Raw genomic sequence first — 49,963 nt, forward strand, 5'->3', positions numbered from 1 at the left:
ATCTTGGTACGACAACGAAATCGGTTACTCAAACAAAGTTCTAGACCTAATCGCTCACATCTCTAAGTAATTAGAAAGTTAGCAATTAGCGAATAACTTCGTTAAAGAAAAGGCGGCTCTAGAGTCGCCTTTTTTGTATCTGGAATTTGAGAGAATACAGGCTCGATGTTGCATTTAATGTGCGAAGCGCGTCTAAAAGCTCTCCCCAGCGATAGGAAACTACACATGGATTTAAAAACTCTCCCAGCCCTAACGGTGCTATCTGATAACGTCACTATCGTTGAAGTTGATCAGATAAAAATCGTCCGCGTGATTCATGACAAAGCAACGGCAGGCATCTCGCTACACGGTGGTCATGTCGTGTCGTTCACGCCTAAAGGTCAAGAAGATCTGATCTGGATGAGCGAAAAAGCTGTCTTCGATGGTAAAGCTGCTCTTCGCGGTGGTATTCCGGTTTGTTGGCCTTGGTTTGGGCGTATTGCTGCTCCAGCTCACGGCTTTGCCCGCACCGCAGAATGGGAGTTGGTTGAACATCGTGAGAACCATAACGGTGTGATTGTTGAACTTGCTCTGTTCCCGACAGAAGAAATCCACGATATTTGGCCCCATATGTTTGACGCTCGTTTGGTGATTGAAGTGGGCGATGAGCTAAAAGTGACGCTCAAAGTCATGAACATTGATGACGAGGCTTGGACCTTCTCTGGCGCATTACATACTTACCTAAACGTTGGAGACATTAAGCAAGCACAAACGACAGGCATGGGTGCCGAGTACATTGATAGCTTGAAAGCGGATGCGGTATGCCAAGGTGGTAATGTTCTACAACTAACTGACACCATTGATCGCGTTTACACGCAACCAGAAGCGAAAATTTTGGTAAAAGACCCGGTATTGGATCGTACGCTAAGCGTACACAACCAAGGCCACAACTCAGCAGTATTATGGAACCCTTGGGCAGAAGGTGCGCAAAGCATGGGTGACATGGCTGACGATGGTTATCAAACCATGTTGTGTGTGGAGTCTGCTGTTCATGCACCAAGTATTGAGCAAGGTCAAACGCTCCAACCAGGTGAGACACATGAACTTGTCACTGTCATTTCAGCGCAGTAAGAATCACCATATAAAGGCCGGGGATACCCGGCTTTTTTTGTAATAAAAGCTCTGCTTAGATGGTCCCATCTTTACTAACTTATTGGTTACTGGTCACTTTTGACGGTTTCATTAATAAATATCAAAAAAATTGATCATATAAACCGATAGCATACCGACACAAAACTCATAAATAATAAAAATATCAGGAATTAGTCTATGTTAGAGAGATACCGAAATCAAAGTGTCGGATTCCAGTTGAAACTGGTGATCACTTTGTGTCTATTCATTGCTTTCAGCAGTATTGCAGCGCTTGTTTACCGCAACGCTTCCGATGTTCTATTGGAAAGCACACTGAAAGAACACCAATCTAAAGTAGAATCAATGGCAAAAACCATTGCTGGCCAATTCGATGCTTACCTGCACACCGCTAAAGTCCTCGAATCTACTTTTCGCAATGGCTACCTTGCCGGTGTCTATGTCGAAAATTACACGGTTGACTTCATGGGACATGAAGTACCAAACATCACTCAATACAGTGAAAGCTTAATTAATGACACCAAGTTGGTCGACAGTTTCACACGTGATACCGGCGCTATAGCAACGCTATTCGCACCATTGGGTGACGACTTTATTCGGGTGTCCACCTCCCTAAAAGATCCACAAGGTCAGCGAGCGGTCGGAACCACGCTAGGCATCAACCATCCTGGTTATCAGCAACTTAAAGCAGGACAACCGTATTACGCTCAAATTAAATTGTATGGCGAGCGCTACATTACCTACTATGCCCCAATCAAAGATGCGACAGGAAAGGTAGCAGGCCTATCGTTTATTGGCTTACCAGTAGACCAAGCGACACAAACCTTATTCGATGCACTCGAAGAGATAAAATGGGGCGACACTGGTTACACCATTATCGTTGATAACGACGACAACAATCTTGGTAAATACCTACTTCATCCAGCAAAAAGCGGCTCAGATTCGTCAATACTAGAAGTCGCCGACTACAATGGTCACAAGCCTTTTGGTCAGATTTTCGAACAATCTAGTGGATTAATTCGCTACCCTTTCGAGTACCAAGGTAACGTAGGCGAAAAGTATCTTGTCTACACAGAGGTTCCAGGTTGGAATTGGAAACTGCTAGGCGGTACGTTTATCAAAGAAGTTACAAAAGGTAGCGACACGCTTCTCACACTCATTGCCATCATTTCTTCGGTAGCGGCAATCATTACTTTTGTTGTACTGACGCTTTTCTTGAATCGCAGCTTACAACCTCTCACGACTCTAAACTCATACATGACTCGCTTAGCGGGCGGCGAAGTCAGCTTGAACATTCCAGCGTCTCGTAAAGCATCAAAGAATGAAATTACGAACCTGAGCTCGGGTGTCGCCAGTATGGCAAGTCAGCTCAATGAACTCGTTGGTAAGATCCGTTCAACAAGCGACTTAGTGGAGAGCAACTCCACCAGCGTTGCCAACGATGCACATAGCAATTTGACCCAAGCCGACCGACAACAACAAGAAGTCGAGCAAGTTGTGATAGCGATTGAAGAAATGGCCTCTTCCGCTCAATCTGTCGCACAACAAGTCGAAAGCATTGCGGAAAACGTACGCTCAGCAAATACTGATAGTCAATCTGGTCTCGCGATTGTTGAAGGCGTATGTATCGACGTTGCTCAACTTAACGATCAATTGGATCAATCAGCAACGGCTATCGAGCAAGTAAATCGCGATAGCGAGAGTATTCAAACCGTCACTAAAATGATTGATGAAATTGCTGAGCAAACCAATTTACTTGCCTTGAATGCCGCCATTGAAGCAGCACGAGCAGGTGAGCAAGGCCGTGGCTTCGCAGTTGTAGCAGATGAAGTGCGCACACTTGCGCACCGAACCCAAAGCTCAGTTCAGGATGTCGTGGAAATTATCGAGAAACTAAAAGGGTCGACTCATAATGCAGTTAATATGATGACAGACAGCCAACGCAGTGCAAACCAGGTCTTGGACAAAGCACAAGACGCGGGCACAGCATTAGAAGCCATCGCAGTACAAGTGCAGTCGATAGCCTCTCAAGCCGACGCCATTGCAGCGACTTCAGAAGAACAAGCTCAAGTTTCACAAGAAATTGCAGCAAATGCCCATTCTATCAGTGAACTTAACCGAGAAAGCCGCAACACGAGCGCAAAAACCTCGCAAAGTGCCATTGAACTTCAACAACAAGCACGAAACTTGAAAGAGCAAGTCGACTTCTTCCACTAATACTTAATAAGAGCCGACCCAGTCGGCTCTTTTTGTTTCACTTGAGACCATGCTTTTTGATAGAATTTGCCGCCCTACTTTCTGTTCGAGATCGTCATGAACTATCAATGCCCTCTATGCCACCAAGCTCTAGCGTTAAATGAAAAAACGTTTAAGTGCGAAAACAATCATCAGTTTGACTTAGCAAAAGAAGGCTACGTTAACTTGATGCCAGCGCATCACAAACGTTCTAAAGATCCTGGTGACAACAAAGAGATGATGCAAGCTCGTCGTCGATTCCTCGAAGGAGATTACTACAACCCAATGCGCCAAGAAGTGGCGCAGCTGTGTGCAACATACACTGAGGGGAGCACCCATCAATTATTAGATATTGGTTGTGGTGAAGGTTACTACACAGATCAAGTACAAAAGACGATAGAAACACAAGCGAACCATGCCACGATTTATGGCTTAGACATTTCCAAAGTTGCCATTCGTTACGCGGCGAAGCGTTACACGCACTGCAACTTTAGTGTGGCTTCTAGTCACCGACTTCCCTTCGCAAATGAATCCTTAGATGCCATTTTGCGCATTTATGCCCCGTGTAAAGCTGAGGAGCTGCAGCGCGTTGTAAAAAACGACGGCGTTGTTGTCACGGTTACTCCTGCTAGCCGCCACTTATACCAACTGCGTGAGCGCATTTATCAAGAAGTTCGTCTTCACAATGAAGAACCAGAACATATTGAAGGGTTTGAATTAGAGCACCAGCAGCATCTTAACTATGTTATGGACTTGAAAAACGGAGCCGCAATCGATTTATTGCAAATGACGCCATTCGCATGGAAAGCAACCGATGCTCTTCGTGAAGAGTTGAAATCCGCTACACTTTTCCAATGTGAGGCTGATTTTATGTTGCGTGTATATCGCAAAAAAACACTCAATTAATAAGTCAAAAAAAACAACAAACGCAAATAGTTATCATTTATATTGATTCATTGCTCAGCCTCCATTAATATCATCCGGACATTTTTGGAGGCTTTTCAATGCGCTTTTCTACTTTGAGCTTGCTCTTTGCAGGCTTACTTACTGGTTGCTCTTCATATACGCACACCAACTCTCACGCAACCTCAGCGGAAGTCACTAGTTTTTACGACTACCAACTATACACCCCTTCTGGCGAGCACATCGCTCTAAGCAAACTGCCAATTGAGCTGCAACAAGCAGATGTCATTCTTATTGGTGAATGGCACACACACGCCGGCGTTCATCGCTTTCAAACCGATATGCTCAAACAACTTACGTCCTACAACCGCTCACTCGCGTTATCTATGGAACAATTTACCCGCGACAAACAACCTGTTGTTGACGCTTACCTACGTGGGGAGATCGGCGAACAGTACTTAATGAAACAAGCCAACGCTTGGCCCAATTATGAAAGCGACTATCGCCCTCTCGTGGAGTTTGCTAAGCAGAAAAATCTCCCGGTCATTGCAGCAAATGCACCAAAGAGCATTGTTCGATGCATTGGTCGACAAGGGCTAGATTACATTAACAAGCTCGATGATGATCAGCGGATGTTCATTGCACAAGCCATCAACACTGGTAGTAGTCCGTACAAAGAAAAGTTCATGGCATCCATGCATCACGGTAAGCCAGAGCAGACGGAAAAACAGTTTGCAGCTCAAGTTACTTGGGATGAAACTATGGCGGAATCTATCGTTAGCTACCTAGACGACAACCCAGGCGCTCAGGTTGTCCATGTTGCAGGCAAGTTTCACACCGAGCAAGGGTTGGGTACGGCAGCATCAATCTTAAGCCGCAACCCGAGCTTAAAAGTGGTTGTAATTAGCCCAACAGATAACGTGCTTTCTGATAATACAGACTATCAGTTAGAGGTTCTCGCACCACCAGTACGGTATGTACAAGATGCTCACCGCATGGCGGCATATCAACATCTAACTAAACGCAATAACGATCTTCAATGTAAGTAGCTGGTCTTCAATTTAAGTTACTACCTTGTCGTTGCGTTGCATCATCACACCGCTCCGAGTTCATAGAGTGACAAGGGTCTGCTTCCTGCTGGTCTATTTTTTGCTAAAGATCACCAATAGAAACTAGAAGCGGCAAAAGCAGACCTGTTTTTATCCAAATAGCTTCAGAAATAAACTTTGCCGCCGATAAAAATATAACTGCTTTTTACCCGCACTCAGTGACCGAGTGTCGATGTTCCAAGGAGTATTCGATGAATCCAGTAGGAAGCACTTCTGTTAATAGCTATGCCAAACAATCTGTCGCCTCTAAACAAGCAAGTATTGCACAAGAAGAAACTAGTGCTTCGCCGCTGAAAGTCGAACACAATAAGGTGACGCTTTCGACCGAAGGCAAAGCGCTACTTGCCGCTCTGCAACAAATCGAGCACGACAGCAAGAAAATAGAAGCAGAAGATAAATCTGTTGGTGAAAAGGTCGAATCTTTCACGCATGGTGCGCTTGGCATGGATCACCCCGATAAAATCGAGAAAGAAGAGGATGGCTCATATTCTGCGGGTCAATACCTGTCTGCGGCACTTACCGTTGGTGGCATCATACTGGCATTAGTCTGATAACCAGTCTGATAATCGTCACGACAACAAATCCTATTTGAACCAAACACTTACTGCAGCCCATAATTTAATAAGCCAAAGAACGATATGATGCAAACGTAAGTGAATTCGACCGCTCTTGTGGCCCGATAATACATGCTCGTTTATTGCTCCCTAAACTAGGTTTCTTGTGAAGGCACTGAATGGATAACTTTAGTCCATGCTTTCAACTCCTAAGCGTAATCCAAGCCCACGTTTGTGGGCTTTCTTCTTTCCAAACTAACGAACGTTAGAGAGCGACTCATTTTTTCTGCAAAACCAAACAAAAACGACAATTTGGTTAAACTTTTATTACCGACACAAAACCTTCATAAATCATTGCTTTAATGCCTGCGCTTTCAATAAACAAGGAAAATATAATGAAGCGCTTAGTATCTCCAATCGTTACGGCAGTGGCTGCATCTACCCTCTCTTTCAACGCACTCTCAGCTGAAATCAAAAACGTCATTTTGATGATCGGCGACGGCATGGGTCCTCAACAAGTTGGTTTACTCGAGACCTACGCAAAACACGCACCTAACTCGGTTTACAAAGGCGAAAGCACAGCGTTATACAAACTCGCTCAAGAAGGTGTGATTGGATCATCACTGACCAATCCAGAAGACGCAATTGTCGTCGACTCTGCGTGCTCAGCTACGATGCTAGCGACAGGAATCCCTACCGCTTCTGAAGTCATTGGCATTGATAGCCAAGGCAACCATGTCGAAACTATTTTGGAAAAAGCCAAAAGTAAAGGTAAAGCAACAGGGCTCGTCTCTGATACGCGTATGACCCACGCAACGCCAGCAGCATTTGCCGCTCATCAACCACATCGCTCCCTAGAAAACAGTATTGCGGCGGATATGCTCGAAACAGGCGTAGACGTGATGATGTCTGGGGGACTTCGTCATTGGATTCCAAAGTCGACAAACGACAAGGGAGAGACATACGAGCAACTTGAAAAGCTCACTCAAGGTAATGTCTACCTAAAATCGAAACGCAAAGACGAACGCAACTTGCTTGCCGAAGCGCAAGACCAAGGCTATAGCTTAGCTTTCAGCCGCGATATGCTCACACAAGCTAAAGGTGACAAATTACTTGGACTTTTTGCTTACTCGGGCATGAACGATGGTATTGCCTACAGTCAAAGCAAAAACGATCCAAAACGCACGCAGCCATCGCTGAAAGAAATGACCACCAAAGCAATCGACATTCTTTCAAAAGACAAAGACGGTTTTTTCTTGATGGTTGAAGGCGGCCAAATTGACTGGGCTGGCCACAGTAACGATGCAGGTACGATGCTGCATGAAATGCTTAAATTCGATGAAGCGGTAAACTCAGTTTATGAGTGGGCAAAAGGCCGTGATGACACCCTGATCATTGTTACTGCAGACCACGAAACCGGCTCTTTTGGCTTTAGCTACTCATCAGCAAACTTGCCTAAACCACAAAAACGCGACGGCGAAGCATTCAAAAATCAGGATTACGCGCCAAACTTCAACTTTGGTCAGTTCGAGATCCTCGATGGCCTATACAACCAAAAGAAAAGTTACTACGGCATGATCAGTGAATTCCAAGCGCTTGATAAGAAAGAGCAAACTCCAGAGAAGTTTGCGGAAGTCGTGAACGCAAATAGCGATTTTTCGATTACGCCTGAGCAAGCAGAACGCGTATTAGCAAGTAAACCAAATCCATACCGACTCGCTGGACACAAATACTTAAGCGAAGAGAACGTACCGACAATCAATGACTTTGATGCTTTCTTTCCTTACAACGACCGTGGCAACTTGCTAGCGCGTGAGCATGCAACAAAGCAAAACACAGTATGGGGGACGGGTACTCATACGCATACTCCTGTCAACGTATTTGCTTGGGGACCTGCAGAAACTATCTTTCCGGTATCAAAAATCATGCACCACTCGCAACTAGGCGAGTACTTGAAGCAACAAATTAAATAATCAACTTGCACTTACTTCACAACTCGTGATGTTTCAACGCTCTCGCAAGGGAGCGTTTTTTTATGCATGAAAACAGTTGACGTTTTAAATCGTACACCACAATAATTATGGGTCTTTAATTATATGAATAAAGAAAATGTGCGAAATCTTTACTAAGCAACCCCAAGACAACTATCAGTTCATCACCCGCTCTATCCGTATTGATGGTCACGCGACCAGTGTAAAACTTGAAGCGAGCTTTTGGACAATTCTTGAGGAAATCGCTAGTGCTCAAAACATGACGGTTCCTAAATTCATAAGCACTGTTTATCAAGAAGCACTCGAATACAATGGTGAAGTGAACAACTTTGCCTCCTTAATTCGATGCGCTTGCCTCACGTACGCTCGCCAACCTCAAGAGACCACTCGTCAAGCACTTGCGCAACTTAACAGTTAATAGCAACCAACCGAGCAATAACCATCCTAGGCTATGCATCCGTATTATAAACCCTTGAACATCTTCTAATTTGTCGTACTAGAGTACTACCCAGACTCCTTTTGAAATCGCTAACCTATGCGGACTATCAAGGAGTACCCATGACAAAAATGATTCACACCATGATCCGAGTAAGTGATCTGGACCGCTCTCTACAATTTTACTGTGACGTACTTGAACTAGAAGTCGCTGATCAATACATCTTTGATGGCTTTTCTCTAACCTATCTAGCCAACCAAGAAACTGGCTTTGAATTGGAACTGACGCACAATCACGATCAAAGTGAGCCCTACACTCACGGCTCAGGCTACGGCCACCTTGCCGTCAGCGTGGAGGACATTGAACAAGCCCACAAACGCATTAAATCTCTCGGCATTGAAACTGGTGACATCAAAGCCTTTGACCATCAACAAAAGCATTTAGCAACGTTCTTTTTTGTAACCGACCCTGATGGTTACAAAATTGAGTTCCTGCAACGCCAAGGGCGTTACCTATAACAAAAAGAGTAAACATTATGATTCACTTGACGGCTACCTTTCATGCACAACCGGGAAAAGAACAAGAGTTGAAAGAGGTACTTACCCGAGCGCTTGAACCTACTCGCAATGAAGAAGGTTGCGTTCGTTATCAATTGTTCCAAGATAAAGACAATACATGCCACTTCGTTTTTCAGGAGCAATTTAAAAACCAACAAGCATTTGAGCTTCATGGTAAAACAGAACACTTTGCTCTTTTGATTAGCCAGATCGACAACTTGTTAGAATGCGAGCCTAAACAGGTGTTCTTTAACGAACTGTAACTATAGCGCTAACCGAAGATCAAAAAAGGCACTCTATCTAGAGTGCCTTTCACTAGTTGGGACCTGTGATTAAGCGTCTTGCTTCTCCACCATATGCAAATGCACATCTTGTTGTGGGAAAGGAATCGAAATACCTTCTCGGTCGAAGCGTAGTTTCACCTCTTTTGTCACATCCCAGTATACATCCCAGTAATCATCCGTTTTTACCCAAGGACGCACAATAAAATCTACAGAAGACGTATTTAATGTATGAACTTTGATCATTGGCTCTGGAGTGCGAAGTACCGAAGGGTGAGAGGTAATGATATCAGACAATACTGACTCCGCTTTTAAGAGGTCATCCGCATAGCCAATGCCAAACACCATATCCACGCGGCGAATGCGTTCATGCGTGACGTTCTTAATAACATCTCCCCAGATTTTGCTGTTAGGCACAATAATAATTTGGTTATCAAACGTACGGATTGTGGTATTCACCAAACTCATATGGCTTACCTTGCCATCCACACCGCCAGCATACACAAAATCACCAACATCAAATGGGCGATAAATAAGCAGCATCATACCCGCCGCGAAGTTGGATAACGTGTCTTGCAACGCGAAACCAATAATCACACCAGCAATACCGAAACCGGTTAGGATTGGCGCTAGGTTCAAACCAAGCTGAGATAAGCCCACCATGATACCGATCACCCACACGAATTTGCCGGACATCGAGATAAAGAAGTCCTGCATCAAGTGGGAAAGTTTTAAGTTTTTCGATGCAACTGCTTTACGGACGACTTTGCGAGTTAACTTAGCCAGTCCGCGAGCGATCAATAAAATCAGCGCAAAAACAAACAACTGGAAGATATGCTGCGGTGCATTCTCGGCAAACCAATCCAGTGCCGAGTTGGACCAGTGACTCAGTATTGACCACACAACTTTGGTATTCAGTAAATCATGGGTGATATTACCCGTCACTTCAAAAATTTGGCGTTTGTATTCAGACGTTTCTAAACCGACTTTATCACCAATTGAAATCAGGTTGCGTAAGCTTTCTGTCGCAATATTTAGCCTTTGTTTAGTAATGAGCTGACTAAGTTGCAACGACGCTTTTTCCGACTCTGGGCTAGACGAAAGTTGGGAGCCAATGATCTCACTTTGCTGACTCAAGTACTCAATTGAAGCAGACAGTAAGCGCATACGTTTATCAATTTTATCTTTTAGTTCCGCTTCTGCGCGCTCGTTTTGGGCCCCTAGCTCCTTCAACCAAGCGAGATTTTGCCAGCTCGAATCGAAGCTAACATCAAGATAACGCTGTAGCTCTCGATAATCATTAACAAGAGCAAGCTTCTCTTCATCCTTAGCCTTATTTAAATCCTCGACGACTTTCTTTATTTTTTCCGATAGATAGTTCGTCGCATCCTCAGAGTATTGTTCTTGTTTTTTAACTAGCAAGATCAGCTTGTCGCGAGAGATAGTTTCACGTTCAATCGCTGACGCTAACTGGCTTCTTAATTCTTCATTATTTTGGAATAGTTGCAGTTGAAGGGCATCACGCTCGTCGCCACTCGCTTGCGAGAGGCTTTGGGATAAATCCACAATCTCTCGGTTCAAGTTGTCAATCGAGATTTCGGCAGCAGAAGGCTCTTGGATATCGTCAGTGGCAGTCGCATGAACAGCCATTGGGGAGAACATAATGACGGCAAGTGCGAATAATGTCACCCAAGATGTCAGGCGCAGTTTCTGGGGGAAATGAAACGTCATGTTTACCTCATAGGGAACAATCCTGATCAAAACAATCAGGAATAGAAGTGTAAAGCGTTGAAATCATACTCCTAAGTTTACAACACTAAATAATAAACTGAGCAGCATTTCGTTAGCGAGACGTCAAAGTTGGGAGCCCCAATAGCAAACAAGCCTTTCATTTAATCAATGAAAGGCTTGTTTGTATTCGACTAAGGACGGCTGGGATGATTTAAAATATGGTCTTCCCAATCCACCACATCAATCTCGTAAACAACTTTGTTACGGACACTTTCCCCTGCCGCATGCATTGCGGACTTAGAACCTGTAATCAACGGATGCCATTCTGGTAAAGGCTGCTTTTCAGCCAACAGACGGTAAGCGCACGTGTGTGGCAGCCAAGTAAAATCGTCGATGTCTTCTCGGGTCAGCTTGGTGCACTCTTCACCCGAAGTGAAACGGTTTGGGTAATCCTTACACGAACACGTTTTACTGTTCAGCCAACTACAAGCCACATTGGTATAGTAGATTTCATCAGTATCTTCATCCATCAGCTTATGCAAACAACATTTGCCACAACCATCACAGAGAGATTCCCATTCCTCTTCTGTCATCTGCTCTAACGATTTACTTTGCCAAAATGGAGTGCTCATACTTCAGGTCTCACCAAGGGAATTTAGGGGGCGATTTATACTCTTCTCAACGCAAAAGTTCAAGTTTTGAGAAGATCTTGCATCCTTCCCACATAACGGTGGAGATATTCAACTACTTTCGTTTTACTGTTCTATCCTTAAACAAGTTTCCATTACTCAATTGATCAAGAAGGCATTAAGGAGTTTTCATGGGTATTATTTCTTGGATTATTTTGGGCTTAATCGCCGGCGCACTTGCTAAATGGCTCATGCCAGGAAAAGATGGGGGCGGTTGGATTGCAACAATGTTACTTGGTATTGCAGGGGCATTTGTAGGTGGCTTCCTTGGCGGCATTCTCGGTTTCGGCGGAGCCACTGGCGTCAACATTGGTAGTATCATTACCGCAACACTAGGCGCATTTATTCTGTTGTTTGTTTATAACCGTTTCTTAAAATAATCACGATGATTTAAAAGCAAAAAACCAAAAAGGGAGCGTAATGTTAAGCGCGCCCTTTTATTTTTTTCTTTCTTCACTCTTCCAATCCACGTCAAAATGACCATAATTGCCCCCTTAATTTTTAAGAGGTTTACATTATGGATTGTCGATTAGGATGTGGAGCGTGCTGTATTGCGCCAAGTATCTCTTCACCAATACCTGGAATGCCCAAGGGCAAACCTGCAGGTGTTCGTTGTGTGCAACTCAACGACGACAATTTGTGCAAGCTATTTGGTAAGCCTGAACGCCCTAAAGTCTGTCACGATTTTAAACCGTGTCCGATTGTATGCGGCAACACCAATCAAGAAGCACTCGACAACATCACTGAATTAGAACAATTGACGTAATGCGACTCTAGACCACACGTTTAAAGTTAGTACCTCGGTTGTTTCTCTCCGAGGCAGTAATCAAAGCAAACTCAAGATTTAGCACTCCCCCCCTCAGCCTTTTATCTCACCCTTGAGAACTCTTGCCACATAGCGTTCCATTTGCGGTTTTTGCGCGATCTCCCTCACAATTTATTGACAATTCTCGACTATGTTCAGCGGGTCATTTAATTAAAGATCAGGAAAGAACATGAATAAGTATTTGGCTGAGGCTTTTGGCACGTTCTGGCTAGTGTTAGGCGGCTGTGGTAGCGCGGTGTTGGCTGCGGGTTTCCCTGAAGTGGGTATTGGTCTGTTGGGCGTTTCTTTGGCATTCGGTTTAACCGTTCTGACGATGGCATTTGCTATCGGTCATATTTCAGGTTGTCACTTGAACCCTGCAGTGACAGTTGGCCTTTGGGCTGGCGGTCGTTTTGAGACAAAAGACGTTGCTCCCTACATCATCTCACAGGTGATCGGCGGGCTTATCGCAGGTGGCGTGCTTTACGTTATTGCATCTGGACAAGCAGGATTTGATGTTGTGGGTTCTGGCTTTGCCGCCAATGGTTATGGTGAACACTCTCCAGGCCAATACTCGATGATCGCTGCACTTGTGACTGAAGTTGTCATGACGATGATGTTCCTGATTGTCATTATGGGTGCAACAGACAAACGTGCGCCACAAGGCTTTGCACCTATCGCAATTGGCCTGTGTTTGACTCTCATTCACCTGATCAGCATTCCTGTCACCAATACGTCAGTAAACCCTGCTCGTAGCACGGCAGTCGCAGTATATGTGGGTGACTGGGCGGTTTCTCAGCTATGGCTGTTCTGGGTTGCGCCTATTGTGGGTGGCGTGCTTGGTGCGGTTATCTACAAAAACCTTCTTGGTGAAGAATCGAACGATTAATCGTTCCCAACTCCCAAGATCAAAAAAGCCGCTGAGTTCAGCGGCTTTTTATTAAATTCTGTGTCGACCTAATAGCGAATGTGACAACGTCGTGCCATCAACAAGCTCTAGCTCCCCACCGACAGGCACACCATGCGCGATACGGCTGGCATCAACTTGGTGCTCTTTACATAGCTCTGCGATGTAGTGGGCAGTGGCTTCACCTTCAACTGTTGGGTTTGTCGCCAAAATCACTTCGGTAATATCACCGCGACGTAAGCGGTAATCAAGGACATCCAATCCAATATCACTTGGACCAATACCATCTAATGGCGACAAATGCCCCATAAGAACAAAGTACCGACCAGAATATTGGCCTGTTGCTTCAACGGCTGCGATGTCTGCCGGGCTTTCTACCACACAAATTTGACCATTTTCTTGGCGTTTTGGGTTGGTACAAATGTGACAGACTTCTTCTTCAGTGAAGGTTCGACACTCAGTACAATGACCTATTTCTGTCATTGCCTGACTAAGCGCATCTGCAAGCTGCAAACCGCCTTTTCTATCGCGCTGTAACAAATGAAAGGCCATACGCTGCGCTGACTTGGGGCCAACCCCAGGTAGACAACGTAAGGCCTCCATCAATTGCTCCAGCATATGACTGGTACGCATTAAAAGTCCGCTTAATTAAATATCAGCAGATTAGAATGGCATTTTCATACCTGGTGGTAGTTGCATACCGCCAGTTACAGAAGCCATTTTCTCTTTTTGAGTTTCTTCAACACGACGGGCTGCATCGTTGAACGCCGCAGCGATCAGATCTTCAAGCATTTCTTTGTCGTCTTCCATCAAACTTTCATCGATGTCAACACGACGTACGCTGTGACTACCAGTGATAGTAACTTTAACTAGGCCAGCACCAGACTCGCCAGTTACTTCCATATTCGCGATTTCTTCTTGAAGCTTTTGCATGCGATCTTGCATTTGCTGGGCTTGCTTCATTAGGTTGCCCATACCGCCTTTACCAAACATGTTTATCTCTCTGGTTTAATGAGGTGTTGCATCAATTAATGGGGTTATACCTTTGGGTTTTCAACCCCATTCCATTCGATTATTAGATAGGGCGCACACTATCTTTATCAAGCTCTGCAGCAAAACGACGTTCAATAAATTGAACATTTGGATCGTTTTCTAAACTGTTCAGCGCTTGCTGTAATTTCTCTTGGTAGAGCCTATCTCTCAGTTCAAGTGGTGTTTCTCCACTCTCCCCTATTTCGATGCTCATGTGGCACTCTTCACCTAACACGGTATTAAGTGCTTTGAGCAATTCGGCTTGAGCTCTATCAGTATTCAAATGAGCTTGGCTGCTTCTCAATAGTAACGAAACGGTTGTTCCTTCCTTACTATAATGAGAGTTTAGCGCAAGTTGCTCTACCAGCTTAGGGATCTCCATTAAGCTGATTAGCTTCGCCCATTCATTATGTTCTAATGACTCATCGATGAGCTTTTGTGCCATTTCAGGCGTTTTCTCATGCTCAAGTGCCTGCTTGAGCTGCGTAGGTGTCAGTTTTGTATTTACTTTTGTCTCAACAGGCTTGCTTGGACGCCAGCGATACGCTTCTTCAACTTGTGGCTCCGTCGACTTCGGAGCTGAGTTTGGCGACACCTGCGCGGAATTGCCATGCAATTGCGCTACTCGGTCGATAACCGATTCTGGTTGTGCAGATGCCGCTTTAGGCTTTTTTGAGCCACCATTTTGAGGAGTGTTCTGTTGTAGGCCTTGACGCTGAGAACGTAATTGGTGACGCAAACCGCTTAGACCGCCGCGCGCTGGTGTTGAAACGCTCTCTTGCACTTGTTGAGGTGGCGTTTCATGTTGCGGCGCTGGGTTTTCGCTCATCGGCGGCGCCATATCATACTGTGGTGGAACCGTCTCATATCCACTCGCTTGATACTCAGGTTGCGAACTGGATGAAGGTTGAGGCGCCACTTGTGGTGTGCTTTGTGCTGGACTCGGCTGCTGATCTCGAGGAGCCGCGGCTGTCTGAGCTGGCGCAGCCTTTGGTTGACTGGTACTTTGAGCCGGAGATGACGCTGGCTCGCAGTTACTAGAAACAACATTTGCCCCACTGTTATTTGATGGGCGGAACGCCATCATACGCAGCACAATCATTTCCAGACCGACTCGCCCATTTGGCGAGAGAGTCAAATCTTCACGACCTTTCAATGCAATTTGGTAGTAAAGCTGAACGTCTTGCGGACTTAGTGCTTTACTCAACAGCTCAATTTTCTCTGCATCTGGTTGGGCTTGGTCTAACGATGCGGGCAACGCTTGATACATCGCAATTCGGTGTAACTGTGTTGCGACTTGCTGCAACAAACCATCCCACTCAACACCATTTGCCGCTAATTGTTGGATTTTATCCATGGCTTGCTGAGGTTTCTTGCTGCTGATTGACTCTAGTAAGTGAATCGCTTGGTCGGTATCAATCGTCCCCAACATGTGGCTGACAATATCGGTTTGCACCGCACCGTTACCTAAAGCAATTGCTTGATCGGTCAAGCTAAGAGCATCACGCATACTGCCATCTGCAGCATGTGAAATCATACCCAGTGCTTTTGGTTCTGCCGATACTTGCTCTTGACCCAAAATGTAGTCAAGTTGCTGATGAATATCATCAACGCTGATCGGTTTGAGATGGAACTGTAGACAACGCGACAATATAGTAACAGGCAGCTTTTGTGGATCGGTTGTCGCGAGTAAGAACTTCACATACTCTGGCGGCTCTTCCAGGGTTTTCAACAACGCATTGAAAGAGTGACGCGATAGCATGTGCACCTCATCGATGAGGTACACTTTAAAACGTCCACGAGCAGGTTTGTATTGAACGTTGTCTAACAGTTCGCGAGTGTCTTCAACTTTAGTACGTGATGCCGCGTCGATTTCAAGAAGATCGACAAAGCGACCTTCATCAATTTCACGACAAGTATCGCACTTACCACAAGGTGTCGCGGTAATACCGGTTTCGCAGTTCAAGCCTTTGGCAAACAACCTACCGATACTCGTTTTACCCACACCACGAGTCCCGCTGAACAGATAAGCATGGTGTAAACGGTTTTGCGCCAGTGCATTTTCCAACGCCGTCAGGACATGTTTTTGTCCGACAACTTGGTCAAACTGATTAGGACGCCATTTTCGCGCTAAAGCTAAATAACTCATTGAATGTATTAATGTCCTTCAAAATCGCAGATGCTGTACACGTTTAGACCTAGTGCTTCTAAACGTTTATCGCCACCGATTTCTGGTAGGTTGATAACGAACGCAGCGTGCTCAACTTCACCACCCAGTTGGCGAATCAGCTTAGTCGTCGCTTCAATAGTACCGCCCGTTGCCAATAAATCGTCGACAACCAGTACTTTGTCGCCTTCAACGATGGCATCTGTATGGATTTCTAGTGTATCAACGCCGTATTCAAGCTCATAAGATTGAGCAACAGTAGGACGTGGTAGCTTGCCTGGTTTACGCACTGGTACAAAACCAACACCTAGCTCAAGCGCTAAAGGCGCGCCAAATAGAAAGCCACGAGCTTCCGTACCCACAACCTTGGTAAAGCCCATATCTTTGTAACGTTCAACAAGTAAGTTGATCGTTGCTTGGTATGCTTTCGCGTCTTCAAGAAGGCTCGTCACATCACGAAATAGAATGCCTGGCTTTGGGTAGTCTTGGATGCTTTTGATGCTAGATTTGATCAGTGAAATTGTTTCTGTAGTCATAATACCGATTTACTTAGATTGGCTCATCGCCCTCTCTAATCGCAGTATCACGAGGGCAACGAACAATAGGTTTTCACCACTATGTGCTTATTTTCGTAAAAGTCACAGGCGCTGAAAATACAAACGCCCACTCGAAGAGCGGGCACACTATTCTCTACAATCTTAGTGATTTTCTTCTCGGTCAGCAACCAACTCAATCACAGGCAGACGCATAAACCAGCTGAGTAAAACGATTAGCATCACTAAAAGACCAATTTTTACCCAAACGAGGGGGACAACAACGATTGAAACCATGAAACTAAGCGCAATAAAAATCGCACCACGCTTTTTTACTTTTGAAGTAACAGCCCGATGCTTATGCCAATTGTCGAGAATGGGTCCAAACGTTTTGTGGTTATGTAACCATTGATGAAATGCAGGGCTACCACGCATAAAACATGCGCTAGCAAGCAAAATAAAAGGTGTGGTGGGTAAAAGTGGAAGGGCTATGCCGGCTATGCCGAGCACAATACAGAGTCCACCAACAGTATTGAAAAAGTAACGCTTAATACGAATGGTGAACTCCGGTACAAAATAGCTAGATTAAAAGCCTGCGTAACCATTCATTACACGAAGCCAGGTTAGCGTTGCAGGAAGTGTTGGGATCAAAAGAACTGCAATAAAACCTAAAAAGTAAAAAATATTATAAGGCTCTTTAAAATCTTTGTCTGCCATGATGTGTCTTCTCACTAGTTGACTTTGCTTCTCCCAAGGCACAGCGTTAAATTATCGTTGCACAAATGGGTCATTATTGTTTTAAGCGCTGACTATACATTAAACAGCCAAATCTAAACACCAGTAAAAAGCAAGGTTATTAAACTAAACGTATGTTGTTTTGGTGGTCCTAAAAAGATAATAAGCAGCGTAAGGACGCTGCTTATTGGTTTGCAAGTCATAATTATACTAGTCGGGATTTCCGGGTAATACTTAAACTAAAACTTGAAGAACCTAAACACCCGATAGACAACTGTCCTGCAACACTAAGCGGTAAATCGCGGGTGATGAAGTTTTTCATACTTCCTCCCCCTAAACGGTTACCTGCTGCGATGTGTTGATTCGTATTTCCGTCAGACCAATGGCTATCTAAACCCGCAGGCAATATAGAGACCGAGGATGAAGCGAGGTCGGCGACACCAAACACAGCATTGACTGCACCCGCACACTCCGAACACTCAATTCCTTTTTCAATGATCCCTACCATGTCCTTAAGATCAGCACTGAAACTTTTCAAGTTACGGAGATAGTCGTCAAACAATGCCCTAACGAGCAATGTCGTCGCAACTCCATCATTAGCTTGGGAAGCAGAATCAACGAGATAAAACGCAAATTGACCATTCATTAACCAACGATAATCGAAAACCAAGGGCATCACATCCGTCGATTGCAATAAACGGTACGAGCAGCGCCAATCTCCCTGAGCAGCATCCTTCTCTGGCAATAGCGCTTGCAGTAAATCTCTTGCCGCACTCGGATTCTGTTGTAAATATTCCAGATGCCAATACAGCTCTTGTTCATCTGGGATTTCACCACCATCATCAACCCTGAACCACTGACTTGAAAAGTCACGTTGTTCTGAGAAGTGGCTATCGGTATCTTCTAGCGTATTCTCTATCGCCTGAGATAGGTGCTCATAATTACCTATCGGTTTAGGAAGAAAATCTTTAATACCAAATCGCAACGCTTTCGCGACATCGGACATTTCATCCGTGCCTGATACCACGATAAGCGGCATATATGGGTATTCGAGACTAACTTCTTCGACGAACTCGATACCATCTAAGACCGGCATCGATAAATCACATAAGATAAGATCGGGTTGGCATTCCCTGAGTTGTTGAAGCGCTTCTAGACCGTTTTCTGCTTCTACTACTTTAAAACCCTGACTTTCTAAATAGGCATTGGTTACTTTACGAAATATTGGATCATCGTCCACCAACATTATTAGTTTTTGATTAATCACTTCCTGTGCCGAGACCATTGCCGTTTGACTGTGAGTCTTAAACATACCTTTATCCCTCACAAAGCTCAGTCAAAAAAACAGATTTATTATTAAGTCATTATTTTTGTTGTGTTTACTTCCAGCAAAACGTGTCACAGCAAGACCTGAGGCCGCTTCGCCTTGTTATAAAACTTAGCTCGGAAACTGCATTAATACAAATATTACGGCGTATAACAGTATTTACTCAAACAGGGTTGCTGTGTTCAAATGATGCAACATGTTGACTTAAAGCAAGCTTTGATCACAAAGTTAATTATAAATTAACCGTAATCGGTAATTTAATGTGTCTGGAAATATGAAATTAGATGACTTAAACCTGTTTCGACTGGTTGTCGAAAATGGGAGCTACACCGCAACTTCGCGAAAAACCATGATCCCGGTTGCGACCATCACCCGACGCATTCAAGCGCTAGAAGACTCTGTCAATCTTCGACTATTGAACCGTCATGCTCGCAAACTCTCGCTCACTGAAGCAGGGGAACGTTTTTACCATGAGTGCTCTCCTTTACTACAAAGGCTAACAACCGCAGCAGAGGAAATCACTGACGACTGCCGAGGAGCATCCGGCAAGATTAAGATATCCGCGCCTTACAACTTAACTAAACGAATGATGATGCCGATGTTCAACAGCTTTATGAAGCAGTACCCGGACATCAACATTGAGCTAACGACAGAGAATAATGCGGACAAGCTTGACCCTACTGAATGGGATGTAATTTTTCGAGTGGGACCGCAACGCGACTCTAGCCTCATCGCGCGTAAGATTGGCGAAGTGAAGGATATTCTCGTTGCAAGCCCTGACTATCTAACCTCGAATCCTGCGCCACACCATGCAGAAGAGCTATCTAACCATTCATTGCTAAAAGGGTACCCACTTATTAAGTGGACCTTGATTAATAGCAAAGGCGAGTCTGTGGTGAATGTTGATCGTGGTCGTTTTCAAGCAAACGCGCTCAATGTGGTGCGCAGCGCTTGTTCCGAAGGTTTAGGCATCACACTAATGCCAGATGTCATGATCAAAGAGTACATCGAGAGCGGCGATTTGGTACGCGTACTGCCAGATTGGAGTGCAAACCCGCGCGACATTTATATGCTTTACAACCACAAAGACCACCTGCCAGAGAAAGTTCGCCTCTTTATTGACTTTGTGATCGCTTATAACATTCACTAACTAGATAGCGAAAACAAAAAACCAGAGCCGAAGCTCTGGTTTTTTTACGACTTAAGAAAGCGCATCCTATGCGCCTTCGTTATGAAGCTCTAGGTTTGCTAAATCCTGTTGGATTTCAAGTTGTGTTTTCGCATCATCATTACGAAGACCATCTAAGAAATCTAGGTATTGTTGGTCGATATCACCCGTTACGTATTCGCCGTTAAACACGGAAGTATCGAACTGAGTAATGTCTTGGTTTCCAAGACCTACCGCCTCTACCAAATCTTCTAGACGTTGATAAATAAGCGCATCGGCACCAATCTGCTTACAAATTGTATCGTTGTCACGGCCATGGGCAATAAGCTCTGTAGCACTTGGCATATCAATGCCGTATACGTTCGGGAAACGAACTTCAGGAGCCGCTGAGACCATGTACACTTTCTTGGCACCAGAATCACGAGCCATCTCAATAATCTGCTCTGACGTTGTACCTCGAACAATAGAGTCATCCACCAGCAACACATTCTTACCTTTGAATTCCGAACGAATAGCATTCAACTTGCGACGTACTGATTTCTTACGTTGTTGCTGGCCAGGCATGATAAACGTACGTCCAACATAACGGTTTTTCACGAAACCCTGGCGATAAGGGATATCGATCGCTTGAGCGATTTGCAGTGCAATGTCGCAAGACGTTTCAGGGATAGGAATGACAACATCGATATCAAGGTTTGCGTAATCTTCACGAATACGTTCGCCCAGCTTTTTACCCATTTCAACGCGAGCGCTGTATACCGAAATTTTATCGATGAACGAATCTGGACGAGCAAAGTACACGAACTCGAAAATACAAGGGTTCAGCTTAGGATTGTCTGCACACTGCTTCGTGTAAAGCTCACCGTCAAACGTTGCGTAAATCGCTTCACCAGGTGCAACATCACGGACGAAATCAAAACCGACCGCATCCAATGCCACCGATTCAGACGCAACCATGTACTCTGCTCTGCCGTTAACTTCACGCTTACCTAAACACAGCGGGCGAATACCGTGTGGGTCACGAAATGCAATCATACCATGACCAATGATCATGGCGGTCACAGCATAAGCACCGCGAATTGTGCGATGAACATTGGTGACTGCGCGGAATACGTCTTCGGTCGTGACATTTCCTTTTACTGAGTCAATTTCGTGCGCCAGTACATTTAGTAATACTTCAGAGTCTGAAGTGGTATTGATATGACGGCGATCTTTTTCAAACAGCTTCTGACGAACTTCGTTAGCGTTGGTCAAGTTACCGTTGTGGGCAAGTGTAATACCGAAAGGAGAGTTTACGTAGAAAGGTTGAGCTTCTGAAGCACTTGAACTGCCTGCTGTAGGGTAACGAACATGACCAATTCCGACCTCGCCTTGCAGGCGCTGCATGTGTCTTGCTTCAAATACATCCTTGACTAAACCGTTCGCCTTACGCAGACGAAAACGATTGCTTTCTATGGTACAAATACCAGCGGCATCTTGGCCACGATGCTGTAACACCGTTAACGCGTCATAAATAGACTGGTTTACAGGCGTTGTGCCCACGATTCCAACAATACCACACATGTCCTAATCCTCGATTTGCGACAGTAGCTGGCACTACTAGATAGTGCCAGACAGAAAACTTGATGTTGCTTGTAAATGCTCGAAGAATGGGGCGATGATACGGCTGAACTCAGGGATCAACTGTGAATCTTTCCACCAATCCGAGCTTGGGAATGCAGTAAACGCATCCATAAAAAACAGCACCGCAGAAACAATTAAGACTCCGCGTAGACCACCAAATACAATCCCGAGAATTCGGTCCGTACCTGATAGCCCTGTTTTTTGTACCAGTTGACCAATGACGTAATTCACCACTGCACCAACTACCAAGGTTGCGACAAATAACGCCGCAATCGCCGCTCCGTTACGAAACATATCATCTTCGATGTTGGTGAAGTACACCGCCAATTTGGCATAGTAATTACTGGAGATAAAAAACGCTCCGAACCAAATCACCAAAGACAAAGCTTCTTTAGCAAAACCGCGAACTAAACTGATCAGAGCTGAAAATCCGATCACACCTAAAATGATAAAATCTATCCAATTCATCTTTTCTTCATCTTAAGTTGGCGCGCATTTTAACAGAAAAAATGCTGACGCAAACGTTTTCTTATGGATTTAATGGCTTAAATTTAAGCAATTGACCTTTTGAACCTGTAATTTTTTGTAATTCTTGAACTTGTCGTTCAAGTTTACTTTTTGACACATCAGGGCCAACAATCACTCTCGTAAACTCGTTTTCTTTCTTTGTGTGAGCTTGATAACCACGCTTTTGCAAATCCGCGACAAGCGCGACAGCATTTTCGTGATTCTTAAGTGCCATCAACTGAATGATCCAAGCTGAATCTTCATATTGATTTTTCTCTTGAACAGGACGAGTGACGACCTCAACTTGCTCTGGTTGTTTGATGACCTCAGGTTTAGATGTTGGCGCTGGCTCGGGCTCAGAAACGGCTACTTGAGCATCCTCACTTTCTTGCACTACAGCTTCAACCGGAGAATCCGGTAACGTAATGTCGTCTTCCACTGGCTCTAATATTTCGAAGTTTTCCACATCACTATCAAGTTCTGGTTTGATAGGAATACTGGCAAATTCTTCTTTGTAGTGCAGTTTCTTACCATCTAGCACATCGGGAAGAACAATGACTCCGACTGCGACTAGAATGATGGTGCCGACTAAACGACTTTGGAATTTACTTGCCATCAAAATACCTTTACTTATTTATTATTTGATTGCCAATGTTCCAATACCTCTCCGACGGTATGGAATGAGCCAACCACCAGAATAACGTCTCCTGCCTTTGCGTGGCTTCTCGCACTCTCGAAGGCGTCAACAGGGTTTTCAAAATGAACTTGCCCATCAGGTAAGTATTGGCACAATTCATCAGCGGTCGCCGCTCTCGGTCCAGTAAGCGACGCTGGATACCATTGTGTTGCAACTGGAGTTAGCGCTTCAATGGTTGCTTTAATGTCCTTGTCATGCAGCATTGCAACCACAATATGGATATTCTTACCCAGATATTGTTGCTTCACTCTTTCTACCAAATACTCAGCAGAGTGCGGGTTATGAGCGACATCAAGGACTATTTCAGGTTCGTGATGCAGTACTTGCATACGCCCCGCCAAACGCGCATTATTCAAGCCATTGACAATATTTATGTCAGTGATTTGCAATTCCGAAGCCCCTAGTGCCATCAGTGCAGTGGCTGCATTTTGTAATGGTAGCGATGGGATTGGTAAATCCTCTAACTCAAATGCCCCACTGCTCCATTTCCAACCATTATCAGTTAGTTGGTAATCGTACTGAATACCTACTTGGAAGAACTCAGAACCAATATCGTCAGCATGAGCCGCCACGGTCGCTGGTGGCGTCGGTTGACCACAAATTGCTGGCTTCCCTGAACGGTAAATGCCCGCTTTTTCAAAACCAATAACATTGATGTCATCACCAAGCCAATCCACATGATCGATCGCTAAGCTCGTAATAACAGAAACATCATGGTCAACAACATTAGTGGCGTCTAGACGGCCGCCAAGTCCTACTTCAAGTAAGACAACGTCAACTTTCTCTACTTGGAAAATACGTAGCGCAGCAAGCGTACCGAATTCAAAGAGGCTAAGGCTAACATCACCACGCTGCTTTTCTACATAATCGAATGCTTCACAGTGCTTGGCATCTACAACGTCAACGCCATTAATGCGTACACGCTCGTTGTAACGAATCAGGTGCGGAGAACTATAAACACCGACTGAATAGCCAGCATCAAGTAAAATGGCTTCCATTAACGCACACGTTGAGCCTTTGCCATTGGTTCCGGCAACGGTGATTACGGTTGGAGCTGGTTTGGTAAGATTGGCTTTGTTTGCTACCGCTTGGACACGGTCTAAGCCTAGATCAATTGCTGAGGAATGAATATTTGCTAAATAATCAAGCCACATCTCTAATGAAGATGTGGCTTGAGGAATTGGGTTTTGGGTCATCTAACTTTAACCATTAAATTCTTTGGTTTTTATGTTAGTTGATACTTTACCCTTTTTCGTCCGCTTCTGGTACAGAATATGGCTCTTCATTTGGAGATTCGTTAACCGAAACCACCAAAGGAGACTTGTGGTTAGTCATCTTAGCGATAAGACCACCCACACGCTGACGCATTTCACGACGGTCAACGATCATATCAATAGCACCGTGATCAAGCAGGAACTCACTACGCTGGAAACCTTCAGGAAGATCTTCACGTACAGTTTGCTCGATTACACGACGACCAGCAAAGCCAATGAGGGCCTTAGGTTCACCGATGTTGATATCACCCAACATAGCCAAACTTGCTGATACACCACCCATTGTAGGGTCAGTTAGAACAGAAATAAACGGCAGACCTTTTTCTGATAAACGCTCAAGCGCAGCACTGGTTTTTGCCATTTGCATAAGAGACATTAAAGCCTCTTGCATACGAGCACCACCACTTGCTGAGAAACAAACAAGCGCACAGTTATTTTCAATGGCTGCATCCACTGCTTTCACAAAGCGAGCACCAACGACTGAACCCATTGAACCACCCATAAAGGAGAATTCAAACGCACACGCCACAAGCGGCAGACCAAGCAATTCACCCTGCATCACAACTAGCGCATCTTTCTCACCGCTATTTTTTTGTGCAGCAGAGATACGCTCTTTGTATCGCTTAGAATCTTTAAATTTCAGTTTATCCTGTGGCTCAAGTTCAGAACCTAATTCAACTCGATTACCTTCATCTAAAAATGTTTCCAAACGACGACGCGCTTTCATACGCATGTGATGGTTACACTTTGGACAAACTTCTAAGTTACGCTCTAGTTCAGCATGGTATAAAACCTGTTCACAAGAGGTACATTTAGTCCACACACCTTCTGGGATAGAAGCTTTGCGTGAACTTACTAGATTGCTTTTCTCTAAAATCTTTTCAAGCCAACTCATGGAAGACCTTTTCTCTCAACTCTTCCGCTTCATTGCGAAAGATATAAATTCGACATAATACCGACGGATTAAACCATATCTTGCAGCTACTGTAGATAAAAAACTGGTTGTACCTATTTTTGATATCGTAAATAGCGTATGTTTTCCGTTCACATTCAATGTAAACACTACCGATATTTTGAAATAAGTTTGTAAAATTAGTTCAAATTATCTGGTAAAAACAGTGGACCGATCGGCACTTCAGGTAACCCAAACTCTTCTGGGTAGTCTACATCTACCAGGTACAGACCTTCCGCTTTCGCTGTCGCACCCGCTAGTTTGCGATCTTTGGCTTCTAATAACCACTTGATCCATTCAGGACTCTCTTCGCCACGTCCAACTTTTATCAAGCTACCCGTGATATTACGAACCATATGATGCACGAACGCATTGGCTTTAATATCAATAACCACATAGTTTCCATGGCGCGTAACGTTCAGATGCATCAAGTTTCGAAATGGGCTGCGAGACTGACAATGCGCCGCGCGAAACGACGTAAAATCATTTTCGCCAAGTAGGAACTGCCCTGCTTCATGCATTTTTTTCTCGTCGAGCTCACCATGATAGTGACTAACCCCCGAGTTTAGGATGCCTGGACGTAAAGCATGATTGAAAATAATGTAACGATAACGGCGAGCTGTCGCTGAGAATCTTGCATGGAAATCATCTGAAACTTCCTTAGCCCAACGAACCGCTATATCGCTTGGCATGTTCGCGTTTGCGCCCATGGTCCAAGCTACCATTTTTCGAGTAACGTTGGTATCAAAGTGCACAACTTGTCCCGTGCCATGCACGCCTGCGTCTGTCCGACCAGCACACTGAACTTCAACTGGGTGATTAGCGACGACGGACAATGCTTTCTCTAGCTCTTCTTGGACACTTTTCACTTCTCTTTGGCGCTGCCAACCAAAGTAGTTTGTACCGTTGTACTCGATACCTAATGCGATTCTCATCTTAACCTTCGAACTCTAAAATGGGGCGGGAAGTATATACTCAAGTCACCTCAAGTTGCCAGTTTCACCAAGGGTGACATAAAGGTAGCATCCTACTAACGGGACACAAAAAGGGTAGCAAACGCTACCCTTTTGTTTCGGTTTATCGGCCATTAATGGCGTCAATCAGGCTTTTTGCTTCGCGGCGAATATCATCCTCACCGTAAACAATCGCCTCTTCTAGTAGTTTAATCGCCCCTTGAGAATCGTTCATCTCGAGATAGATTTTAGCCAAATCCAGTTTCCCAGCCGCTTCAGCATTGTTATCTACGTCAATATCGCCGATCTCGCCGATAACATCTGGAAACTCGTTCAATCCGACATCGAGCTTAAGGTCTTCTTCTTCGAACTCACCACCTTCTCTGTCGACCTGAGCCATCAATTCATCAATCGTCATAAATTGATTTTTCTTCGGGTCGAAGTCATCCAAGTCGCTTTGCTCTGCCCAGTTTTCTTGCGCGATCTCTGGCTGACTTAGTGCATCACTCGAATTCCAAACATCACGCTGGTCCTCAGGCACTTCTTCAGTAGAACTTACGTTATCAGCAGCGGGTTTAAAGCCATCCCAATCATCTCCAACATCAAGCATGGTTTCAAAATCCATACCTGCACTTGCGATGGTGTCACTGTCTAGTTTACCTTCAAATACTTCTGAGTTTGCGTCTTCCGCAAGAAGGTTAGCCATTGATGATTCATCATCCAAATTACTGAGCGGCTCACCCTCTGTCGCTGTTGGCTGCACTTCTGGGTCAGTATCAAAGCCGTTTTGCTGCGCAAATACTTCAAACAAAGCATCATGATCGTTATCGGCTTGAATAGCTGGTCTCGATGTCTCTGCTTCAACCTTAGGGCTCTCTGGCGCACCCTCGTTCATTGACGCGAGAACATCTTCCTCATTGAACTCTGGAAGATCTTGGTCGTCAAAACTTAACTCTTCATCCTCACCGGAGATTGGTTCTATATCTGCAGTCTCAGAGCTCGGTAATTCTGGCTCTTCTTCCATCGACGCCAAGGCATCTTCTTCGCTGAACTCTGGCAAATCGAGCTCATCAAAATTGAACTCTTCTTCGGACTCAGCTGGCAAGTCGGCTTCAACCTGTTCTGGCTCAACGGACTCGGACGTTTCTAACGCAGGTTCGCCAGCCATAGACGCCAGTGCATCTTCTTCACTAAACTCTGGCAAATCGAGCTCATCAAAATTGAACTCTTCTTCGGACTCAGTTGGCAAGTCGGCTTCAACTTGTTCTGGCTCAACGGACTCGGACGTTTCTAACGCAGGTTCGCCAGCCATAGACGCCAATGCGTCGTCTTCACTAAACTCAGGAAGATCCAGCTCGTCAAAATTGAACTCTTCTTCGGACTCAGCTGACAAGTCGGCTTCAACTTGTTCTGGCTTAACGGACTCGGACGTTTCTAACGCAGGTTCGCCAGCCATAGACGCCAGTGCTTCTTCTTCACTGAACTCTGGCAAATCGAGCTCATCAAAATTGAACTCTTCTTCGGACTCAGTTGGCAAGTCGGCTTCAACTTGTTCTGGCTTAACGGACTCGGACGTTTCTAACGTAGGTTCGCCAGCCATAGACGCCAGTGCATCTTCTTCACTGAACTCTGGCAAATCGAGCTCATCAAAATTGAATTCATCTTCTGATTCAGCTGGCAAGTCTGCTTCAACCTGTTCTGGCTCAACGGACTCGGACGTTTCTAACGCAGGTTCGCCAGCCATGGACGCCAATGCGTCTTCTTCACTAAACTCAGGAAGATCCAGCTCGTCAAAATTGAACTCTTCTTCGGACTCAGCTGGCAAGTCGGCTTCAATTTGTTCTGGTTCAACGGACTCGGACGTTTCTAACGCAGGTTCGCCAGCCATAGATGCTAGAGCATCTTCTTCGCTGAATTCTGGAAGATCTAGCTCATCAAAATTGAATTCTTCTTCTGAATCGTTGGTCGACTCAGTTTCCGGCTCCAATTCAGGCTCATCCAGTAGCCAATCTTCTTCTTGTGGAACACCGAATTCATTCTCTATTGTATTTGGTGTCGGCGTGAAGGCTGGAATGTCTTCCTCTTGCTCAACGTGAGGCTGTACCTCAGCACCGGACTCCACGGATGGTTCTTGTGTTGAATCAGTATCGGTAGCCTCTTGTTGTAGTGATGAAGCTTCCTCTATCTCCGTTTGTGTTTTTTCAACTTGCTGCGGTAAATCGTCTTCACTATCAAATAGAGCGTCAAGTTCAGCAGAAAAATCCGCTTTTTCTTGTTCTGTTGGCAGAAGTTCTTCACTGTCTGACTCAAATAGGTCGTCTAGCTCGCTCATTAAAGGATCATTCTCTGGTGAGAGGTCCTCTAAATCACCAAGAAATTCATCGCTGCTAAATGGCTCTGAAGCAGCCTCTGGCTCGGTTAATGGTTGCTCTTTTGCAGCTTGTTGCGTGTCTGGTTGGCTTTCACTTAATAAAGCGTCGATGTCCAATCCAGACTCAATGTCCTGATCTTCATGAGTTTGTTCTGACTCAACTACGGAAGATGGCTTTTCGTCGGCGTCTGGCTCACCAAAACCAAGTGATTTCAGTAACTCTTCCTCTTCCGATTTATTCAGCTCTGGGCTCTCGTCCTCTCGAATCAGATCATCAAACGGATCTAAATCAGCTTCAGTCTCTTCATCAAGTTCAGAGGTAACATCATCAATGAGTTCATCCAGTAAGTCTGTGCTATCTGCGTCTAACTCTTCGATCGAGTCATCACCTTCAAAACCAGAGATTGCTTCTAGCTCGTTTAGTGGATCAAACTCGTCTGTGTCATCTTCATCAAAATCAATGAGTTCATCGAGTAGCTCTGTACTGTTTTCATCTAGAACAGGACCTTCATTGGCGTCAGCTTCTCGAACTTCCGATTCACTAGCCGGTTGTTCATACTGGGCCAATAGCTTATCGATATCGTCGTCAGATGCCTCTCCTACACTAAAGTCATCATCCGAAACGGGCTGTTTTAACTCAGGCTCATCAGTATCTAAATCGAAGTCATCGTTGCCAAGTTCAGCAAACAAGTCATCAAGCATATCCTGGTCGACAGTGTCACTTGGTAACTCTTCTGACGGCTCATCGGCTGCAAGTAACTCGGCAAATGCGTCGTCTGAAAGCGAGTCTGATTTCTCATTCACATCATCCGAAAGATCGAAGCCAGACTCATCGTCATCGAGCACTTCTAGTTCTGGAGCAACCTCATCTAAGGCTCGCTCCATTTCTTCTAAACCAAGCGCTTTTTCTTCGCCGTTGACTTGGATACCATTGTTCGATGACTCAAACTCATCCAGACCAACATCTAGGTCACCGTCATCGCCAATATCTGCAAATGGGTCATCGTCCCCTTCCAGATTGAAATCAAGTTCTTCATCGTCGAGGTTAGCAAAGACGTCTTCTTCTAAATCTGACTTCTCTTCTTGTAAAGACTGTGTGTTGATATCTTCATCTGCAAACAATTCATCATCAAGCGTGAGCTCTTCATCAAGCTCATCCGCCGCCGCTAAACCGATTGGCGCCGCTAGAGGATCAACGTTTTGCTGTTCCTGTGCAGCCGCTTCTTCCCCTTTCGCTTTAGAGCGTCGACCAAGAAGCATAACAACTAGCAACGCAATCAAAGCACCAGGAATTAATGCCGCAAGACCAACAAGCCAACCATTAGACAAAATTTTGTCCATGGTGCTTGGTTGCATGCGCTGTTGTTCAGCAAGGCGCTGGCGCTCTTCTGCAAGCAGTTTCTCGACTTCTGAGCGAATGCGTTCTTCGTCATTCAGCTCGCTTTTCAAAGTTTCGACTTCGCTTTGCACTTCTGACAGCATCAATCGAAGACGATGGTTCTTCTCTTCTAATGACTCTAATTCACTTTGTGAGCCTTGAAGTTTGTCCTTTAGCGCACTGACCTGCTTTTCTCCCTGCGGAGAGGTGGTTACTGGTGGCGCAGGGATGACTGGTATTGTTTTCGGAGTTGGTTTTGGCTCCGTTGCTGCCACTGTCTCTGGCTTAGCCGCAGGTTTGGGTTCTACTTTAATTTGTGGCTTTGGTTGCTCGGTGACTCGTTGTGCTGGCGTCGCTCTATTTGTCGGCTTCGGCTGTTTTAACTTAGCTTCATGCGCCTTCATAATCGCAACAGCTTGCGCTGTGGTCGCGCTTTGCACTTGCTCTAGAGAAGGTACTCGTAGCCGACTCCCTGGGATCAATTCATGAATGTTTTGGTTCTCAAACGCTTGAGGGTTAATTCGGTAAATGGCAAGAAGCGTTTGTTGAACGGTAACACCGCGTGAAGGTCGTAATTCTGAAGCGATCGACCATAGTGTTTGATTTTCACCAGTCGGACCAAAGAAACGTGACGGTTGAGTATTCGCAGGAGGAGCAGGTAATGCTCGCTCAATATCTTCAGCATAGCTCGGAGATGATTGCACTTCACCAGACGGTCCAACAAGACGAATTCCTTCGGCTTGAACCACTGATGATGTCTGAGTCGCGCTCATCAACACAAGGGCTGCTAACAAACGCTTATAATTTTGACGCATAGAAGGCTCAGTTTTGTGCTAAATACAATTTGAAATGGTGATCGGTTAAATATATCGGATATCGCATGCAAAACTATAGCGTTGAGAATAAAAAATGTGTGGCTCTCGCCATATTCGTACTAATCTCACACTATTTTGTTTCGTTCGTACAAAAAAGCCTCGCACTGTGCGAGGCTTTGAAATGAATTGTAAACGACTTAGTAGTAATCGCGGATCAGAACTTCTGCGATTTGCACCGCGTTAGTTGCCGCGCCTTTACGCACGTTATCAGCAACAACCCACAGGTTTACTCCGCTATGATGGCTGATATCGTTACGGATACGGCCAACCATTACATGGTCTTTACCGCCCGCATCGCGAACTTGTGTAGGGAAGTCTTCACCGTGGAACACTTCGATACCGTCAGTTTGTTCAAGCAAGTTAACGACTTCTTGTGCATCGATAGGTGAACGAGTCTCAATGTGAAGTGCTTCTGCGTGACCGTAGAATACAGGAACACGTACACACGTTGGATTGACTGTGATTGATGGATCGTTAAAGATCTTCTGTGTTTCCCACACCATTTTCATTTCTTCTTTGGTGTAGCCGTTTTCCATCATTTGATCGATTTGTGGAATACAGTTAAACGCGATCTGTTGAGAGAATTGCTTCTTGTCTGCAGGCAGACCGTTTAGCAGCTTCGCCGTTTGACCTGCTAGCTCATCAATACCCGCTTTGCCTGCACCAGATACCGATTGGTAGGTTGATACGTTAATACGCTCAATGCCCACCGCATCGTGAATTGGTTTTAGTGCCACCAACATTTGGATGGTTGAACAGTTCGGGTTCGCAATGATGTTACGGTTACGAAACTCTGCAATCGCTTCTGGGTTTACTTCTGGCACAACAAGAGGAATGTCGTACTCGTAACGGAAGTGTGATGTGTTGTCGATAACAATCACGCCTTCATCAGCGGCAATTGGAGCCCACTTGGCTGATAGCTCACCACCAGCAGAAAACAGTGCGATATGCGCTTGAGACCAATCGAACTCTTCTACGTTTTGAACGCGTACCGTTTTACCATTGAAGCGGTAAGTCTTGCCTTCGCTGCGCTCACTCGCGAGTAGGAAGATTTCGCCTACTGGGAATTTGCGCTCTTGAAGCACATCCAAAATTGTTTCACCGACCGCACCGGTCGCACCTAAAATGGCAACATTATATTGCTGGCTCATTGACTTACCTCAATCTGAAAACCTAGTTCTGCTAATGGAGCAAGGTTACATGTTTTGTTACCCACTAGCGTGACAGCGCTGTATTCACGGCGATCCCAGTAGTTTTTACGCATCAGGTCAAAAGCGCCTGGCTTACTGATTTCACGGCGGAAAAGAGCGTCATCTCTACGCACATCATAGATTAACTGCGTGATGTTATGCAGTGTTGCTTCGTCCCAAGCTCTGTCCAATACCATAGTAGGAACAGGCGCGGTTGGCAGTAAATCGCTGGCATGCGCACGTAATTCGTTATTTAAGAACTCACAGTAGCTGTTGAAAATCATCGTTGTACCGCGAGCTTTCCCTTCCAAGCCGTAGCCTGCAACGTGAGGGGTTGCGAATGCTAGCAGAGGCAGAAGCTCCATATCAACCTCTGGTTCAAATTCAAATACGTCGAGTGCCGCTGTAAAGCCATCATTTTTCAAAAGACGTTGTTTCAAAGCAGCGTTGTCAACGATGGGACCTCGAGCCGCGTTAATCAAAATTTGATCGCTGCGGAGACCATTTAATACCTTCTCATCAATCAAATGATGCGTTGGGTATGGGCCATCTTTGGTGATTGGCGTATGTAGTGTAATGATGTCTGAGCTTTCAATCAGTTCTGTCAACGGAGTAAAGCTACGAGGATCACCAGCCTCTTGTTTGAATGGGTCATTGATGAGAACTTTAATACCCATGCCTTTCAAACATTTCTCTAGGTAGCTACCTACTTGGCCTGCACCAATAATACCTACCGTCTTGTCAAATACCGAGAAACCTTGTTGCTGAGCGAGCACCATCATCACGCTGAACGCGTATTCCGCCACACCCACTTTGTTACACCCTGGCGCCGCAGTGAAGAAAATGCCTTTCTCTTTTAAGAGTGCTTGGTCAACATGATCCATGCCTGCCGTGGCCGTACCAACAAACTTCAGCTTGTTTGCTTTGCTGATCAGGTCAGCATTCACTTTGGTGACTGAGCGAATCATTAGGGCATCAACATCCACTAAATCATCGGCGGTCAGTGTACGACCTGGTTTTAGAATTACGTTACCGAGTTGGCTGAATAGTTCTTCAGCATACGGCATATTTTCATCAACAATAATTTTCATAGCGCCAGCGTTCTAACATCCATTTGTAAGAGTTCGTTTATTCGCAAGATGCGAAACTAAAGCGATTGTGCCCTTTTCCCGAAAAATCTCAAGATATAACACCAATAAACCTCAAGGAGGTAACTCCTATAGAATCGATTGACGGGAAGCCTAGAGAAAAGCAGAAACAGAGAAAAGAAAAAGCCCGGCTAAATAGCCGGGCAAAGTTCCAGAACAAAAGGATCCTATCCCGCTCTCCATGGGATAGAGTCTGCGTCTGTTCGATCAGTGTGACTGATCAAGCTCTGGAAACTGGATTGTTGGCGTTTACAGTACTCTCGCAAGGCGCCAACAAATTCAGTTAACCTTGGTACTTTTTAATAACCAAAGTTGCGTTTGTGCCGCCAAAGCCAAAGCTGTTTGACATTACGGTCGTTAGCTCTGCATCACGTGCTTCTGTCACGATGTCCAGACCTTGTGCTGCTTCGTCCAAGTTTGAAATATTGATGCTTGGAGCAATGAAGTTTTTGTCTAGCATAAGTGTTGAGTAAATTGCTTCGTGCACGCCCGCTGCGCCGAGTGCGTGGCCAGTCATTGCTTTTGTTGCAGAGATTGCAGGGCTGTTCTCACCAAACAATTGTTGGATAGCACCAAGCTCTTTCACGTCACCAACTGGTGTCGATGTGCCGTGCGTGTTGATGTAATCCACACCATCAACGTCTTGCATCGCCATCTTCATACAACGAATTGCGCCTTCACCTGATGGCGCTACCATGTCGTAGCCATCTGATGTCGCACCGTAACCTACGATTTCACCGTAGATTTTCGCACCACGTGCCAGTGCGTGCTCTAGTTCTTCAATAACCAGCATGCCGCCACCGCCCGAGATAACAAAACCGTCACGGTCTGCATCGTATGTACGAGATGCTTTGTCTGGCGTGTCATTGTATTTGGTTGACAGTGCGCCCATCGCATCAAACATCATAGTTTGAGACCAATCTAGCTCTTCGCCGCCACCAGCAAAAACAATATCTTGTTTGCCTAGTTGAATAAGCTCCATAGCATGGCCGATACAGTGTGCAGATGTTGCACATGCAGAGCTCATTGAGTAGTTCACGCCACGAATCTTAAATGGCGTAGCAAGACAAGCAGAAACAGTAGAAGACATAGTACGAGGAACCATGTAAGGACCAACTCGCTTTACGCCTTTGGCGCGCATCGTGTCTGTCGCTACCGTTTGATTGTATGCAGAAGCACCGCCAGAACCTGCAACGATACCGGTACGATCGTTTGAAACCTGCTCTTCTGTAAGACCAGCGTCTGCGATTGCCTGCTCCATTGATAGGTATGCATAAGCAGCCGCATCACCCATAAAGCGCATCTGCTTACGGTCTATGTGTTCCGCCGGGTTGATTTTTAGGTCACCCCATACTTGCGAACGAAGACCGTGTTCTTTGAACTGCTCAGATGCAGTGATGCCAGATTTGCCCGCTTTAAGAGACGCTAGAACTTCTTCGACGTTGTTACCGATACTTGAAACAATACCCATACCGGTGATTACGACTCGTTTCATTATGACATTCCTATAATTCAAAAATCCGCTAGATGATAACTAAGATAGTCAACAAAAGTGGTCAGCTTTCCCATAAATTCGTACAATCGCCCCATTCTTACCGCGCCAAATCACAAATTTGCACCATTATGACTTCAATAAAAAACGCAGAACTTGGTTGGAACGAAGCTGGTACTCCGGTTTCAGACCAATTTGATGATGTTTACTTCTCTAACGTAAACGGTCTTGAAGAGACACGCTACGTTTTCTTAAAACAAAATCATCTCCCAGAAAGATGGCAGGAATTTGACCAAAGACGTTTTGTCATTGGTGAAACAGGATTTGGCACGGGATTAAACTTCTTAGCAGTATGCCAGTGGTTTAGTGAGTTTCGTCGTCAGCATCCGGACGCAACATTGAAAGAGCTGCATTTTATTAGCTTTGAAAAATACCCATTAAGCAAAGCCGATTTAAAGAAGGCGCATGAAGCTTGGCCTGAGCTAGCTGAGTACGCGGAAAAGTTACAAAAGCACTACCCTGCCGCTGTGCCGGAGTGTCATCGCATTGTTTTAGAAGACGGCGCAATCACACTCGACCTTTGGTTTGGTGACATTAAAGACTGCATGCCGCAAGTTCCATACAACGAACAAGGTTTGATTGATGCTTGGTTCTTAGATGGATTCGCGCCAAGCAAAAACCCAGAAATGTGGAACCAAGGCCTGTTCAACAACATGGCAAAGCTAGCCAAGCAAGATTGTACAGTTGCCACGTTTACCGCAGCAGGCTTTGTACGTCGTGGTTTGAACGAAGCTGGCTTTACAATGAAAAAGGTGAAAGGTTTCGGCACTAAGCGAGAAATGATCGCCGGCTCTATGGAGCAACGTGAAAAGCAGTCGAACCATCTCCCTTGGTTCAATCGCTCAGCATCTAGCAATCTTGATTCGATTGCCATCATTGGTGGTGGTATAGCTAGCGCGGCGTTAGCGAAAACGTTAGTTCGTCGTGGCCAAAACGTCACCCTTTACTGTAAAGACAAACAACCAGCCAAAGGAGCTTCAGGCAATCGACAAGGAGCCGTTTATCCACTGCTTAATGGCCCGCACACGGGTGTTTCACGAGTGTTTGCTCCTGCATTTTTGTTCGCACGTCAGTTTGTTGAACAAGCAGCACAAGAGATCGATTTTGATCATGACTGGTGTGGCGTGACTCAGTTGATGTGGGATGACAAATCCACAGACAAACTGGAGAAAATACTTACGGGTAACTTCACACCAGAGCTCATTCAAAAGCTGTCCGCCGAGGAGACTGCGAACACTATCGGGTTACCTATTGATATGGCATCTGTGCACTACCCAATGGGAGGGTGGCTGTGCCCTGCCGAGTTAACTCGTGGGTTAATTAAACAATTGGAGCAGACGTCGTTACTCTCAACGAAGTTTGAACACCATGTTGAGGCATTAGATTGGGATGAAAAGCGTCAGCTCTGGCTACTAACGGCGAGTGGTCAAACATTTGAGCACTCAACGGTTGTGATTGCGAACGGCCATGAGTTCCAGACATTGAGTCAAACCGCTTCCCTACCTATGGGACAAGTGAAAGGACAAGTCAGTCATGCGCCAGCAACCGGAACGCTGAGTCAGCTGAAAACGGTGTTGTGTTACGACGGTTACATGACACCTGTTAACCCAAGTAATCAACACTTGTGTATCGGTGCAAGCTACGACCGCAGTCACCTTGACTACGAATTTGATGAAAACGCCCAAAAAGATAATGCGGAAAAGCTAGTGAAATGTGTACCGAATCAAACATGGGCAAAAGAGGTAGATATCACTGGTAACCAATCTCGCCAAGGTATTCGTTGTGTTAGCCGAGATCACTTACCATTTGTCGGGAATGTGGGTGACTTTGAGACGATCAAAACGCAATACGCCAACTTACAAAATCAAAAAGAAGAAGAGGTAGAAACCATTCATCAGTACCCTAACCTATTCTGCTTCTTAGGTTTAGGATCTCGTGGACTGAGCTCTGCACCATTATTAGCTGAAGTGTTGGCCTCCCAGATCTGTGGGGACCCGCTGCCATTACCTGTTGATGTATTGACCGAACTTCACCCAAGTCGAATGTGGGTTCGTAAACTAAGAAAAGGCAAAGCCATTACCGAGCTGTAAGAATATTCTCTCGTTTTAATTCCCGACACAGATACGTGTCGGGAATCGCTAACTCATTAAGTCGCTCGTACTGAGATTACTTCAGCAGTGCAACTGCCTGTTTCACTTGCTCTGCCACTTCTGGGTTTACAACCTTACCCGATTCCACGTCAAAATTTTCGTAGAAGCTCGGCACAGATAACGATGCCTTTACATCCGCGCCAAAAAATTGTGCAGAACCTGTCGCCGCCGCAAGAACACTTTGTGCACCACCGGGACCTGGGGAAGTTGCTAAATAAACGACAGGTTTGTTTTGAAATACATTACGCTCAATGCGCGTCGCCCAATCGAACAAGTTTTTATAGGCCGCTGGGTACGAACCGTTGTGCTCTGCGAAGGAAACAACGAGAGCGTCAGCCTCCGCCAAGTCACGTAAAAACGCGACAGCCCCTTCAGCTTTACCTATTTCTTTCTCTTTGTCCTCGCTAAACATTGGCGCTTGATAATCGTTTAAGTCTAGAACATTCACTTGAGCGCCTTCGACTTGATTTGCTGCGTATGTAGCAAGTAGTTTGTTGATTGAGGTAGAGCTGGTAGATGCACCAAATGCGACAATTTTCATGGTTGTAATCCTTTGTTCACGTTTTATGCTGATCAGAATAAAAGTTGAACAGTTTCGCTACAACCACAAAAATTTTATGGAGAGGTTCGAATTTTTCGAAGTAGTAAATTACTAGGATTAAATAAAGGGAGAACGCTGCTTAGGGATTAAGCCTGAGCCTGGAGCTCTTGCCACAAATCACTGACAATCACGCGATCGGCCGGGCTTAACTCGGTACGCGCATCTTCTAAGCTGCTCTCAATGCGTGACTTCAGCTCAGTAATATCGCTAATCCCTTCTTCTTCACAAGACGCCGCGGATAAAGAGATGTGACCACGTAAATAACCACCAGCAAACAATTCATCGTCAGATGCTGTTTCAATTCGAGCATCAATCAGTTCCAGTAGTTTTTCTTCAAATTCAATAATCATGGTGTATCTCTGAGGTTATTAGTGGTTATTTAACGCAAAAGTCCGACGCTTCCAGTGGCTTAGTTTGATAAAATGCGCGCAGGGCATCAGAAAGCATTTTCACTCGCAAAGGCAAGCCAACGTCCAAAATACCCAGCACTTCTTTATGTACTTTTTGCATAAAGCCGAGCCTATCTGGTTCAAAATCGCCGTGTAGATTGTCACAACTCACCGTAAAAGGGAAGCCAGCGCTTTGTGCCAGAATCCATTCATAAGCTTGAGGTCGCACTTCAACTTTCTCAAACTCCGCTTGAACTTCTGCTGTTCGCCCATCGGGTTCATACCAATAGCCAAAATCTTCCAGCAAACGACGCTCTGGACCAGCCACACACCAATGCGAGATCTCGTGTAAAGCAGAGGCGTAAAAACCCCGAGCAAAAACAATCCGATGATGAGGGTGTTCATCATCAGCAGGAAGATAAATAGGCTCATCACCACCTAACTCTAATTTCGTATTAAATTGTTCTAAAAAGGTGTCATTAAAAATGGTGATTAAGTCTTGGTATTCGTGGGTCATCGTCGAGTTTGTACTTCAGTTTGACATGCGCTGCATATTGTCGCTGTTTTTAGCTATGAGGTAAAGGCACCCCCACATTTTTGGTTATTAGTTGAATTTATCTGAAGGTCGCTTTCTCCATACAATTTCTCATTCGTCAGCGTACTTATTTACCACTACACTCTCGCCTTATTTTGATGCCGTTCAAACCGCTATTTTTAAGCCGTTTGACTACAAGCATGTTGCTGGTTTTAATCACTTTTTAAGAGAGATAGAACCGTTTGTAAGTGTTGTTACTTCGCCTACGCTGATTCTCGTAGAACGTAGTGACTTTTTACGTTGAGTGTTTCCCTATGTTGCTAAGTGTGTTGTATATCATTGGTATCACGGCTGAAGCCATGACAGGTGCGTTAAGTGCTGGTAGAAGAAAGATGGACTGGTTTGGTGTTATGTTGGTGGCCAGCGCAACGGCCATTGGTGGTGGCACCGTACGTGACATTCTATTAGGCCACTACCCTCTTGGTTGGGTAAAAAACCCAGAGTTCCTTGCAATTACGTGTGTTGCAGGTGTGCTAACAACAGGTTTAGCGAAATGGGTGATTAAGCTGAAAGGTCTGTTCATTCGCCTCGATGCACTAGGTTTAATCGTGTTTAGTATCATCGGAACAAAAATTGCGATGGGCATGGGCTTGCACCCTGGTATTTGTATGGTTTCAGCGTTAGTAACTGGTGTATTCGGTGGGCTACTTCGTGACTTAATCTGTCGCCAAACACCATTGGTACTGCATGAAGAGCTTTACGCTTCTGTCGCTCTTATCGCATCAGGAATGTACTTAGCGCTATTAGAATTCAATGTTCCCGATGTCACTGCCACTATTATTACACTGGTTACTGGTTACATGCTGCGTATGGCTGCAGTGCGCTTTAAGTGGCGTCTGCCTTCTTTCCATTTGGAAACCGAAGGCTCGATTCATTAAGCAAAAACTACTTAAACAAAAAAGGTTGCCTGATAAAATTGTGCCACCCGCGATTCAGTGAGTGGCATAATTTTATATTCAGTCATCCTGAACAGCGACGAAGGAGCATGATTCAGGATCTATTATCCGAGCACTCTGTTGTCAGAGATGTTTCTTTCTCTTTTCATCGTGCTGAAATTAGATTCCTAGTCTCGCTATAGCTCGCTGGAATGACACAAAGCTCTTAAATCTTTGGAGTCTCGGTTTGTACGCCATGGTTTTGACCACGGTGGCGTAGTAAATGATCCATCACCACAATTGCCAGCATCGCTTCTGCGATAGGCACAGCACGAATACCCACACATGGGTCATGACGACCTTTGGTGATCAACTGAGTTGGTTCACCTTCTTTTGTGATGGTCTCACCCGGCACAGTGATACTTGATGTTGGCTTAAGCGCAATGTTAGCGACAATGTCTTGACCAGTCGAGATACCGCCAAGAATGCCACCCGCATGATTACTACCAAAACCTTCAGGAGCAAGCGTATCACGGTGCTGACTGCCTTTTTGGTTTACCACGTCGAAACCGTCTCCGATTTCCACGCCTTTCACCGCGTTTATGCTCATTAGTGCGTGCGCGATGTCTGCATCCAAACGGTCAAATACGGGTTCCCCAAGACCAACAGGCACGTTAGTTGCCACAACCTGGATTTTTGCGCCAATAGAGTCGCCTTCTTTTTTCAGGTCACGGATAAGTTGGTCAAATGCTTCTACTTTGTCAGCATCAGGGCAGAAGAATGCATTGTTCTCGATTTCGCTCCAATCTACCTTGTCGATAGATACATCACCCATTTGTGACAAGTAAGCACGAATCTCAACACCAAACTCATCTTTTAAGTATTTCTTCGCGATTGCACCAGCCGCCACACGCATTGCGGTTTCACGAGCTGAAGAACGGCCGCCACCGCGATAGTCGCGGATGCCATATTTTTGGTGGTAAGTGTAATCAGCATGACCCGGTCTGAACTTATCTTTGATGTCAGAGTAGTCTTTTGAGCGCTGATCGGTGTTTTCAATTAGCAAACCGATCGATGTGCCCGTGGTTTTGCCTTCAAAAACGCCAGAAAGAATTTTAACTTCATCCGGTTCACGACGTTGTGTGGTGTAACGTGATGTGCCTGGACGACGGCGGTCGAGATCGATTTGTAGATCTGCTTCTGTAATTTCCAACCCCGGAGGACATCCGTCTACGATACATCCCAGTGCGATACCGTGACTTTCCCCGAATGTCGTCACTCGGAAATGTTGTCCGATACTGTTTCCTGCCATTACTTCCTCAAGTTTTTATCGCCACGCTCTCTCAAAACAGAGCATAGCTGCTTTCCAATTCTTCGTGGATTCATAGTGGCTTTATTACGTTTTGATGTAAAGAGTTAATATCGGCGAGGTATGCATAAAAAAACACCGAGCATAAAGCTCGGTGTTTTGATGTTTAGTGCAAGACTCTATTAGTCTTTGTACAGTTTAAACTCTTCTGCACACTCAACCAGCTGGTCACGCGTTAGCATAAACACGCCATGACCGCCGTTCTCGAACTCAATCCAAGTAAATGGAATCTCTGGGTACTGTTCCATCATATGAATCATTGAGTTGCCGACTTCACAAATAAGAATGCCGTTATCTGTTAGATAATCTGGCGCGTTAGCAAGAATACGACGCACTAGTTTTAGACCATCCGTACCCGCAGCTAAACCAAGCTCAGGCTCATGCGTGAACTCATCTGGCAGGCTGTTCATGTCTTCTTCATCCACATATGGTGGGTTGGACACGATTAGATTGTATTTCTCTTTTGGAAGATCACGGAACAAATCAGAGCGAATTGGGAACACTTGCTGCTCCATACCGTGATCTTGTACGTTTTGCTCAGCCACTTGTAGAGCATCTGTAGAGATGTCGATCGCATCCACTTCTGCTTCAGGGAAAGCGTGCGCACAAGCAATCGCGATACAACCAGAACCCGTACATAGGTCCATGATGCGCGTAGGCTCTTCCACCAACCAAGGTTGGAATTCCGCTTGAATCAATTCACCGATAGGAGAGCGTGGCACAAGTACACGCTCATCAACGAAGAACTCAAGACCGCAGAACCATGCTTTGTTTGTTAGGTATGCTGTTGGCGTACGCTCGTTGATGCGTTTTACTACGCGCTCAACAATACGCAGACGCTCGCTTGTCGTTAGGCGAGAGTTCAATACGTGCGGAGGCACATCAATCGGCAAGTATAAGGTTGGTAGGATAAGCTGAACTGCTTCATCCCACGCATTATCAGTACCATGACCGTAAAACAGGTTCGCTGCATTAAAGCGGCTTACCGTCCAACGAATCATATCTTGAAGGGTATGCAGCTCCGATACCGCTTCTTCTACAAAAATCTTATCCAAAATTGCCTCCGAAAAGCGCTACAATACTGCCAATAAAGTTTATTAATGAAATTGTTTACCTAATGAGCAAAAAAGACACCGAGAACGATGACGATTTCGCCTTGTTTCAGGAAGCAGTACAGGGCGTAAAAAAGTTGCGACAGGATACCATAATCCAGCAACCAAAAAAAAATACTAAGCAAAAAGAAATCAAGCGCTCCAACCGTGAAGCGAGTGACTCTGAATTTTACTTTTCAGACGAGTTTGTCCCTCTATTAAACGATGAAGGTCCAACTCGTTATGCACGTGACGACGTCTCCACTTATGAAGTCAAACGTCTACGTCGTGGCGTGTATGTACCGGACGTGTTCCTCGATATGCACGGCATGACACAGCAAGAAGCAAAACGCGAGCTTGGTGCGATGATAGCCTATTGCATCAAAAACGAGATTCATTGTGCGTGTGTGCAACATGGTATTGGGAAACACATCCTGAAACAGAAAGCCCCACTTTGGTTAGCACAGCATCCTGACGTTATGGCTTTTCACCAAGCGCCACTAGAATTTGGTGGTGATGGTGCGTTGTTAGTGTTGCTTTCTATTCCTGAAAAGTAACAGGCTTGCTGTAGACACGACGAAACGAAAAGGCAGGGATCTCCTGCCTTTCTTATTCTGTCTCTAATTTGCAAACGCTTATTTTGGTTTAGACACTTATGGCGTAATATGCCAAAGCACTTCACCATTTTGTGTTTGTAAATCATATTCAATGCACACTAGGCCTGATGTAGGAAACATCGGAGGTGTCATGTCTTTTACAAACTCTGAAGTCAGATAACCGACCAAAGGCAAATGCGATACGAACAAAAGCGAGTCCAATTGTTCGACTTCGATTAACGCACTTGCGAAATCGAAGACATGCTCGGACTGGCCATAAGGTGTAATATCTTCACAAGTTTCAATGCTTTTTGCAGAGAAATATGCACTGATCTCTTGCCAAGTTTGTTGAGCTCTAATGTACGGACTCACCAACACTTTATCGAATTGCGCAAAACCCTGTTCTTTACAGGCTCTAGCAACCGCTTCTGATTCGACTCTGCCTCTTGGGGTCAATTGTCGTGCTGCGTCTGAATCTGCAAAATGCTCGGCTTCACCGTGACGCATGATGAATATTTTCATGTTATTTCCTAGGGATAGCTAACGCTACCAAAAGGTTGACTGCTATCTTTATTAGATAGACGGGGCTAACTTTAACAATGACGAAACAAAAATACTGATATAATTATCTGTTCATTATACCAATTCGCTTGTTAAAGATAGCGACTTTCTTAACAATCTATTAAAAGAATGTACTCAGTTCATCACACTATTTAACTGTGCAATGAGTTCAGAGCATTCACTCAAACAGTTCTTACCCATACGCAAACGCGATGGGCCTGTGCAGAAGTCTACGAATAACAAAAATACGGCAAGCAGTATTTGTCGAAACGCAAACTTTGCGCCCCCCCGCGAGGGGAGCCTAAATTACTGTAATGCGAAATCTGGAGACGCATCGTGCATCTAAGTCCTAACGATTCAAATCAATACCGCTACATTACCTTGAGCAATGAACTGCGTGTACTGCTGATTCATTCCGATACAGCTCAACAGTCGGCAGCTGCTCTGGCAGTGAACGTTGGACACTTCGACGACCCAAACGATCGCCAAGGTCTGGCACACTATTTAGAACACATGCTTTTTTTGGGTACGGAAAAATACCCTAAAGTGGGCGAGTTTCAAAGCTATATTAGCCAACACGGTGGAACAAACAACGCTTGGACTGGTACAGAGCACACTTGTTTCTTTTTCAATATTGCTCCAAATGCCTTTGAAAGTGCCTTAGATCGATTTAGCCAATTTTTTACAGCACCTTTGTTTAACGAAGAAGCATTAGACAAAGAACGCCAGGCTGTCGACTCCGAATACAAGCTCAAACTCAATGATGATTCTCGTCGCCTGTATCAAGTTAACAAAGAAGTCATCAATCCAGAGCACCCGTTTTCAAAATTCTCTGTCGGAAACATAGATACTCTTGGCGACCGAGATGGTAAATCCATCCGCGACGAAATTATGGAGTTTCACCACTCTCAGTATTCCGCCGATTTGATGACACTGACTCTATTTGGGCCACAGTCGCTCGATGAACAGCAAGCTTGGGTAGAAACCATGTTTGCCGACATCCCAAATCACCACCTTCGTGGAAAATCGATTGATGTACCGATAGGCACTGAGGAAAGCACGGGCATTTTGGTTCAAGTCGAGCCGCTCAAAGAGTTCCGTAAACTGATTCTCACATTCCCCATGCCGGGAATGGATGCGCATTATAGCGTGAAGCCACTCTCCTACTTTGCTCACCTGTTGGGTTATGAAGGAGAAGGCAGTTTGATGCTTCAACTCAAAGAAAAAGGCTGGATTACCTCTCTCTCAGCGGGCGGCGGCGCGAGTGGCAGTAACTACCGAGACTTTACCGTAAGCTGCACCCTGACGCCAAACGGCTTAGATCATGTTGATGATATCGTTCAAGCGGTTTTTCAATACCTCTCGATGATCAAACAAGACGGGTTAGATGAATGGCGCTATCTCGAAAAACAAGCGGTATTAGAATCGGCTTTCCGCTTCCAAGAGCCATCGCGCCCAATGGATCTCGTCAGCCATCTGGTGATCAACATGCAGCACTATCAACCGGAAGACACGGTTTATGGTGACTACAAAATGGCGGGCTACGATGAGGAGTTACAGCGTTCATTGCTGCGATACTTAACCATCGATAATGTACGCGTCACTTTGATTGCTAAAGGCCTGGAATACAACCGTACTGCCGAATGGTACTTTACCCCGTACTCCGTCACACCTTTTAGTGAAGACCAACGTCGTTTCTATCAACAAATCGACCCAAGCTGGCAATTCGTCTTACCGAAAAAGAACCCTTATATTTGCTACGACCTCGACCCCATGCCACTCGAAAATGGTGACTCGCTGCCAGAGTTGATTGAGGATCTAGAAGGGTTTCGGCTGTGGCATTTGCAAGATGACGAATTTCGCGTGCCTAAAGGTGTCGTTTATGTCGCTATCGACAGCTCTCATGCCGTTGCATCACCAAAGAACATCGTCAAAACGCGCTTATGTGTAGAGATGTTCCTCGATTCGCTAGCAAAAGAAACCTATCAAGCAGAAATCGCAGGGATGGGTTACAACATGTACGCTCACCAAGGTGGCGTGACCTTAACCCTCTCTGGGTTCAGTCAAAAGCTGCCTCAGTTGCTGGAAATGATTCTGCACCGTTTTGCTTCTCGAGATTTCAGCCCTGCTCGCTTTGAAACCATCAAACAACAACTGTTACGAAACTGGAGAAATGCTTCACAAGATCGCCCTATTTCGCAGCTGTTTAACGCACTTACTGGGTTACTTCAACCCAATAACCCGCCTTTCGCAACCTTAGTCGAAGCGCTAGAAGAAATCGAAGTCGATGAACTCTCGGTATTCGTAGAATCCATTCTTGCAGAACTGCACGTTGAAATGTTTGTTTACGGAGACTGGCAACGCCAGCAAGCCCATGACATGGCTACGACCTTGAAGGATGCTCTAAGAGTTAACGAGCAACGTTATGAAGAGGCACTTCGTCCGCTCATTATGCTAGGTAAAAATGGCAGTTTTCAACGTGAGGTGCATTGTAACCAGCAAGATTCCGCGGTCGTTATTTACCACCAGTGCGAGGATATTGAGCCTCGTAGTATCGCGCTATACTCATTGGCCAATCACCTTATGTCGGCAACGTTTTTCCACGAAATCCGTACCAAGCAGCAATTAGGTTACATGGTAGGCACTGGCAATATGCCGCTAAATCGTCACCCTGGTATTGTACTGTATGTGCAGTCACCTAATGCAGCACCGGCCGAGCTGGTTACCTCAATCGATGAGTTTTTAAATGCCTTTTATATGGTGCTGCTAGAGTTAAACGATTACCAATGGCACAGCAGTAAGCGCGGCTTGTGGAACCAAATAGCAACGCCGGACACCACACTTCGAGGACGGGCTCAACGTCTTTGGGTTGCGATAGGAAATAAGGACACTGAGTTTAACCAACGTGACAAGGTACTGGCGGAGTTGAAGAAGCTGACGCGCGCAGACATGATTCGCTTCGTTGTGAACGAATTGAAACCTCGTACTGCAAATCGTTTGATCATGCACTCTCAAGGTCAGGCGCATTCGGAGGCTCCGCGCATCCATCTAGGACAAGAAATTGGATCAATTGAAGAGTTCCAACTTCGGCCAAAAGATTGCGGCTTGGGGTGATCTAGTTGCGCAGAAATAAAATTGTCGAACACTAAGTATGTACCTAGAGCCCCGTGAGATTGTCGGTCTCATAGATTGAATCGGCACCATAATTAGCAGAAAATTGAAATTACGCCATTACGGCTTATGCTCTAATTCCCGCACTAAAAATAACTTAATGAGGTAGTCATGAAAAAAGCACTTTTACTTGTGGCTCTTATACTGCCATTGGCATCTGCTCACGCTGAAATCTCAGTCAAAGGCGATGGCTTCGAATTAAGTGATGACTGTGTGCGCCTTAGCGGAGACAATGTATCTATCAACTCAGATGATTGCTCCTCGAAACAGTGGAACGATAAAGACAAAAAAGGTAATAGCAGCGTTCACGGGGACGACAACCCAGGTAAAGGCCACAATAAAGATAAGAAAGACAAGAAGAAGTAACCATTTCTTCTTAATGAAAAAGGCTTGCCACTGGCAAGCCTTTTTCTCTACCGAAGCACCATTTAATAGAACGTTGTCCCTTCACCAGCTCGAGTAAGCAAACCATCACACGGCGCGTAACGATCGCCATACTTCGATGCAAACTCATTCATTTTCTCTACGAGCTCTTTAATGCCAAATTGGTCCATGTAACGGAACGGACCACCCAAGAACGGTGGGAAACCAATACCAAATATCGCGCCAATATCACCGTCACGTGGCGAGCGAATGATACCGTCATCCAAACAACGTACCGCTTCATTCAACATTGGCAGCACACAGCGCAACGCAATATCGTTATCGCTTAACTTAGATTCAGGGTCGAGCTTAAGCAGTTTGTAAACTGATTTGTCGACATCTTTCTTCTTACCCTTGTAAGTGTAAAAGCCCTTACCACTCTTGCGTCCTTTACGTCCATCATTTAACAAGATATCAAACACATCCGGCCCTTTGAATCGGTCACCTAACTCATTAACCAAGATCGGCATAATTTTTGCGCCAATGTCGACACCAACTTCATCCAACAAGGTAATCGGGCCAACAGGGAAACCAAAATCAAGCAACGCCGTATCAATCTTTTCGATCGGCTCGTTAGCCAACAAAATATGCGCCGCTTCGTTCATGTATGGAGCAAGAATGCGGTTCACGTAAAAGCCCGCTTTGTCTTTCACTACGATTGGGGTTTTACCTTGCTTCTTAGCAAGTGCAACAACTGTTGAAACGGTTTCATCTGACGTCGTTTCATGTGGAATCACTTCCACCAAAGGCATTTTTTCTACTGGGCTGAAGTAATGCAAACCAACTACGTTTTCTGGACGCTCTGCTTTTTCAGCAATTTTGTGGATAGGCAACGAAGAAGTATTGGTCGCAAAGATAGTTTCTGTCTTAGCGTTCGCTTCAATGTCCGCCACCATTTTTTGCTTAAGATCTAAGTCTTCAAAAACGGCTTCAATTACGACATCAATATGATTAAAACTGGTAAAATCGACACCACCAGACAGTTGCAGCATTTTCGCTTGCAGATCGGCCTTGGATAGAATGCGACGTTTACGCTGTTTCTCAAATAACTTGTAGTTGTAGTTGAGCGCATTTAAAACGCCATCGTTGCTGACGTCTTTGATGCGAACAGGTACTTTTGCTTTTGCAACAGACACATGGCTGATTCCGGCGCCCATCAGACCACCACCAAGCACACCAACTTTATGAACTGGTGCTGGTTTCGCATCCGTGCCGTTCTCTTTCTTCATTTCTGTTGTGGCAAAGAAGATAGAACGGAGCGCTTTTGACTCTGAGCTCATCACAAGCTCACCAAAGCGCTTCGCTTCAAGTTCTTGACCTTTAGCGAAGCCTTTCTCTAAGCCATGTTGAATAACTTCTAGAATTGCAACCGTTGCTGGATAGTTACCACGGGTTTTTTGATTCGTTTTCTTCGCAGCTTGCTCAAATACAAACTTGCGCCCTAGCCCGCTACCAGACATCACCTTTTCTTTCGTCGATAGCTTTTTCGTACCCTTGTTTTTACCTTTGTCGATAAACTGTTTTGCTACGTCGAGCAAAATGGTGTCCGGCACACAGGCGTCCACAACGCCCAGTTTTTTAGCTTTCTTCGCACGAAGTTGTTTACCCGTCAGGATCAAGTCCAACGATGGTAACAGGCCAATCAAACGTGGCAGACGCTGAGTACCACCAGAACCTGGCAATAAACCAAGTTGTACTTCTGGCAGACCTAAACGCGTTTTGTCAGAATCCGTACAAACACGATAATCACATGCAAGAGCCAGTTCTAAACCACCGCCCAAACATGGGCCATGAATAGCCGCAACGACAGGATAAGGTAAGTCCGATAGCTGCTGGAATAAATCCTGACCTTGCCTTGCTAAGGCTTCCGCTTCACTTGCTGTGGTGCATGCTTCTAGCATTCGAACATCAGCACCCGCAACAAAATTGTCCGGTTTTAGGGAGTGGATGATCATCCCTTTAATACCACTGGAGTCTTTTAGCTGAGCAAAAATTTCTTTCATTTCGTCAGCAAAAGCCGCCTGCAGCGTATTCATTTTTTCATTAGGAACATCGATGGCTAACCAAGCAATATTTTGCTCATCAACCTTTAGACTAAATGCTTTTTGCTCGCTCATTACTCAACCTCCAGAATCATTGCCGCACCAAGACCACCAGCAGCACATGCGGTATTCAATGCAATACCACCGCCACGGCGTTTTAGCTCTCGTAGGGTTTGCGTCATCATACGCGCACCAGTCGCAGCAAATGGGTGACCATAAGCAATTGATCCGCCAAGCACGTTGAACTTATCCATATCAATTTCACCAATCGCTTTTGAGCGACCAAGGTTTTCTTGAGCAAACTTATCGGAAGCAAACATCTTCACATTCGCCAATGCTTGAGCAGCAAAGGCCTCGTGCATGTCGATCAACGTCAGGTCTGACAGTTCCAAGCCTGTATTTTCAAGCACTTTCGCTGTGGCATAAGTCGGCCCCATCAGCATGTCCTTTTCCACGCCGATAGCAGAGAATGCATAACCTCGGATGTAACCAAGGATCTCCATTCCGAGCTCTTTCGCTTTACCTTCTCGCATCAACATCACTGCCGCACCACCATCAGTCAATGGCGTACTGTTCGCAGCCGTAACACTGCCATACTGACGATCAAACGCAGGTCGCAATTTCGCGTATCCCTCAACCGTTGAGTCATGACGAATATTGTTATCTTCCGAAATCCACTTTTTGTATGGTTCAGGGAAAGCCGTCATCACTTCATCTTGGATTTTTCCTTCTTTCCAAGCTTGAGAAGCCAGCGTATGAGAACGATGTGCAAGCGCATCCTGTTCTGCGCGAGAAATACCATGTGTTTTAGCCATTTGCTCTGCAGTTTGTCCCATGGATAAACCCGTAGAGTACTCTGCTACTGCTGGTGGCACTGGCATCAGGTCTTTAAAGCTCAAGTTTTTGAGGATACTAAGCTTCTGACCCATTGTTTTTGTCTTACTAAGAGCAAGCAGATTAGCGGCCAGTTTCTTTGATACGCCAATAGGCAGGACGGAAGAAGAGTCTGCACCGCCAGCAATACCAATATCGATGGTTCCCGCCATGATGCTTTCTGCGACATTAACCGCCGCTTGAAAACTCGTCGCACACGCTCGAGTCACACTGTATGCATCAGTATGGATGTTCATACCAGTGCCTAACACGATTTCTCGTGCGATGTTTGGCGCTTCAGGCATTTGTACTACTTGTCCAAATACCACTTGTTCGATTAGCTTCGGATCAATATCTGTTCGAGCAAGCATTTCGCTTACTACCATTTTCCCTAAATCGACCGCTGGCACTTGGCTAAA

General features: G+C 45.2%; 45 protein-coding genes and 1 pseudogene. 19 read left to right on the plus strand and 27 right to left on the minus strand.

Annotated features, from left to right (window positions below; translation table 11 throughout):
* The 10 genes and pseudogenes from R7041_RS10995 to R7041_RS11040 all read left to right on the plus strand — a co-directional run.
* Positions 1-70: pseudogene (locus R7041_RS10995) on the plus strand (glyceraldehyde-3-phosphate dehydrogenase); the annotation flags it as partial.
* A gap of 155 nt (positions 71-225) precedes the next feature.
* Positions 226-1,110 carry a D-hexose-6-phosphate mutarotase gene (locus tag R7041_RS11000; protein WP_017820788.1) on the plus strand — a complete coding sequence of 295 codons (885 nt, stop codon included), beginning with the start codon at positions 226-228 and terminating at the stop codon, positions 1,108-1,110.
* A gap of 198 nt (positions 1,111-1,308) precedes the next feature.
* A complete protein-coding gene (locus tag R7041_RS11005; protein ID WP_206949292.1) occupies positions 1,309-3,345 on the plus strand; it encodes a methyl-accepting chemotaxis protein in 2,037 nt (678 codons plus the stop codon).
* A gap of 96 nt (positions 3,346-3,441) precedes the next feature.
* Positions 3,442-4,269: a 23S rRNA (guanine(745)-N(1))-methyltransferase gene (gene rlmA, locus R7041_RS11010; protein ID WP_005380691.1), complete on the plus strand. Its 828-nt coding sequence runs from the start codon at positions 3,442-3,444 to the stop codon at positions 4,267-4,269.
* 98 nt (positions 4,270-4,367) lie between these two features.
* Positions 4,368-5,315 (plus strand): ChaN family lipoprotein, encoded by a 948-nt coding sequence (locus R7041_RS11015; RefSeq protein ID WP_206949293.1) that lies wholly within the window; start codon positions 4,368-4,370, stop codon positions 5,313-5,315.
* A 251-nt stretch (positions 5,316-5,566) separates the two neighbouring features.
* Positions 5,567-5,926: a hypothetical protein gene (locus tag R7041_RS11020; protein ID WP_005380688.1), complete on the plus strand. Its 360-nt coding sequence runs from the start codon at positions 5,567-5,569 to the stop codon at positions 5,924-5,926.
* A gap of 398 nt (positions 5,927-6,324) precedes the next feature.
* Positions 6,325-7,902, plus strand: a complete 1,578-nt coding sequence (locus tag R7041_RS11025; RefSeq protein WP_182039072.1) for an alkaline phosphatase — start codon at positions 6,325-6,327, stop codon at positions 7,900-7,902.
* 136 nt (positions 7,903-8,038) lie between these two features.
* Positions 8,039-8,338: a ribbon-helix-helix domain-containing protein gene (locus R7041_RS11030; protein WP_206949294.1), complete on the plus strand. Its 300-nt coding sequence runs from the start codon at positions 8,039-8,041 to the stop codon at positions 8,336-8,338.
* 140 nt (positions 8,339-8,478) lie between these two features.
* A complete protein-coding gene (locus tag R7041_RS11035; RefSeq protein ID WP_005380685.1) occupies positions 8,479-8,874 on the plus strand; it encodes a VOC family protein in 396 nt (131 codons plus the stop codon).
* Between the two features lie 17 nt (positions 8,875-8,891).
* On the plus strand, positions 8,892-9,176 hold the full coding sequence (locus tag R7041_RS11040; RefSeq protein ID WP_206949295.1) for a putative quinol monooxygenase: 285 nt from the start codon (positions 8,892-8,894) through the stop codon (positions 9,174-9,176).
* Between the two features lie 69 nt (positions 9,177-9,245).
* On the opposite strand, the gene R7041_RS11045 is transcribed toward R7041_RS11040, so the two are convergent.
* A complete protein-coding gene (locus tag R7041_RS11045) occupies positions 9,246-10,925 on the minus strand; it encodes a mechanosensitive ion channel family protein (RefSeq protein ID WP_206949296.1) in 1,680 nt (559 codons plus the stop codon).
* Positions 10,926-11,116: 191 nt separating this feature from the next.
* Positions 11,117-11,557 (minus strand): YcgN family cysteine cluster protein, encoded by a 441-nt coding sequence (locus R7041_RS11050; RefSeq protein WP_074191653.1) that lies wholly within the window; start codon positions 11,555-11,557, stop codon positions 11,117-11,119.
* 188 nt (positions 11,558-11,745) lie between these two features.
* On the opposite strand from R7041_RS11050, the gene R7041_RS11055 reads away from it, so the two are divergent.
* From R7041_RS11055 to aqpZ, 3 genes are all read left to right on the plus strand, one after another.
* A complete protein-coding gene (locus tag R7041_RS11055; RefSeq protein WP_005380625.1) occupies positions 11,746-11,994 on the plus strand; it encodes a GlsB/YeaQ/YmgE family stress response membrane protein in 249 nt (82 codons plus the stop codon).
* 137 nt (positions 11,995-12,131) lie between these two features.
* On the plus strand, positions 12,132-12,380 hold the full coding sequence (locus R7041_RS11060; RefSeq protein ID WP_017820793.1) for a YkgJ family cysteine cluster protein: 249 nt from the start codon (positions 12,132-12,134) through the stop codon (positions 12,378-12,380).
* A gap of 229 nt (positions 12,381-12,609) precedes the next feature.
* A complete protein-coding gene (gene aqpZ / locus R7041_RS11065) occupies positions 12,610-13,308 on the plus strand; it encodes an aquaporin Z (RefSeq protein WP_130545937.1) in 699 nt (232 codons plus the stop codon).
* A gap of 51 nt (positions 13,309-13,359) precedes the next feature.
* Here aqpZ and recR read toward each other — a convergent pair whose 3' ends face one another.
* From recR to R7041_RS11100, 7 genes are all read right to left on the minus strand, one after another.
* The gene (gene recR, locus R7041_RS11070; RefSeq protein ID WP_005380619.1) at positions 13,360-13,959 is read right to left on the minus strand and encodes a recombination mediator RecR; all 600 of its coding nucleotides are present in this window, start codon (positions 13,957-13,959) and stop codon (positions 13,360-13,362) included.
* A 30-nt stretch (positions 13,960-13,989) separates the two neighbouring features.
* Complete coding sequence (locus R7041_RS11075; protein ID WP_005380618.1) at positions 13,990-14,319, minus strand: YbaB/EbfC family nucleoid-associated protein; 330 nt, start codon at positions 14,317-14,319, stop codon at positions 13,990-13,992.
* Between the two features lie 82 nt (positions 14,320-14,401).
* Positions 14,402-16,507, minus strand: a complete 2,106-nt coding sequence (dnaX, locus tag R7041_RS11080) for a DNA polymerase III subunit gamma/tau (protein WP_206949297.1) — start codon at positions 16,505-16,507, stop codon at positions 14,402-14,404.
* Between the two features lie 8 nt (positions 16,508-16,515).
* Positions 16,516-17,061 carry an adenine phosphoribosyltransferase gene (gene apt, locus R7041_RS11085; protein ID WP_005380615.1) on the minus strand — a complete coding sequence of 182 codons (546 nt, stop codon included), beginning with the start codon at positions 17,059-17,061 and terminating at the stop codon, positions 16,516-16,518.
* 162 nt (positions 17,062-17,223) lie between these two features.
* A complete protein-coding gene (locus R7041_RS11090; protein ID WP_080276930.1) occupies positions 17,224-17,610 on the minus strand; it encodes a YbaN family protein in 387 nt (128 codons plus the stop codon).
* A gap of 33 nt (positions 17,611-17,643) precedes the next feature.
* Positions 17,644-17,775 (minus strand): hypothetical protein, encoded by a 132-nt coding sequence (locus tag R7041_RS11095; protein ID WP_005380608.1) that lies wholly within the window; start codon positions 17,773-17,775, stop codon positions 17,644-17,646.
* 223 nt (positions 17,776-17,998) lie between these two features.
* Entirely contained in the window at positions 17,999-19,105 is a 1,107-nt protein-coding gene (locus R7041_RS11100) for a response regulator (protein WP_005380606.1), read from the minus strand.
* 289 nt (positions 19,106-19,394) lie between these two features.
* Here R7041_RS11100 and R7041_RS11105 point away from each other — a divergent pair, with 289 nt between their 5' ends.
* Positions 19,395-20,270: a LysR family transcriptional regulator gene (locus R7041_RS11105; RefSeq protein ID WP_005384959.1), complete on the plus strand. Its 876-nt coding sequence runs from the start codon at positions 19,395-19,397 to the stop codon at positions 20,268-20,270.
* 66 nt (positions 20,271-20,336) lie between these two features.
* Here the strand turns inward: R7041_RS11105 and purF are convergent, their stop codons facing one another.
* From purF to fabB, 10 genes are all read right to left on the minus strand, one after another.
* Complete coding sequence (gene purF, locus R7041_RS11110) at positions 20,337-21,851, minus strand: amidophosphoribosyltransferase (RefSeq protein ID WP_005380592.1); 1,515 nt, start codon at positions 21,849-21,851, stop codon at positions 20,337-20,339.
* A 36-nt stretch (positions 21,852-21,887) separates the two neighbouring features.
* The gene (locus R7041_RS11115; protein WP_005380590.1) at positions 21,888-22,379 is read right to left on the minus strand and encodes a CvpA family protein; all 492 of its coding nucleotides are present in this window, start codon (positions 22,377-22,379) and stop codon (positions 21,888-21,890) included.
* A gap of 61 nt (positions 22,380-22,440) precedes the next feature.
* Positions 22,441-23,034: an SPOR domain-containing protein gene (locus tag R7041_RS11120; RefSeq protein WP_042522511.1), complete on the minus strand. Its 594-nt coding sequence runs from the start codon at positions 23,032-23,034 to the stop codon at positions 22,441-22,443.
* Positions 23,035-23,048: 14 nt separating this feature from the next.
* Positions 23,049-24,311: a bifunctional tetrahydrofolate synthase/dihydrofolate synthase gene (gene folC, locus R7041_RS11125; RefSeq protein WP_005380586.1), complete on the minus strand. Its 1,263-nt coding sequence runs from the start codon at positions 24,309-24,311 to the stop codon at positions 23,049-23,051.
* Between the two features lie 46 nt (positions 24,312-24,357).
* On the minus strand, positions 24,358-25,284 hold the full coding sequence (gene accD, locus R7041_RS11130) for an acetyl-CoA carboxylase, carboxyltransferase subunit beta (RefSeq protein WP_005380583.1): 927 nt from the start codon (positions 25,282-25,284) through the stop codon (positions 24,358-24,360).
* Positions 25,285-25,481: 197 nt separating this feature from the next.
* Positions 25,482-26,276 carry a tRNA pseudouridine(38-40) synthase TruA gene (truA, locus tag R7041_RS11135; protein WP_005380566.1) on the minus strand — a complete coding sequence of 265 codons (795 nt, stop codon included), beginning with the start codon at positions 26,274-26,276 and terminating at the stop codon, positions 25,482-25,484.
* Positions 26,277-26,418: 142 nt separating this feature from the next.
* Positions 26,419-30,858 carry a FimV/HubP family polar landmark protein gene (locus R7041_RS11140; protein ID WP_167415372.1) on the minus strand — a complete coding sequence of 1,480 codons (4,440 nt, stop codon included), beginning with the start codon at positions 30,856-30,858 and terminating at the stop codon, positions 26,419-26,421.
* A 197-nt stretch (positions 30,859-31,055) separates the two neighbouring features.
* Positions 31,056-32,069, minus strand: a complete 1,014-nt coding sequence (locus R7041_RS11145) for an aspartate-semialdehyde dehydrogenase (RefSeq protein ID WP_005380562.1) — start codon at positions 32,067-32,069, stop codon at positions 31,056-31,058.
* Positions 32,066-33,199, minus strand: coding sequence for a 4-phosphoerythronate dehydrogenase (locus tag R7041_RS11150; protein WP_005380560.1), 1,134 nt, complete (start codon positions 33,197-33,199; stop codon positions 32,066-32,068). The genes R7041_RS11145 and R7041_RS11150 overlap by 4 nt, the downstream gene beginning before the upstream one ends.
* 340 nt (positions 33,200-33,539) lie before the next feature.
* Positions 33,540-34,751, minus strand: a complete 1,212-nt coding sequence (fabB, locus tag R7041_RS11155) for a beta-ketoacyl-ACP synthase I (protein ID WP_005380557.1) — start codon at positions 34,749-34,751, stop codon at positions 33,540-33,542.
* A 128-nt stretch (positions 34,752-34,879) separates the two neighbouring features.
* On the opposite strand from fabB, the gene mnmC reads away from it, so the two are divergent.
* Positions 34,880-36,898 carry a bifunctional tRNA (5-methylaminomethyl-2-thiouridine)(34)-methyltransferase MnmD/FAD-dependent 5-carboxymethylaminomethyl-2-thiouridine(34) oxidoreductase MnmC gene (gene mnmC, locus R7041_RS11160; RefSeq protein ID WP_064368693.1) on the plus strand — a complete coding sequence of 673 codons (2,019 nt, stop codon included), beginning with the start codon at positions 34,880-34,882 and terminating at the stop codon, positions 36,896-36,898.
* 76 nt (positions 36,899-36,974) lie between these two features.
* Here mnmC and R7041_RS11165 read toward each other — a convergent pair whose 3' ends face one another.
* The 3 genes from R7041_RS11165 to R7041_RS11175 form a co-directional block, all read right to left on the minus strand.
* The gene (locus R7041_RS11165) at positions 36,975-37,499 is read right to left on the minus strand and encodes an NADPH-dependent FMN reductase (protein WP_064368694.1); all 525 of its coding nucleotides are present in this window, start codon (positions 37,497-37,499) and stop codon (positions 36,975-36,977) included.
* Positions 37,500-37,645: 146 nt separating this feature from the next.
* Positions 37,646-37,909 (minus strand): YfcL family protein, encoded by a 264-nt coding sequence (locus R7041_RS11170; protein WP_005380548.1) that lies wholly within the window; start codon positions 37,907-37,909, stop codon positions 37,646-37,648.
* 25 nt (positions 37,910-37,934) lie between these two features.
* Positions 37,935-38,465, minus strand: coding sequence for an elongation factor P hydroxylase (locus R7041_RS11175; protein WP_064368695.1), 531 nt, complete (start codon positions 38,463-38,465; stop codon positions 37,935-37,937).
* 332 nt (positions 38,466-38,797) lie between these two features.
* Between R7041_RS11175 and R7041_RS11180 the strand changes: the two genes are divergently transcribed.
* Complete coding sequence (locus R7041_RS11180; protein WP_005380544.1) at positions 38,798-39,421, plus strand: trimeric intracellular cation channel family protein; 624 nt, start codon at positions 38,798-38,800, stop codon at positions 39,419-39,421.
* Between the two features lie 223 nt (positions 39,422-39,644).
* On the opposite strand, the gene aroC is transcribed toward R7041_RS11180, so the two are convergent.
* Both aroC and prmB read right to left on the minus strand, forming a co-directional pair.
* Positions 39,645-40,730, minus strand: coding sequence for a chorismate synthase (gene aroC, locus R7041_RS11185; RefSeq protein ID WP_064368696.1), 1,086 nt, complete (start codon positions 40,728-40,730; stop codon positions 39,645-39,647).
* A gap of 179 nt (positions 40,731-40,909) precedes the next feature.
* Entirely contained in the window at positions 40,910-41,842 is a 933-nt protein-coding gene (gene prmB, locus R7041_RS11190; RefSeq protein ID WP_005380541.1) for a 50S ribosomal protein L3 N(5)-glutamine methyltransferase, read from the minus strand.
* 62 nt (positions 41,843-41,904) lie between these two features.
* Between prmB and smrB the strand changes: the two genes are divergently transcribed.
* The gene (gene smrB, locus R7041_RS11195; protein WP_005380539.1) at positions 41,905-42,435 is read left to right on the plus strand and encodes an endonuclease SmrB; all 531 of its coding nucleotides are present in this window, start codon (positions 41,905-41,907) and stop codon (positions 42,433-42,435) included.
* A gap of 96 nt (positions 42,436-42,531) precedes the next feature.
* Here smrB and sixA read toward each other — a convergent pair whose 3' ends face one another.
* On the minus strand, positions 42,532-42,996 hold the full coding sequence (sixA, locus tag R7041_RS11200) for a phosphohistidine phosphatase SixA (protein WP_005380537.1): 465 nt from the start codon (positions 42,994-42,996) through the stop codon (positions 42,532-42,534).
* Positions 42,997-43,371: 375 nt separating this feature from the next.
* On the opposite strand from sixA, the gene R7041_RS11205 reads away from it, so the two are divergent.
* Both R7041_RS11205 and R7041_RS11210 read left to right on the plus strand, forming a co-directional pair.
* Positions 43,372-46,149: an insulinase family protein gene (locus tag R7041_RS11205; RefSeq protein WP_064368697.1), complete on the plus strand. Its 2,778-nt coding sequence runs from the start codon at positions 43,372-43,374 to the stop codon at positions 46,147-46,149.
* A gap of 168 nt (positions 46,150-46,317) precedes the next feature.
* On the plus strand, positions 46,318-46,572 hold the full coding sequence (locus tag R7041_RS11210) for a hypothetical protein (protein ID WP_017635936.1): 255 nt from the start codon (positions 46,318-46,320) through the stop codon (positions 46,570-46,572).
* A 62-nt stretch (positions 46,573-46,634) separates the two neighbouring features.
* Here R7041_RS11210 and fadJ read toward each other — a convergent pair whose 3' ends face one another.
* On the minus strand, positions 46,635-48,746 hold the full coding sequence (fadJ, locus tag R7041_RS11215) for a fatty acid oxidation complex subunit alpha FadJ (protein WP_047104368.1): 2,112 nt from the start codon (positions 48,744-48,746) through the stop codon (positions 46,635-46,637).
* Positions 48,746-49,963, minus strand: a 1,218-nt coding sequence (gene fadI / locus R7041_RS11220; RefSeq protein ID WP_411978878.1) for an acetyl-CoA C-acyltransferase FadI, incomplete at its 5' end; no start/stop codon positions are given. The genes fadJ and fadI, both read right to left, overlap by 1 nt.

This window comes from Vibrio sp. 1751 (genome assembly GCF_033339895.1).
GTDB lineage: Bacteria > Pseudomonadota > Gammaproteobacteria > Enterobacterales > Vibrionaceae > Vibrio > Vibrio alginolyticus.

Excerpts from the sequence above, each read along its gene's own strand:
- R7041_RS11000 (WP_017820788.1), top strand. The coding sequence starts at position 226 with ATGGATTTAAAAACTCTCCCAGCCCTAACGGTGCTATCTGATAACGTC.
- R7041_RS11005 (WP_206949292.1), top strand. The coding sequence starts at position 1,309 with ATGTTAGAGAGATACCGAAATCAAAGTGTCGGATTCCAGTTGAAACTG.
- rlmA (WP_005380691.1), top strand. The coding sequence starts at position 3,442 with ATGAACTATCAATGCCCTCTATGCCACCAAGCTCTAGCGTTAAATGAA.
- R7041_RS11015 (WP_206949293.1), top strand. The coding sequence starts at position 4,368 with ATGCGCTTTTCTACTTTGAGCTTGCTCTTTGCAGGCTTACTTACTGGT.
- R7041_RS11020 (WP_005380688.1), top strand. The coding sequence starts at position 5,567 with ATGAATCCAGTAGGAAGCACTTCTGTTAATAGCTATGCCAAACAATCT.
- R7041_RS11025 (WP_182039072.1), top strand. The coding sequence starts at position 6,325 with ATGAAGCGCTTAGTATCTCCAATCGTTACGGCAGTGGCTGCATCTACC.
- R7041_RS11030 (WP_206949294.1), top strand. The coding sequence starts at position 8,039 with ATGTGCGAAATCTTTACTAAGCAACCCCAAGACAACTATCAGTTCATC.
- R7041_RS11035 (WP_005380685.1), top strand. The coding sequence starts at position 8,479 with ATGACAAAAATGATTCACACCATGATCCGAGTAAGTGATCTGGACCGC.
- R7041_RS11040 (WP_206949295.1), top strand. The coding sequence starts at position 8,892 with ATGATTCACTTGACGGCTACCTTTCATGCACAACCGGGAAAAGAACAA.
- R7041_RS11045 (WP_206949296.1), bottom strand. The coding sequence starts at position 10,925 with ATGACGTTTCATTTCCCCCAGAAACTGCGCCTGACATCTTGGGTGACA.
- R7041_RS11050 (WP_074191653.1), bottom strand. The coding sequence starts at position 11,557 with ATGAGCACTCCATTTTGGCAAAGTAAATCGTTAGAGCAGATGACAGAA.
- R7041_RS11055 (WP_005380625.1), top strand. The coding sequence starts at position 11,746 with ATGGGTATTATTTCTTGGATTATTTTGGGCTTAATCGCCGGCGCACTT.
- R7041_RS11060 (WP_017820793.1), top strand. The coding sequence starts at position 12,132 with ATGGATTGTCGATTAGGATGTGGAGCGTGCTGTATTGCGCCAAGTATC.
- aqpZ (WP_130545937.1), top strand. The coding sequence starts at position 12,610 with ATGAATAAGTATTTGGCTGAGGCTTTTGGCACGTTCTGGCTAGTGTTA.
- recR (WP_005380619.1), bottom strand. The coding sequence starts at position 13,959 with ATGCGTACCAGTCATATGCTGGAGCAATTGATGGAGGCCTTACGTTGT.
- R7041_RS11075 (WP_005380618.1), bottom strand. The coding sequence starts at position 14,319 with ATGTTTGGTAAAGGCGGTATGGGCAACCTAATGAAGCAAGCCCAGCAA.
- dnaX (WP_206949297.1), bottom strand. The coding sequence starts at position 16,507 with ATGAGTTATTTAGCTTTAGCGCGAAAATGGCGTCCTAATCAGTTTGAC.
- apt (WP_005380615.1), bottom strand. The coding sequence starts at position 17,061 with ATGACTACAGAAACAATTTCACTGATCAAATCTAGCATCAAAAGCATC.
- R7041_RS11095 (WP_005380608.1), bottom strand. The coding sequence starts at position 17,775 with ATGGCAGACAAAGATTTTAAAGAGCCTTATAATATTTTTTACTTTTTA.
- R7041_RS11100 (WP_005380606.1), bottom strand. The coding sequence starts at position 19,105 with ATGTTTAAGACTCACAGTCAAACGGCAATGGTCTCGGCACAGGAAGTG.
- R7041_RS11105 (WP_005384959.1), top strand. The coding sequence starts at position 19,395 with ATGAAATTAGATGACTTAAACCTGTTTCGACTGGTTGTCGAAAATGGG.
- purF (WP_005380592.1), bottom strand. The coding sequence starts at position 21,851 with ATGTGTGGTATTGTTGGAATCGTGGGCACAACGCCTGTAAACCAGTCT.
- R7041_RS11115 (WP_005380590.1), bottom strand. The coding sequence starts at position 22,379 with ATGAATTGGATAGATTTTATCATTTTAGGTGTGATCGGATTTTCAGCT.
- R7041_RS11120 (WP_042522511.1), bottom strand. The coding sequence starts at position 23,034 with ATGGCAAGTAAATTCCAAAGTCGTTTAGTCGGCACCATCATTCTAGTC.
- folC (WP_005380586.1), bottom strand. The coding sequence starts at position 24,311 with ATGACCCAAAACCCAATTCCTCAAGCCACATCTTCATTAGAGATGTGG.
- accD (WP_005380583.1), bottom strand. The coding sequence starts at position 25,284 with ATGAGTTGGCTTGAAAAGATTTTAGAGAAAAGCAATCTAGTAAGTTCA.
- truA (WP_005380566.1), bottom strand. The coding sequence starts at position 26,276 with ATGAGAATCGCATTAGGTATCGAGTACAACGGTACAAACTACTTTGGT.
- R7041_RS11140 (WP_167415372.1), bottom strand. The coding sequence starts at position 30,858 with ATGCGTCAAAATTATAAGCGTTTGTTAGCAGCCCTTGTGTTGATGAGC.
- R7041_RS11145 (WP_005380562.1), bottom strand. The coding sequence starts at position 32,069 with ATGAGCCAGCAATATAATGTTGCCATTTTAGGTGCGACCGGTGCGGTC.
- R7041_RS11150 (WP_005380560.1), bottom strand. The coding sequence starts at position 33,199 with ATGAAAATTATTGTTGATGAAAATATGCCGTATGCTGAAGAACTATTC.
- fabB (WP_005380557.1), bottom strand. The coding sequence starts at position 34,751 with ATGAAACGAGTCGTAATCACCGGTATGGGTATTGTTTCAAGTATCGGT.
- mnmC (WP_064368693.1), top strand. The coding sequence starts at position 34,880 with ATGACTTCAATAAAAAACGCAGAACTTGGTTGGAACGAAGCTGGTACT.
- R7041_RS11165 (WP_064368694.1), bottom strand. The coding sequence starts at position 37,499 with ATGAAAATTGTCGCATTTGGTGCATCTACCAGCTCTACCTCAATCAAC.
- R7041_RS11170 (WP_005380548.1), bottom strand. The coding sequence starts at position 37,909 with ATGATTATTGAATTTGAAGAAAAACTACTGGAACTGATTGATGCTCGA.
- R7041_RS11175 (WP_064368695.1), bottom strand. The coding sequence starts at position 38,465 with ATGACCCACGAATACCAAGACTTAATCACCATTTTTAATGACACCTTT.
- R7041_RS11180 (WP_005380544.1), top strand. The coding sequence starts at position 38,798 with ATGTTGCTAAGTGTGTTGTATATCATTGGTATCACGGCTGAAGCCATG.
- aroC (WP_064368696.1), bottom strand. The coding sequence starts at position 40,730 with ATGGCAGGAAACAGTATCGGACAACATTTCCGAGTGACGACATTCGGG.
- smrB (WP_005380539.1), top strand. The coding sequence starts at position 41,905 with ATGAGCAAAAAAGACACCGAGAACGATGACGATTTCGCCTTGTTTCAG.
- sixA (WP_005380537.1), bottom strand. The coding sequence starts at position 42,996 with ATGAAAATATTCATCATGCGTCACGGTGAAGCCGAGCATTTTGCAGAT.
- R7041_RS11210 (WP_017635936.1), top strand. The coding sequence starts at position 46,318 with ATGAAAAAAGCACTTTTACTTGTGGCTCTTATACTGCCATTGGCATCT.
- fadJ (WP_047104368.1), bottom strand. The coding sequence starts at position 48,746 with ATGAGCGAGCAAAAAGCATTTAGTCTAAAGGTTGATGAGCAAAATATT.